Here is a 57,671-nt window from a genome sequence, read left to right as displayed (position 1 = left end):
ACATCAATCTTAAAGGCCGTTTCTTCGTTTTTAACCCGCTCGTCTATATAGCGAAATTCACGGAAGGCATAATTTTCTGTCTGAGCAAAAATATCGCCATTATCATAAACAACACTGGCTGGCTGATTTGCGTTATTGATGATTGTCGCATCCGAGTACAGCTCGTTAACCGCTGATGGGTCTAGCCCCTCAGCAACTCTATCCACCGCGCGCCAATTGAACTCAGCAGCGGGCTCAAAGGTATCCGATTCTGCCCAGGATATTTCACCAGACACTTTTAATTTATCGGTGAAATTCCACTCACCACCAAAGGCATTTGAAAACGCTTCTGTAGAACGGAATGAACTCCACGTTTTTGGAATAGCAACAACACCTTCCATACGATAATTATTCAGCGCACCATTAGCATCTTCATACGTATCTGCTGTTGCCACAGGCGTGCCCGACGCGTGAAGGATTGAATAAGCCTCTTGCCCACCGTCCCGCTCCGTGGCATTCATATCTAGATAGAAGCTACCCTTTTCTGACGCTGGCGCCCACTGTAAAGTCACGTTGTAAGCAGTCCGCTCACGATCTTCAATATAGGGCTCATACTTGTGCTCAGTGGGAATAATATAATCGCCACTTGGCGTGTTTTGCGCTGGTTGATCAAGATTACCAATTTGCGAGTGATCATAAACAAATAAACTGGTTTCAAAGGAATCTTGACGCAGACGGCGATCCTGATAAGAAAACATCACCATGGCACCAAAGGTACCGGCATCACCAAAGTCCCAAGAATCACCGGCGGCAACATTTAATTTTGGCGCCCAGTTATCGGCCTTGTCGGCATACTCCATGTCATATGTTGCCGCCAATACGGTATCTTTTAAGTCGAGTGGACGCGCCGTTTTCAAACTAATGGTGCCACCCAAGGCACCCTCAATCATCTCTGGCGTGGGTGATTTGACTACTTCAACAGCAGACAAAAAACCAGCGGGGAAATCTTCAAAATTTATACCATTACGACCATCACCCATTGTTGAGCGGCCGTTAACTTCAACGCGGTTATTTTTAAGCCCGCGAATGGAAACCTCTGAACCAACACCGAAATCACGGTTAATGGTCACACCGGTGATTCGCTGCAGTGCTTCGGCTATATTATTGTCTGGTAACTTACCAATATCTTCGGCAACAATCACATCAACCACGCGACCATCTGCGCGTTTTCGATCTGCGGCTTCTTCTAGACTGTAACGAATACCTTGAACAATAACTTCTTCTATCACTTGTTGATCTTGCGCCAAAACATTAGGCACAAATGCCAAAGTAGCAGCCGATACGGCCACTGCATTGATTGCACGTATAGCACTCGCCAAATGATGTCTTTTTTTATCTATCATTTACATGTCCCTCTATTTTTTTTATATAGGCTCAAGTTCAACTTATCGACTTGATTGCGGCGAGATTAAACCCATTTAAACCTGAAGTAAAACCAATTTAGCTGACCCAAATAACAATATTGATCAGATCAATTTAAATTTTTCTAATATTTACATAACCTTAGCCTAATAATAATCAAGAAAAATATTTTCATTAACATCAGCACAGCAAGTATTTAGCACCTCTAACCACATGCTTGAAACCCACACCCAGCTAAGCCACACACTAGCCACCAACCTTACAAACCCATTTACATTCAATAATTCATTTTCTCAGCAATTCTGTCGAATTGTAGATGCCATAGGACCCAAACCACCGTCAACTGCAATAAAAACCCTCCTCTTAACCAGTGACGCACAAAATATAAAACACAAAAAAATAGATATAAGTATTTGAATTTACGATATTTATACGGGAAACAAAACTAAACAAATTCGTTTATATAGCCCAAACTAACCATCAGATTATTTGGTTGACCATAGAATCTGACTTAAGTATAGTCGTTCAGCTTATAAATATTCATATAAATGGATGTCGCTATATATTCACAACGACATAGGATAAAAACTAAAGCAAAAGATATTTGACGGCAGCGTAAAACAGACCTCATCGTCTAAACTTGGTAATTACGCAATTAAAAGCGGAGCAATTCAGATCGCACCAACAAGCAAAGCCAGAAAATATTTTTAGGGATGCTCATCACCAAAACGCGCCCGACATAGTGACCAATAAGAATTCAAGTAACAAAAGAAAGCCTAATAGAAAACTTTAGCTAAAAATAAAGGATGGATGCGTTAGCTTGACCATAATTTAACTTTCAACAACGCATCACTCTAGATTAGAAATTTTTTAATTATTAGCTTTCGATATAACAATGTAGACGTGTTGAGTTTTTTTCAAATTAAGCTCGTTTTCATTTATTTTTACGAAACGTTAAAAAACTAATTTCAAATAACACTTAATAGTACCTAGCAGATCAGGAGTACTTAGCATGCCAAAGGTCGCGAGAATAACACTACACCAGCTTGTCATTTTACTGGCACTAATTTCTTTTTCACACTTAAGTAATGCCAAGCTTGTAAAAGACCTTCAGCAATACAATAAAGCTGTCGCTGTGGCAAAACCCGGAGACCAAATCGTTCTAGCAAACGGTATGTGGCACGACGTTGAACTTGTTTTTAAAGCCACGGGGAAAGCAAACAAGCCCATTGAGTTAACGGCACAAACACCCGGCAAAGTGATTATCACTGGCAAATCTAATCTCAGTATTTCAGGTGAGCACTTAATTGTCTCAGGCTTGGTATTTAAAGATGGCTACACACCTACAGGTGAAGTTATCTCATTTCGCACCGCTATTGATGAACTAGCGAACAACACCCGAGTAACTAATACTGTTATCGACAACTTTAGTCATCCAGAGCGCCACTTAGCCGATCTTTGGGTAGCGATTTACGGTAAAAACAATCGTTTTGATCACAACTCTCTTGTCAATAAGCGCAACCGCGGCGTAACACTTGCAGTGCGCCTAAACACAGAGGGCAGCGAAAAGAATAGTCACATCATTGAATACAACTACTTTGGACCAAGACAAATCCTTGGCGCAAATGGTGGAGAAACACTTCGCATTGGCACCAGTCATTTCTCAACCAAATACTCAAACACACTTGTTAGGCATAATTTCTTTGATCGCGTTAATGGCGAGCATGAAATCATTTCAAACAAATCCAGCGGCAATGTGTTTCGTGGTAACGTTATTTTTGAAAGCCAAGGCACATTAACCATGCGACATGGCCACCACACATTGGTTGAAGGTAACTATATTATTGGTAATCGCAAACCGAATACCGGCGGTATTCGTATTATTAATGAATACCAAACAGTAAAAAACAATTACCTATCTGGGCTAACCGGTCATCGTTTTCGCGGCGCTTTAGTTATCATGAATGGCGTTCCAAACTCCTCCCCTAACCGTTACAACCAAGCTATCGAAGCGGTTATGGAGAACAATATAGTTGTAAATAGTGACTATATTAACTTTGGCGCCGGCAGTGATGAAGAGCGCACCGCCACCCCCATTGACTCTTCATTTCGTAACAACCTGATTATGGGTAAAACCAATCTTGATGCCATTACCTTATATGATGATGTTTCTGGCATCGCCTTTAAAGGTAATATCATTAATAAAGAGTCAACCGTACCTACAGAAATTAAAACCGGCTTTGATAAAGTAAGCTATGAATTAACCAAGAATAATCATGGCTTATTGTCACCGACACAGTCTCTAGTAGACAAAACGGGTTTTGGTGAGATCAAGCTGCCTATCCGCAAAGAAGACACTGGCGCTAGCTTTTACCAAAAGAAGGAAATCGGCATCGCTTTCCAAAGCGGCAAAACCATTTCGGTTGAGCCTGGCACAGACACCCTTCTTAACGCCCTAGCAGCCAGCTCAGCGGGCGATACATTGCTACTTAAAAATGGCGGCGAATACTTGCTGACTAAGCTTGCCAATATAAACCACCCCATCACTATCATGGCAAAAAGTGGTCGCAAACCCATTATTCGCTCACAAAAACCCAGCTTTTTAGTGATTGAAAATGGCGGTGCATTAGAAGTCGAAAATTTGTGGTTTGATGGTGCTGAATCACCCGACTACAAGGGGAATAACATTATCAGAACCAGCGGCTACTCGATGAATATTAATTATTCATTATCTGTACGCCAGGTCAAAGTAACTAACCTTGATATCAATGGCTATTTTGATTTCTTTAAGGGAAATGCAGGTACCTTTGCCGACAGTATCGAAATCATTGATTCTGACATGAGCAATATTACCGGCTCCATCCTAATGCTCAATAAAGAGACCGATGACATTGGTGTATATAGCGTTGAGAACCTTACCCTATCAGGAAACACTTTCACCGACATCAAAGCTGAGATTGCCACTGTTTACCGAGGTGGCTTTGATGAAAGCACCTTTGGGCCAATGGTTGTCGTAACAGACAACACCCTAAACAACGTCGGCAAAGGCAGCACCCATAGATCAGGATCATCAATGTATTTCCACGGTGTTCAAGATTTACACATCGCCAACTCAACATGGATTAATAGCGCACCACTCGTATTACATCTGTCTAATGGTGAGCCCATCACAGTGATTAAGGACGTGGTTATGAAGGGCACAGAGAAAATACGTGCAAATAACAACGATTACCAAGCCTTAAATGTAAAGTACCAGTAGCGTGTAACTAATATTGATTTATCACAATTCGAGCTTGCAAGCAGATGCCTGCAAGCTTGTTGAATAACCGAATTATGTATCAAAAAAATCGACCGTTAAGGTTTTAACTTTATCGACTGGGGAAACAGGATGAATAGCAAATTAGCAGGGAAAAACGTACTCATTACTGCTGGCGCACAAGGTATTGGCGAAGCCATCACCAGACAGCTAATAGATAGCGGTGCAAACATTGCCATTCACTATTTCTCAAGTGCCGATACCGCCAATGAATTAGTCGCCTACGCTTCAAGCAAAGGGCAGCACGCTGTTGCTATCAGTGCTGATTTAACCAACGAGTCAGACGCAGGCGCCTTGGTAACGAAAACCGTTGATGCACTTGGCAGTTTGGACATACTCATTAACAACGCAGGATCTCTGGTAGCACGCCGATCGCTAAGCGATATGGATGCCGCCTTTTGGCATAAAGTCATGGATATCAACCTGACCTCCATGATGTTTGTCACCCAAGCGGCATCGCCCTACCTTGCTAAAAACGAAAACAGCAGCATTGTAAATTTAGCCTCTCTTGCTGGCCGCAAAGGAGGCCACGCTGGCTCTCTCGCGTATTCGGTTAGCAAGGGCGCCATACTCACATTTACACGCGCGCTTTCAGCAGAGCTCGGCGCTCAAGGTACACGCGTCAACGCCGTTGCTCCCGGCCTCATCCTTGGCACTTCATTTCACAATACCCACACCACTGATGAATCAGCTAACCAAACCATTGCCAATATCCCCATTCAGCGGGCAGGCAATGCCGACGATGTCGCCCGAGCGGTGGTTTATTTGGCATCTGAATACGATGGTTTTATCTCTGGTGCCACCTTAGATATCAATGGTGGTATCTACAATATGTAAATACATGGACACCTGAACAGTAGTGCGGGTGTTTCAATCTAGTCCTTTATAAAAGATAAAAACATGCTCACAACAGCAGTAATACACCCCACAATATTAGAAGTACTTGCTCGCTCCGGTCACTTTGCACAGCTAGTTATTGCCGATGGCAATTTGGCAGTGGGCGCATTAATGGGGCCAAATGCCACCGTAGTCCACCTCAACTTTAAACCCGGTTTATTAGATACATTAACTGTGCTCAAAGGTATTTTGGAAATATGCCCGATTCAGGGTGCAACGGTAATGGAAAAACCACAAGAAAACAGTGCAGAGATTCACCATAACTATAAAACACTGTTAGGTGATGTCAGCTGGACCGAAATGGCGCGCTGGGAATTCTACGACAAAATTCGCGAACCGGCCACCACATTAATTATTCAAACCGGTGAACAACGCCGTTTTGCCAACATCATTCTCACCGTTGGCGTTGTAAAAATGCTAGAAGAAAGTAATTACTAAATTTATGACAACTATTTTTATTGCGCTAATGCACGCCACATCAAGGTGTGAACGGTGCGTGTAATTTACTAAATATTAAAACTGGGGATTTCTGTGACAACAATAATTAAGGCACTACTGGGCTTTGGTCCCGCATTTTTGGCTATTGGCTACACCATTGGAACGGGAAGTGTTACCTCCATGATTGTAGCGGGCAGCACGTTTGGTATGCAGCTGCTATGGGTCTTACTCTTGAGCTGTTTATTTTCAGGCGTTCTTATTTATGCCTACGGTAATTTCGCCCTTGTAACCGGTGAAACAGCACTCTACAGCTTTAAGAAACACCTGCGTTTCGGTAAGCCCATGGCCATATTAATAATTATTGGCGTTACCTTCGGGCAGTGGAATTCACTCATCGGCATTTTAGGTATTTCAGCTAACATTTTATTTGAAATGATAGCCATGTATTTCCCTTCAGTGGTTCCCCATAAATACGAAGTTGTTCTGGCCATTGCCACGGTGGTCATAGCAACCATGTATGCGATATTGCTCATAGGAAAATATTCCTTATTTGAAAAAATTCTTGTTATTTTTGTGTCCTGCATGGGACTGTCTTTTATATTATCGCTGTTTGTTGTTCACCCTCTTCCCGTCGAGGTCGCCAAGGGCTTAATCCCCGTAATACCCGATGTAGCAGGTGGAAAAATGATGGTGGCCGCATTTGTTGGCACCACCATGGCAGCCGCTACTTTTCTCTCTAGACCTTTATTTATTCAGGGTAAGGGTTGGACGATAAAAGATAGCGGACAGCAAAAAAAAGATGCCATTGTTGCCGCCATCTTAGTTTTCATCATTAGTGGCTCAGTCATGGCCGTTGCCGCAGGCGCGCTATACCACGACGGAAAAAAAGTGACCGATGTTTTAGACATGGTAACCGCCTTAGAACCCATCGCCGGCAAAGGCGCGCTCACGGTATTTTTCTTCGGCACGCTCGCCGCAGGCCTGTCTTCTGTCTTTCCCTGTATGTTAATTGCCCCTTTGTTAATTGAAGACTATCGATCAGGCAAACTCGACACTCAATCTAAGCAATTTCGAATTATCACGGGTATAGCAGCGCTCTTTGCGCTCACCATACCGGTGCTCGGTTTTAACCCCGTTCAAGGACAAATACTCACCCAGGTCTTTAACGTCTTTGTCCTTCCTCTGGTCATTCTTGGCATTATCTTAACCATCAATAATAAGAAGTTAATGGGATTACACGCAGCAGGCTACCTCCTTAATTTAATACTGGGGCTTGCCTTATTATTTTCTATTATCATTTCGTTCAATGGCGTCCTTGCCCTTAGTGGCCAGTGAGCGGTTAACCACTATGATTATCATTGTTTGTGGAGTATCTGGCACCGGGAAATCAACGATAGCTAGCCTATTAGCTAAGACGTTACTACTTCCGTTTTACGATGCTGACGATTTTCACCCCAGCGCCAATATCCAAAAAATGCGCTGCGGTATAGCCCTTGACGACAATGATCGTCGGCCTTGGTTAGACTCACTTGCAAGTAAACTCGCACAATGGGAGGTTGATGGCGGCGCCGTTCTTGCCTGCTCCGCCTTGAAAGAAAGCTACCGCCAGAGATTGGCATCTCAATGCAGCAGCCAAGTAGAATGGATAATGCTAAGCGGTTCAATTGAGCTTTTAGAAAAGCGGCTGTCGTCACGCACAGATCATTTTTTTGATCTGCGTTTATTAGACTCTCAATTAAAGACCTTAGAGCTACCCAGCTACGGCTGGACTATAGATATAAGCCCACCACCAAACGAGATTGTTGCAGCCATCATAGAGGAGCTAAACGGAACATAGCCCTATTCCGTTTAGCCTAGCAAGAGCGATTTACCCGAAAATATGTTCTTAATTATTATCCACATTTTCTATCGCGATTAACGCTATGCGCCTATAAATGTAGGCTTAGTCTTTGCGAAAAAAGCACCAATGGCGGTAGCAGAATCTTGACTCGTTGAGCAAAGAACCTGCTTTTTAGATTCCATGTCCAGCGTTTCTTCAAAACTACTCGTGTGCACGCCACGCATAATTTGCTTGCCATATTTTTGTGCCAATGGCGAACCTTCAGCTAAGCGCTCTGCCCAAGCCTGGGTTTCTTCAGCAAGTTTATCGTCGGCGACAACTTTGTTCACCAAGCCATACTGCAAACATTCCTCAGCGGGAATTCTGGCCGCCTCTACAAACGCCTGATACGCTTTGCGATAGCCCATGGCATTGACTAAGTGATGAGCAATACCGCCATCGGGGACCAAAGCGATGCCTGCAAAGGCTAAATAAACAAACGCACCTTCACCCATAATGGCCAAATCACAACTCAGCGCGAATGCCGCGCCGATTCCTGCTGCGGCACCATGCACGGAAGCAATGTATGGTTTGCTGGAGTTAGCGATTGCCATCAGAACGGGTTTGTATTCTTCTTGGATTTGGTCATCAATGGTATCAAAGCCAGCCAAGCCCTCGGTAAGGTCGGTGCCGGATGAAAAGCCACGACCTTCGGCGCGAAGAACGACCACTCGAACGTCGTCAGCGCTTTCGGCGGTGTCGACGGCCTGCTTCAATTCAAGGCGCATCTGTTGGCTAATCGCATTCATCGCCTTTGGTCGATTTAGAGAAATCGTAGCGACGCGATTACTAACGGAATAAGTAATTGTTTCGTATGCGGTCATTTTATTACTACCTTGTTTAGTCTTACTGTCTGGATTTATGCGATACACAGTTTGGCTTAGGTAAACACACCAGCCTGTTCCAGTGACGCAATGGCATCGCTGTCAAAGCCCCAGTCGCTGAGCACGGCCTTAGTGTCTGCTCCCTCGGCGGAGGGTAGCGCAGGGATATCACTCTGACTGCGGCTGAAGCGCGGCGCAGGAGCCGGTTGCATCTGGCCATTAAGCTCAATATAGGTACCACGGGCTTTGTTGTGCGGGTGACTGGCTGCTTCCTTCAACGTGAGCAAACCGGCGACACAGGCGTCGCTGCCTTCGAATATCTCAGCCCACTCGTCGCGAGTTTTGGTTTTAAACGTGGCGGTCAGTGTCGATTTCAGCTCAGGCCACAACTCAACATTGTACTGCTCGGCAACAAAGCGCTCAGGCAGGCCCAGAGTGCTTATCATCTCGGCAAAGAACTGGGGCTCAAGTGGCGCAACAGACAAGTGTTTACCATCGGACGTTTCGTAAGACCCGTAGAAAGGCGTACCGCCGTCCAGCATATTGGTTTCGCGGGCGGGGTTGAACTGCCCCAATTTGTCCATGGTGTGGAACATGCTCATTAGATGAGCCGTACCATCAGTGATGGCCGCGTCCACGACCTGCCCCTGGCCCGAGGTTTTGGACTCCAGAAGTGCAGACAACATCCCAATAACTAAAAATAGACTTCCGGCAGCATAGTCGCCCACCAAGTTAAGTGGTGGCACTGGCTTGTCGGCTGTACCAATTGCCGCGGCAGCACCGCTTAAAGAAATATAGTTGTAGTCGTGGCCTGCAGCGTGCGCCAATGGGCCATGCTGTCCCCAGCCGGTCATCCGGCCATAGATGATTTTGGGGTTTCTCTCAAGACACACGTCGGGGCCAAAGCCAAGCTTTTCGGCAACGCCGGGGCGGTTACCCTCGTAGATACCATCGGCTTGCTCGACGAGTTTAAGCAACGTCTCCAAGCCCTCAGGCTTTCTCAGGTCAATAGCGATGCTTTTCTTGCCGCGAGAATTGACATCCATGACTGAAGGCGCCGCAATGGAGTTGGTTTTAGATGCTCGCTCCACCACGATAATTTCAGCACCCAAGTCGGCAAGTACCTGGCCCGCATAGGGGCCGGGGCCAATGCCTTTTATTTCAATTAGTTTTAAACCCGTTAATGGTCCCATTTTAATTCCCACTGTTTTTATTCAAGGTTTATTAGTCGAGGATGCTGGTGTATTTGTCAGAAAAAATATCCCGACCAATAATGAACTTCATGATTTCCGAACTACCCGCAAGTATTCGGTTTATACGCGCATCGGTAAACATGGAGCAGATAGGATATTCGGCCATGTAACCAGAACCACCGTGAAGCTGTACACCGAGGTCGAGCATACGCCATTCAATTTCAGTTGACTGAAGCTTGCCTTTAGCAGCCATATTGATCGTCAAACGACCTTCATTGTGCTCTGACACGCAATGGTCAACATAGGCTTGCATGATGTCAATTTCGGCATCCATCTCGGCCATTTTAAACTGGGTATTCTGCATATAGGCCAGTGGCTTGCCAAAGACTTTACGCTCCATAACAAACTCACGTGTCAAGTTGAAGGCACGACGAGCATTGGCTGTGGCGCCCACCATGGCAATGAGTCGCTCTTCTGCTAAACCTTGCATAAGGTAGAAGAAACCGTGACCAGTTTTACCTAAAATATTTTCTTTAGGGATTTTAACGTTGTTAAAAAACAGCTCGGCGGTGTCTTGGGCTTTCAGCCCCATTTTGTCGAGGTTGCGTCCGCGCTCAAAGCCTTCCATACCGCGCTCAACTACGCACAAGGTCATCGCATGAGGATTGTTTTCTGGGTCAGATTTGCCCGCCACAATCACTAAGTCAGCATTGATACCGTTCGAGATGTAGGTTTTTGAACCATTCAGAACAAAATAATCATCTTTTTCTAACAGTGTGGTACGCATACCGGCAAGGTCGCTGCCTGCATCAGGCTCGGTCATCGCAATGGCCAGCACTTTTTTACCTTCAACGCAGCCGGGCAGCCAACGCTGTTTTTGCTCATCATTGCCAAAGTGATCAATATAAGGACCGACCAAGCGGCTGTGTAGCGTGTTGAACCATTCACCGGTGCCTGCACGAGCACTTTCTTCTATAATAATTTGTTCATAGCGAAAATCGCGATCACCAAGGCCACCGTATTGCTCATCAGGCCAGATCATCAAAAAGCCTTGTGCACCCGCTTTCTCAAAAGCTTCACGATCTACAATGCCTTGTCCGCGCCATTTTTCAAGATTGGGGGCAATCTCTGCATCAATAAACTTGCGATAGGCATCGCGGAACATCAATTGTTCTTCTGTAAAATTACGCATTATTATCTCCAGAATATGAACCCGGCAGTGCCGGGTTCAATTAACAGTAGGTGTTATTGGATAGTGTTACTGGAAGGTGTCGCCGGCGGCAATTTTCTCACCAACAATCGCTGGGCAGGTGAAGCGCTCACCGTAGGCAGCAGCCAGCTCAGTACAACGTGCTTGGAATTTCTCAAGACCGTAGGTGTTTACAAACTGAAGGAAACCACCCGTCCAGATCGGTGCACCAATACCCATGATTGAGCCGATGTTGCCGTCCGCCACAGTACGCAGAACACCAGTCTCTAAGCATTTAAGCGCCTCGATGACTTGGCGGAATAAGAGACGATCTTTGATATCTTGATCGCTCATTTCTACTTCGGGCTTGTAGAACTTATCGACCAGGCCAGGCCAAATGGTTTTGCTGCCATCAGCGCCATATTCAAAGTAACCGCCACCGTGATGACGTCCGCCACGACCGTGCTCACCAATCATAAAGGCAATCATTTCTTCAAGGGCGTTTTGCTCACCGTACTTATTTTTCACACCCATATCAGCCCAAGTTTCCATCGCCTTGCGGCTTAACTCTAGGCTAGTTTCGTCGTGAACCGTTAGCGGACCAACCGGCATGCCAATCGCTTTACCGATGTTGTCTACCTTAACGGGATGAACGCCTTCGGTAACAACGCGAACACCTTCGTCAAAATAAGTGCCAAATGTGCGTGACGTGAAGAAACCTAACGAGTCGTTAACGACTATCGGGGTTTTTCTAATTTGCTTGGTGTAGTCATAGGCTTTTGCCAGTGCGATGTCACTGGTTTTCTCACCGCAGATAATTTCCACCAAGGGCATTTTGTCTACCGGCGAGAAAAAGTGAATGCCAATGAAGTTGTCTGGCTTGCTGGAACCTTCAGCCAACTGGGTGATCGGCAGGGTTGAGGTGTTAGAACCCCAGATACCGTCTTCTGATAAATACTTCTCGGTTGACGCCGTGATCTTGTTCTTGAGCTCAATGTTTTCGAACACGGCTTCAATGATCAGGTCACAACCCTGCAAGTCTTCGTCATTGGCTGTGGGTTTAATCAATGCCAAGACTTGGGCTTTCTTCTCTTCGGTCATGCGGCCGCGGCTAATGGCTTTATCCAGCAGCTTCTCTGAATAGGCCTTGCCCTTCTCCGCCGCTTCCACAGAGATATCTTTCAGGATAACTTCAATACCCGCCATGGCTGAGGAATAGGCAATACCTTGTCCCATCATGCCGGCGCCCAGTACACCCAGTTTCTTGGTTTCTTGGGGCGGAACGTCTTTAGGGCGTGACGCACCACCGTTGATTTTGTTCATTTGGAAGAAGAACGTGGTAATCATGTTCTTTGCTTCAGGCGTTGTTACCAAGTAAGCCAAGCCACGGCTTTCCACCCGCAACGCAGTATCAAAATCTAGACGTGCCGCTTCTACAGCGCAGTCCATGATTTTTTCTGGCGCAGGTAAGAGACCGCGAGTGGTTTTAGACAACATCGCCGGTGCAGCCATCAGTACCTGAGCCAGTTTCGGTGAGCTGGCACCGCCGCCGGGAATCTTGTGACCTTTTTGGTCCCAGGGCTGAACCGCTGCCGCTTCGTTATCTTTGTTTTCTAGGATCCACGCTTTGGCGCGTGGGACTAGCTCTTCCAACGATTCAACGGTTTCGTGGATCATGCCGGCTTTCAGGGCTTTCTCAGGGGTGACCTTTTTACCTTCTAACAAGTAAGGCAGGGCGTTTTGCAAGCCAAGCAGGTTAACCATACGCACAATACCGCCACCGCCAGGCAGTAGGCCGAGTCCAACTTCTGGCAAGCCGAGCTGTACTGATTTGTGGTTGTAAGCAATGCGGTAGTTGGTCGAGAGACAAATCTCAAAACCACCGCCCAGTGCTGCGCCATTAATGGCAGAGACAACAGGAACAGGCAGTTTTTCCAGTGCACGAAGGCCGGCTTTGGTCGCGCCTAGCTCTTCCATAAATTTAGCTTCGTCACCCGCTTGGGCAGACAACAGTTCTTTTAAGTCGCCACCGGCGAAGAAGACTTTTTTGGCCGAGGCCAATACCACACCTGTTAAACCGCTTTCTGCTTGCAGCTTGGCAACGGTTTCATCCATGGCTTGGCGGTATTCGGTGTTCATCGCATTGACCGGGCCGGTCATGTCCATGGTGACGGTAACAATGCCGTCGGCGTCTTTGTCGTAATGAAATACACTCATGGTTTTATTCCTACATTCTGTTATTCGTCGTTAAAAGCCGCGTTACACACGCTCGATGATAGTGGCAATACCCATGCCGCCGCCGACACAAAGGGACAACATGGCGCGCTTGAGATTACGGCGCTCGAGTTCGTCTAACATGGTGCTGACTAACATACCGCCGGTAGCACCCAGTGGGTGACCCATGGCGATAGCACCACCATTAACGTTGGTGATGTCGTGGCTGATGTCGAGGTCTTTCATATAACGCATGGCAACCGAGGCAAAGGCTTCGTTGATTTCCCACAAGTCGATGTCGGCGGTGGTCATGCCGGCTTTTTCTAAGGCTTTTTTAGCGGCTGGGCCAGGGCCTGCCAGCATGATGATGGGGCAAGTCGATAACACGGCAGTGGACACAATGCGGCCGCGGGGTGTTAAGCCAAGATCTTTACCGGCTTTTTCGCTACCGATCAGCACCGCAGAGGCGCCATCAACAATCCCTGAAGAGTTGCCTGGCGTGTGTACGTGCTCCACTTTCAGCAGGGTGTTGTACTTGCGCAGAATCACATCATCAAAGCCGATGCTGCCGTGCATTTCAAAAGAAGCTTTGAGCTTAGCAAGGCCTTCCATGGTACTGTCTGGCTTGATGAAGTCATCTCTTTCAAGAATGGTCAGACCGTTCAAATCCTTTACGGGCAATACTGATTTGTCGAAGTAGCCGTTGTCGCGGGCGTGCGCGGCGCGGCGCTGTGACTCTAGTGCAAAGGCATCAACATCTTCGCGGCTGTAACCGTCTAGGTTAGCGATAACATCAGCGCCAATACCCTGTGGTACAAAAGAGGTGTCAAACTGAAAAGAGGGATCGCTGGCCATGGCGCCGCCGTTCGAACCCATCGGCACCCGAGACATGGATTCCACACCGCCTGCAACAACGAGATCTTCCCAGCCAGAGGCAATTTTTTGGGCGGCAAAGTTAACCGCTTCCAAACCTGATGCACAAAAACGGTCGAGCTGTACGCCGGCAACAGACTCGTCCCAGTTAGCACGCTGGACAATCATTTTGCCGATGTCGGAGCCTTGTTCGCCAACAGGACCCACACAGCCTATAACCACATCGTCAACATAGGAGGTGTCTAGGTCATGGCGGCCTTGCAGGCCTTTGAGTAGGCCAGCGCCAAGATCAACTGGCTTCACTTCGTGCAAAGAGCCGTCTTTTTTGCCCTTGCTGCGTGGGGTGCGAACCGCATCGTAAATATAAGCGTGGTTTGTCATTGTCTTCCTCGTTTCACATTATTCAGCCTGACAAGGCGTTTTATCGTGTGGCAGCAGTGTGGACAAAAAAACGCCCTACTACCATGTTCTTGTCTATCTAAAAAATCGATATTTGCTTACAATTTGACTAAAATCAGACCAGATAAGTTATTCGGAAATTTCTGTTATGCAAGCTACTACCGTCTCCCCTGAATATGTTAAATCTGCGCTACGTGGCGCTATTATTGCTGGGTATGACCCAGAGGAGATACTTAAAGCTCAGGGCTTGCCGCCACAAATGCTGAGTAACCCTCGCCTAAGAATATCGACATCAGCGTTTGCGGGCCTATCACAAGCACTCATCGAACTTTTAAAGGATGAGACATGGGGCTTACTGGCAAAACCGACACCTAGAGGAACATTTTCCTTAATGGCAAAGGCGTCTCTGAGTTGCGAGAATGTACTGGAATCCTTAAAGACATGGCGAGATTTAACCAATTGGCTGAATACTAGCTCATCGTCGCATATGCTATTTAACAAAAACGGTGGCTATATTGCCTTTAAGTGCAAAAAAGCAAATGGTGTACACGACAACTATGTCATTGAATGCTTAATCTCAAGCTGCCATCGCTTTCATTGCTGGCTCGCTAATGAGTTTTTGCCCATAGAGCGCGTTGACTTAGCTTTCGAGGCGCCATCTTACAGTGATGAACACCGCTTTGTTTTTTATGGCGCGCCCATACATTACGGCCAGAAAAAAAATGCCATTTATTTCAGCCGCAAGACCTTAGAGCAGACTAATTTACGTGCCCGCGATGAACTCAGTGAATTAGTGGATCAACACCTTAGTTATATATTAAATCAGACTCGGCACAGCAATACGGCATCGATTAGTGTGCGTTTATGGATGGAGAAGCTGTTTAGAGAGGGTACCGGTTTACCTCTACTTGAAGACGCAGCCAAGCATTTAGGTTTGACCGAACAAACGCTGCGGCGGCGAATTAAAAAAGAGGGAAATACCTTTATGCAGATAAAGGATGATACCCGCAGAGATGTAGCGATGTACTACATTAAGCAATCTCAGTTAAGTATTGAGGAAATCGCGCTAAGACTAGGTTTCTCAGAGGCCAGCTCCTTTATCAAATCCTTTAAACGCTGGGCGAATGTAACGCCGCTTGTTTACCGAAACTTGTAAAATGGCGAGCCCACCCCTGTCTATACCGACTTACGAGCTAGTTTTCCAACGGTCGATGCTGTAGCCGTAAGATCACCTTCGGCGTTATAGAGCCGTCCTTCCATAAAGGCTAATTTATACCCCGTTTTAATAATTTTCCCTTCGGCTATTATTTTCCCAGCTCGACTTGGCTCTAAGTAAGTGGTTTTTATTTCCAGCGACGAAACATTAACAATATCCTCACTTAAGCCAATTAACCCATGGCTCATAACCGCATCTAGCATGGCGGTTACAAAACCTCCCTGTATCACATCAACAGAGTGGCAAAGATCTGTACTCACATTAAATTCCATTTTGCAGCTTTGTCGCTCTGGATCCAAACTAATAACCTTGGCGCCCAACATAATCAAAAATGGTAACTGGTCACGGTTAAGCTCATCAATAATTTCTTTTATATCTCTCATCTTTTTTTAATTCGCCTTCAACTTAGATAATTAACACCCGTCATTTCCACGGAGATAGCCCAAAGCCTGTCCGCCTCTACTTGATCATAGCTGGCCAAGCTCAACAATTTGGCAGGGCCCGCCATTTGCTGACGCTTTGAGGGTCCGCAATATTCCCCTCCTCTCAAAGTCACATCGGTTGCCGCCATCAAGGTCGGCCACGCACCCTGGGCCGGAGAGTTACATAATAGCGAAATAAATGGCGCACCCAGCATTACCCACCACGGAAAATGCCGTGACAGGTCGGTAGTGGCTATACCCGGATGACAGGCGATGGATACACACCTAGAGCCAGCGGCTTTCAGGCGTTTATCCAGCTCTTTCGAAAATACCCCGTTGGTCAGTTTACTCATGCTATAGCGCTTCATCGCGTCATAGCCTAGCTCAGCATTTACATCATCAAATAAGAATTTGCCATTGTTCGCAGCAAGACTACTTGTATTTACAATACGCCCCCCAGGACTTGTATTTAATTTATCGAGTAATAACCCTGTTAGCGCAAATGGCCCTAAGTGGTTAACCCCAAACTGCGACTCAAAGCCATCAACGGTTAGCTCATAGGGCGGAATCATAATACCGGCGTTATTAATCAGTATGTCCAAGCTCGGCAAGGCATTAATGTTTTTGGCTGCGGCCTTAATAGAAGCTAAAGAGCCAAGATCGAGCGCTACCGAACTGAGCTTAGCATCGCGGTGCGTTTCACGAATTAAAGCCATTGCCTTGTCGGCTTTCAGCTGTGAACGACAGGCAATAACGACATTGGCGCCACGTCCTGCAAGTACCTTTGCTGTCTCAAACCCTAAGCCGGTATTGGCGCCGGTTATGACTACGGTTTTCGCGCTCATATCTGGCACATTGTCAGCTGTGAATCTAGTGCTCATATAGTCTCCATTTATTATTGATCGTTATGCCACAGCATCTACTTCACGCCAAAGTCGCTTGTAATGAAAATCCGTATTGCCAAACACAGCATTATTCACCACCAAACGTTTAAAGTAATGACCCACTCTGAGCTCGTCAGTCATGCCCATACCGCCGTGTAAATGAATGGCTGCCTCACCGACAAAGCGGCCAGATACACCCAGTTGGGCTTTGAGTAGAGAAATTTGCTCACTACTCACACTGCCAGTTTGCGTATACATATTGACTGTTTGTTCATATAAGCTATCGAGCTGTTGGTAGCTGATAAACATATCGGCCATCTTATGATTTAAGGTTTGAAAGCTCGCTAACGGCATACCGAACTGCTTACGTTCAGTGGTGTAGCTAACCGTATCAGTAAGCAGGGTTTTAATTGCCGAAAGCGACTCAGCCGCTGAATATAAAATACCGTCATTTAAGGCTTTATTTAGAAGGCTAAAACCTTCTCTACCACCAGCGATTACATTCTCTTTAGCTACCACTACATCAAACACGATATTAGCCGCGCGATGACCATCAACCATAGAATAAGCGACGATTGGCAGAGGAGTCTCGTGCAAATCAACTAAAAACAGGCTTACTCCATTACGGTCATCAATAGCACCTGCCGTTCGAGCGGACACCACCAAGTAGCGAGCTTGCTGCGCATTGAGTACAGTCACTTTCTCACCACGTAAATGGAAACCATCAGCGACTTCAGAAGCTGTGGTGCCGAGGTAACAGGGATTACCTCGAGAAAGTTTTTCTTCATAAGCTAATGCGGCAATCGCCTCCCCCGAAATAATCTCTGGAATAACACGCGATTTAATTAACTCATTAGACCCCGACGCAATCACCCCACCCGCCAATACCACGGCGCTCAAGTAGGGCTCCAGAGCGAGTACATCACCAAAGGTATTTGCCAAGTAAAGTGTGTCTAATAGACTGCCGCCAAAGCCATCTAAGGACTCATCGAAGGGAATTCCCAACCAGCCAAATTCCGCGTATTGACGCCAGTGGTCTTGAGAATAGCCCAACTCTGATTTGACAGTTTTCTGACGAAAATCAAAATCGTAGTTGTCCGCAAAAAAGCGATCCATACTGTCATTTAGCAATTGCATTTGGTCTTCAGAAAATGGCGACGCAGCATGACCTATTGGGTTTTTGCTTCGGCTCAGGGTCAAACCTGACAACACCGCTTTGGCTATAATCTGACGTTGAATTTCATTACTGCCGCCATAAATACTGCAGGCTTGATTATTGAGGTATCTTGGCATGACGATCAGCATTGCCGGATCACCTATCGCCTCGACGTCGCTACCAACCTCCAATGCCTCTAACTGTAATGGTAGTACTAAGCTGCCGCATACATCGACCGAAAAAGTGCACACGCGCTGCAAACATTCTGTCCATACCACCTTAACCAGCGAGCTAAAGGGACCAGACTCAGCGCCGCCCATATCCAGTGAAAACATTTTTTCTTCTACGGCGGATACGCTTTTGGCCTCAAGATAAAGTGCGGCAAGGCGAGCTTGAAAGGCGCCGTCGTCATACAAGCTTCCACCAAAGCCATCGCCAAGAGTCGCAGCCATAGACTTAATATGCTCTAGAGCTTTCAGAATTAATGTACCAGTTCCTGCAGAACCGCCGCGCTCATGTTCTAGTAAGTACTTGGCAACTGACCAGCCCTCATTCTCTTCGCCCAAACGGCTAGAGACCGGTACCCTGACATTATCAAAGAACACTTCACACTGCTCTGGGCAGCCATCCAAGCCAATAATTGGGCGAACCTCCATGCCGGGAAAGTCAGTTCGATCGAGCAACAAAAAGGTGATTCCACGCTGAGGCTTACACTCTACATCGGTCTTAACAAGCATGAACATTCGATTGGAGCGATGCGCCAAGGTAGTCCAAATTTTACTGCCGTTAATAATGTAATCATCACCGTCACGCACTGCTCGGCATTGCAAAGAGACTAAATCAGAGCCCGCACCAGGCTCTGAATAACCTTGCGTCCAGTAGGCATCACCCCGTAGAATTTCCGGCAAAAATCGCTGTTTCTGTTGGTCGCTGCCAAAACGCATAATTGCTGGCCCAACCATCTGAAGTGCATTTGGCAATAAAAAGGGCAACTCGCGCTCTCGACAGGCCTCATGGAAAATAACTTGCTGTTCAACACCCCAGCCTGTGCCACCGTATTCCAGCGGCCAAGATACGCCGGCCCAGCCCTTTTTTTTATGTAATAGCTTTTGAAAAGCTAAGGCTTCATCAAAAGGTGAAAACATACTGGTTATTTTTCTGCCCGCCTCTTTGATTATCGGTGTAATTTCTTCGTCTAAAAATAACGAAACCTCACGTCTAAATTCTTCTAATGCCACGCTATCAAAAGACATATCTAATAACACCAATTCAAAATTAAGAGAGGAGCCCGTAAGCCTCCTTAGTTAGTAACAGGGCAATTTCACTATAAAAACCATGCTGAGTTTAGATAGCAGATTTCTGGCGAGCTATCTCGCTTCCTGCGACCCAGTAAAAAACAAAAGATATAACCATACTGAACAAGCAAATACCGAGTGAAAACGCCAACGAGTCCTCACCAAAAATACCGCTAGCAGCATCACTAATCACCCCAATTAAAAGTGGACCCAAACCAAGACCCAACAGGTTCGCTAAAAGAAACCCAAATGACATCGCCAAGGCCCTTTGACTCGGAGCCACCGCTGATAGAGATATTGAGACTGATGTACCATAACCAATTTGATAGAACATCAGGCCAACACCTAATAACAGGGTAGTCGCAATCCAGCTGTCTAACACTAAAGATGTAGCATAAAACGGAATGACTAGAAGTACCGAGTAACCAATGCAACGTACAGCCAATTTTCGAGACCGTGCAATAATTCGGTCACCAATGAATCCCCCCGCGAGTAAACTTGGCACCCCTACAAGCAAGCCCATAATACCCAGCAGGCTGCCGACTTCGGCCTGCGTGAGATCGAACTTGCGCAGATAAAACGAGGGCTTCCACGACGAAAAACCGTAACCAACAAATACCGCAAATGCTTGCCCCAGCGTGACCCACAACCACAATCGATTGCGAATCAGCGCCTTCACCGTATTAAAAAAACTTTCTTGTTCTTGTTTTGGGTCGGTAACAACGGGGTCAAGCCCCCCTCGCACTGGCTCGCGCACAGTGGTGTATAGAATTAAACCCAGTGCGATGCCTGGCAGCCCCATACCCAAGAAAGCCCAACGCCAACCGTACTCCTGAGCTACCCAGCCTCCCGCAGCCAAGCCGATAAAGCTGCCGATGGTAGGCCCCATTGCATAGATGGACGTGGCAAAAGCTCGCTCTTTGGGAGCAAAGTAATCAGAAACAATAGCCAGTGATGGCGGGCCTCCACCCGCCTCGCCAACACCGACACCTACTCTGGCCAAAAAAAGATGCCAAAACGATCCCGCTAAACCGCATACCGCCGTCATAGCACTCCAAACACTAACCGCAATCGCGACTATCCTGACTCGATTACTGCGATCCGCCAGTCTTGCAATGGGTACTCCGAGCGTTGCATAAAACAGTACAAATGCCAGACCAGAAAGCAAACCTAACTGGGTATCTGTCATAGCAAACTCGTCACGCAGATCTTCTAACAAGATAGACACAATCTGCCTATCCATATAGCTAAATGCATAAACAAGCACTAGCACACCTAGAACATACCAGCGGTAAAGACCATGATCGACCTTATCCTGTTGTGGAATCGGCGGTGGCTCTTGTTCCTCTATCTTTGTACTTTTGGCTTCTGACATTTTTTATTCTCATTTCATTAAGGCTAAATACAAGAGGTCTATAAGACCCCTTCATCATCGATAAAACCCAGCTCCTTTAGATCTTCTAAACATTTGTGAATGTATTTTTCATCAAGATGAGGAAGCTCAGGCCCAGTACTTAAAGTAGGTACTATCTTCTTGTAGTTAGTCGCAGCATGGCTCAGGTCTTCCGTAGGGCGCGGAGCCGCATAGGCTCCCATAACCTCTTTGGCAGAGCGCTGCTTTTGCTCTTCGGTGAGATTATTTAGTTTTTCTTCGAAACGACTACGCCAATCAGCATGATCTGCAACTCGACTGATGTCATAGCCAGCTGTTTCGATCGCATCGACAAAACTATCGAGTGAACAGCCATCATCAACGTGATAATTCGTCATATTGACAGCGACACAGTCACGGTGATTGAAGTTAGCGTTAGCAACAACCGAGGCTGCCACAATATCGACTGGGCTACCGTCATAATGTGCAGACAGTTTACTTCCGTCCTCTGCTTTGACGTAGAACGACTCCGGAGCTAGGCCTGTTGCTATCACACTGTACAACAAGCGCCCGAACATATCGGTGTGATTGATCTGACCGATATAGCTCTGGTGTGGCAGCATCATATTACCGCGCAGGATATTCACCGGCACGCCGTAATCACGATGCACCTGGCGTAGCATATGTTCACCAGCCCATTTAGTGGCGGCGTAGCCCTGTGCGTAAACATCACCATCGATCGGAACCGTCGGCAAGGGCAGCGCTGACTCAGGATCGCCGGTACTAAGATCCATCAGCCGCAGCGTACCTTCCGACGAGATAAAGTCGATGGGTTTAATTTTTGACGTCACCGCCAAGCGCACAATCTCTGCTGTGCCGGCAACGTTGGGCCCAAACAAATGCTCATAGCTTAAGCGGTGGTTAACCAGTGCTGCGATATGACACACTCGATCGGCCTCTTCGCTGATGCGATTAAAATCCTCATCAGACAAGCCCAGTTTAAATTCACCCACGTCACCAGCCAGTACTTCCAAGTGCTTAGCGGCTAAGGCCTGGTAATGTTTTTCAAGTTCAGCATCAATACCCATAAAGCCGGCATCAACACGCTCTCGGGCTTCTTCATTACTGCGGGCGCGGACAATAGAAATTACTTTGCCGCCAACAGGCGCCAAGCGTTCCATCCACTGTAGGCAGGCATGGCGGCCCATAAAACCATTGGCGCCGGTGATAAATACTACGCGCTCATCATCGACAACGGCTTGTACTGATTTGACCTGCTGCAAAGTGTCTGCATCAATAAACTTTGAAATAACCAGGTCGGAGCCATGAATCTCCGTTGCGCCTTCGCCATGGACGCTTGCAAAGCTTGTCTGGTGTGTATGGAGGGAGCCCACACCCGACAATGTAGCCTCAATTTCTTTGGCCCATTTGCGAATACAGCCCGTTGGGCTTAGCACGCTATCAGCCGCTAACTTAACGCCTAAAATATTTTCTATATCGAGAGAAAAAGTTACCGCGCCGAGTGAATCGCCACCCAGCTCGCTAAAGGTCTTATCCAATAGATCATCAGCAGGATCTGCACTTAAGGTAAGCTCAGCTAAGCGCAGCAATTTCTCTTCAACAGACAGTGTTGAGCTGGGGTCTTTCAAAGACTCGTAGGCTTGATTTTGCTGCTCTTCATGAGCCAGATATATTTCTTCCATGCACTTACCGTACTTCGCTTTTAGCGCCGGACGCAGGCGTTTTCGCACACTGGATAACAGGCCATTTTCCTGACTGAACTCATTCAGTTCGATAATAAAATCGCGGGGGATTTCAAAGCTCTTAAGTTCTCGCTCTTCCCCAACTCGGAGCATTTCGGAGCGGATTAAATACCGCAACTCATCTTCCGTATAATTTTTACCCAAGGCACTCGCTACATTCTCTAAGTCGGGGACGACAACTGCCAATAAGTAGGAGCGCAATGAACTGCCGTCAATAAATATCTGCTTAATAACTGGGCTTCCGGATTCAAACACAGTGCCCAACGGCCCAACTGCGACATATTCAGCCTGAGATAATTTGATAACGTCTTTGCGACGATCAATAATTTTTATGCGATCTGGGCCAATCAATTCAACGATATCACCGGTTTGAATATAACCGTCCTCATCCAACAAGCCCGCAGTGGCCTCTGAGTCTTTGTAATAGCCTTTAATCTGCCAGCGACCTTTAAAAACTAACTCGCCACGTGGGTTAGGTTTATCGGCACTGTAATAACCTAGCTCTGGCACATCGACGAGCTTGTAATCCAATACGGTGTCTTTATTGATATAGCCATCTGCGGCGATAGAGCCCGCCCCAGTTTCGGTGTTGGCGTAACCTTCGACCATATAAGTCAAAAAGCAATCGCTCATAAACTTAACGACTTTAGGTGATGTTGGCGCGGAGCCATAAACACTGGACATCAAACGGTCACCTAAAAAGGTGTATCGCATATTCTCGATCACTTGAGATTCTGCCGCCTGCTGCTCTACGCCCTTAGCTTTGAGGCTGGTAACTTCATTCTGGAAGTACTGATAAACCAATTCAAGCACGCGGGGAAAGATAGATAAGTGAGTCGGCCGCGCTATGCGAATATCATCGAACAGTGTCGACATATCCGACTTCAGCGTTGAATAAACCACACCGCCTTTACGCAACAGCGTATAAGAGTAATTCCTACCCATGCCGTGGTTTAAAGGACCAAAAGTGACACCCACACCCGGCGTCTTGTCTTGTGCAGTGGGAGTCCAGTGCTGTGCTTGCATTTTATCCGTAAGCATTGCACCTTTGGGCTTACCTGTGGATCCAGACGAGTGCAGAATCAATGACAACCGATCATCGCCATCTGCGTGCGCAGGCATGTATTCCCATTCATACTTACTGCCGAGCTCTTTGAGCTCATCTACTGTAATTAGACGAGTATCTACCCCTCCCTGCTCCAAAATAGCATTGGCTTCTTGCATTTGTTCTTTATCGTAATCCGCTCTCAGATCGCAATCGAAAGCAATTAGCGTACGTATACTGCCGTGGATCACTGCATGCTTAGCAGCAACGACCAAGTCATCGATAGTTGCTGCCAGCGCCGCGGGGTTCACGTTGACAAATATCTCATCTAGGTCAGCGCCTGATGTCGCACTTTGCAAAGGCACACTGACCGCCTGGGCATAAATACAAGCTAAATCCAGCATGAAAAAATCAGTACTGGTAAAACCAATAATGGCCACGAACTCATCACTCGCCACCACAATGCCGGGCTCATGCCTCCATGCATTGGCGATAGCTTTAACACCATCTCTAAATTCGGCGTAAGTGATTGTTGAAAACGCTGGTAGATACTCTTTTACCTGCCGCCCTGAAACATCTTGAACCAATGTATAATCACGCATCCCCAAGGCTTCTCGGTTCGCATAACCATTTAAAATTTCGTCAATACGCTCAACGGCAGTCAAACCCTCTGCGTTTGCCGCCTCAGTCACCTCGGGCAAAGGCATGATATTGCGTAATTGTTCATCAGTACTCAGCAAGTGACGCAATCTGGCTTCGTAGCGTTCTATACTGTTTTTTATTGTTTCAAATTCGTGAGCCATGGGTATTCTCTTTCTATATTTATGGGGCTTAGTCGTAAAAATGACGCCATATTTTTTAGAACGCGCAACTAGATAGGACGCTTACCAAGAAAATTTATTTCCTACTAACGCTTCCGAAATTTCCCAAAGTTTATCTGCATTTTCCACTGAAGTTGCGTAGGTCTTTACACCGAAAGGTTTAGGGCCATCATTGATTTCCGCCACTTGGCAATTTGCCAAAAAGCTCCCACCCTTGTCAGCCAGATCTGGTGCTGTAGCCGCCCATACACTGGTTGCAGCGCCTTGGGGTACTGCTTTATAGGGCTCTGGGGGGCTTGATAAATCGGCAATATCTTCCGGCTCTAAGTGACGGCCGAGATCTGTTTTAATCATACCGGGGTGAACACCATAGGAGCTGACACCCATTGATGCCAAACGCGCATTGAGCCCGACCGCGAATAAAGCATTGGACGTTTTAGACGCACCATAGGCAACCCACTTATTGTATGGGCTAGATTCGTAATTAGGGTCTTCGAAATTGACCATACCTAAATGGTGGCCAGAAGAACTCAGATTAACTACCCGAGCAGAATCAGCAGCTATCAACGAAGGCGCCAGCAGACATGTAAACAAAAAGTGGGCGAGATGGTTGGTACCAAATTGACTTTCAAAACCTTGCTTAGTGCGGCTTAGAGGACAAGCCATAATACCTGCGTTGTTAACTAAAATATCAATTTTGGGATAGCGTTGCTGGAGGGTTTTTGCCGCCACTCTAATGCTGTCTAGATCATTTAAATCCATGAGCTCGCTATCAACCTTAGTCTGCCCCATAAGCATTAAGCTCATCTTTGCCATTTCTAACTTTTCAGCATTTCGACCCACTAGCACCACATGCGCACCCTTGCTTCCCAGGGCACGAGCGGTCTCAAAACCCAAACCAGCGCCTCCGCCGGTTACGACCACGTACTTACCCTCAAGGTTTACGCCTGCCAATACTTCATAGGTGCTAGATTCAAATCCAAATTTACTCATATTCTTTTCCTATCAGATCTCAATTTCAGGGTAGGGCTTTTAAAGTTTTCTATTCACTCATTCGATAGCAAAGCATACATCCTATTAAACGAGCATACAATAAGATATTAAATGATCATATAGTATATATTTCAAATATAAACTCCCCCTCCACGCCATAAGCCCTCATATACACAGCGCACCACCTTGAGAAAATAACTACGGATAGGCGCCGCCTCGCCTGAGATAACAAAAATGACTACAAACAACCTGAACAACAATGCTAATAAAACCTGGCTAGCCATTGCTTGTATTTCACTGATTGCGCTCACACGGGTCACGGTGGGATCACACCCGAAGACTTTTCGCGAACAGTAGGACTCAGCTTCCTGTCGTCGCCAGTCAGCTAATAGAAAAAGTTGCTGAGCTTAATAGCGCTGGGATATCGGACAATATGGAGGCGGTATTAATAGCCGTACGCGCCAACATTTATATGGTGGCTGTCGACTATCACATACCCCCTCAAACACCGCACTCCAGATGGGCTTAAGAACGTGATAACTTCATGGGACATTTACTAGGGTCTCGCTCGGCTGACTCAATAACCTTAGGGGGAATGCCTGCAGGTGGCGGATTGACACCGGCTTCAACACAAAAGCTTAAAGGCATTAGTTTAGAGCTGCCCGACGCTCTCTATGGCTGCCCCCCAACGGAGACAGCCATAGAGCGACGACAGCCAGTACAACAATGAAGGTAACGACCGATCGTTAATTTCCTGATATGGCGTCCTGAAGATAGTCCACGAAGATCTCTACCCGAGAGAGCAGAGAGCCTATGTTTCTCCGCTGCTCGGTCAATTTGAAAACTTGCCGCTCAGTTGCTTAATTTCAGCAACGCGAGACCTACTACTAAGCGATACCTCACTCACAGAAAGCTTCGCAGAGCGATCGTTGAAGCCGGCCTGCACGCTTTTGAGGAGCAGTCGCACGCTGACTATAATATTAAAGTTTGGGCTTCCCCGGAGCCTAAGGAGCGCTACGCTGAGCTAAACGCATTTTTACTCAAACACCTAAAATAAAGCGCTTTTTAAGGCAAAAACACCGCCTAGGACAATGATTCTCGTATAGGGATAAGCATCTTAAGACCTGTACACACTCCTACAACATCTGCAATCGGTTATACTACAGACCTATTTAACATAGATTGAAGATGGAGATTTTTATGGCCGCAGCTGGTAAGCGCCGCACACAAGCAGAACGCATTGAAGCAAGTGATAAAGCAATGCATAAGGCTGCCATCACATTGATCGCAAGAGACGGCCCTAGCAAAATGACGCTTGCCCACCTCGGTAAAGAAGCCGGTGTTAGCCCAGGCCTTGTTAATCATCGCTTCGGATCAAAAGATAAACTACTCCAGCTAACCACACAGAAAATAGCCGAGCGCTGGGAACAGCTTATTACCTCTCCTATTGATGAGAGTCCGTCTAATTTTTTAGCGTCTCTCAACATAATTGCCAAAACCTATTTTAATTCGATAAAGACGGGGTCTTCGCTTATTCTTGCCCAAAGCAATTTAAGAGCAAGCTGTATTACTTCCCATCCGGGACTAAAACCCACAGTTCGTGAAAACGACAAAAAGATGCGTCAATTTCTTATCGATTTACTGCATCCATCTCAAGAGCAAGGATATATAAAAGCAAATGTTGACTTAGAATCATTTTCCCTTTTATTTACAGCCATGATTAGAGGCATAGGCACCCAGTATTTGATTGAGGGAGAGATTATCGATATGGATGCCGCACTAAAAATGATTAATACGACCTGCGCCATAACTCTCGCTGCAGAATAAAACTTCTTCATTTTTATAAGAATTCTGGTCAATCACGATTTTATTGAGTCTTAGCATTATTTCGAAAACAGCTCATATCCGCATGCTTTTTGAGACGGTATTCAGGTTTCAAACAAGTCTCTCACACATCTTCAGTCTCTATAAACACCCCATCTCTCCACAACAACTTAGGGCTTAGGGGCTGTAGCTCTATCACGAGCGCATCCCAGTCGGGCCGGAGGCTTCCCGCTACTGGCCGCAAAGTGGTATCACCTTTATAACCCAACTGCGTTTATTGCTAATGCAAGCTTCTTCCTTTTCGCTTAACAACAGGGGTTGCATTGACATAGCCGCAACATAAAAAGCAACATCAGATAGACGCCTTATCATTATCCCTGGCTCTTTTTACATTTATCGGCTGAGCTTGAATTGACTAAATTGAGACGGTGGAACTCTATCCCCGCAGTAAAACTTGCTAGTAAAAATCATCGTCTCGGCACCTAGAATTAATACTCCGAACAAGCACCTCATAACATAATCATTAAGACATTACTCATTTGAATAACGCTGTATTCAGGGCACTAAACGTAAACTCAATAGATCAATATAGAGAACTTAATGCATCCCTCCCTGTACAGTAATAAAAATCCAAAGTCATACGATGCTGCACTTTTTCCTGTATTTGCAGATGAGATATGTACATAGCCAATGGCGACCATAGCGCATAACGATCAACCAATATCGACTCAAAATCTTATAATTTAGACATAGCTATTTGGCCCATATTCGATACAGCTTGACCCGCAATCGTACGCTAACAACCGAGCCCTCGCGTTATCATGAACTGGCGTAAGAGGACATTCCACCCTGGAAATAAGCCCCTGAAAGCGCCAAAAAAATAACTAATCCCAACTGGATACCAAAACAATGAACAACACCTTCCGTGTAACGGTTTTATCTGCAGCGGTAACCGCAGTACTCTGCAGTTCACAACTCGCCGTGGCTCAATCGCTTGAAGAAGTTGTAGTTACAGCCCAGAGACGCGCAGAAAACCAACAGGACGTTGCTCTAGCGGTGACCTCTGTAAACAGTAACCAACTCCAAGACTCTCAAGTATTTAATGTTGAAAATATTAATGCTATCTCACCAAGTATTTCGTTTCGCAATGCCAGTAACGCAGGGACTTCCGCAAATTTGCAAATACGAGGTGTAGGCACAACCGGTACCGCACGGGTATTTGAAGGCGCTGTGGGCGTATTCATTGATGGCGTCTATCGCTCGCGCGCAGGGGCAGCGCTGGCTCAATTTTTAGACATTGAGCAACTTCAAGTACTACGCGGACCACAGGGCACACTGTTTGGCAAAAATACTTCGGCAGGTGCTCTTTTACTCGACAGCACAAGGCCAGATGTAGAAGAAATGTCCGGCTTTGTTGGCATTGAACTTGGCAATTACGATAAGCAACTCATACGCGGTGCAATTAATACGCCTATTGGCGATCAGGCTGCATTGCGAGTGGCTGCAGTGAAGACAAGCCGCGATGGATACTATGATGATCCCAACGGTGGTACAGTAAATTATGAAGACAGTGTCGGCGTCAAAGCGCAACTGTTAGTTAACATTTCGGATACTACCGAAGTACGTGTTATCGCAGACTATTCCAACCAAGATAACGACTGCTGCTACGGAACTTCTGAATTTATTGACGGCCCTTTAAGGCCTTTAATTAATTCATTAACGCTTGCAAATGGTCTTAGCTTGCCCTCTAGTAAGTTATCCGATCGCGAAGTGTCCATGAATTTTGAAACGGAAACTAGCACTAAAGATTATGGCCTTGGGTTTTATCTAGAAACAGAATTGGACGCAGGTACACTGAAGTTCATAAGTGCTGGACGTGTATTCGATACCGAACAATCTCTGTCTGATTCTGACTTCAGCGGCGCAGATATACTTCCTAAAGGCGAATCGTTAAAGTCGGAGTTCTTCTCCGCTGAACTATCATTCACTGGGAGCCTCGAAGGCGATATCCAAGCCGAGTATGTTGTTGGCGCGTATTATTCAGATGAAGATCTGACCTATGGCAGGGAGCTCTATTGGGGGCAACAGGCCCAAACATACTGGGACGCGGTCTTTGGAGTCAGCGGCCTCGCTAATGCTGCCCCAGGCCTGTTCTCACTTGAAGACATGGCCTCTACTGCCAATAGCGCTGCAATTTTTACCCAGTGGGACTTTACTCTCAGTGATAGGTTGAATTTGATCCTGGGCGCACGCTACTCTGAAGACGAGAAAGACGGCTCATTTCAGAACCCTTACTTCCGAGATTCTTTATTTGACCCTCTTGCGTTAGCGGGAAGTATGCCGGGCATTGAATACGACCAGAGTTTTGATGACAGCTCAGTGAGCGGCACCATTACTTTGAAATATCAACTTTCTGACGATGCGATGATGTATGCATCCTACAACCGAGGTTATAAAGCAGGTGGTATTGGCGTTGACTCCAGCGCTGGAGGGACCCCAGGCAGCGTCATACTCGGTTCACCAGGCTCTCTAAGCGATCCAGAATTTGGATCAGAAACCACCGATGCTTATGAAATTGGCCTCAAATCCGACTGGCTAGACGGTGCCGCAAGAACCAATATGGCAGCATTCTACACTGACATTACAGACCTACAAATTGGACAGTTCTCCGGGCTTGCCTTTACGATTGACAATGCGCCTTCAGCTGAAAGTTATGGGCTTGAAATAGAGCAATTGTTTCAGCTCGGACGTTTCTGGACGGTTTCAGCCGCCGCTACTTGGCTGCCAGAGGCCCACTACAGCGACGATGAGGTTATGGGAAGTATAGCCGGACGCCGATTTGCCCTCGCACCAGAAGTTGCAGCAAACCTTGCACTTGCGGCAGATTTTCCAGTCACATCTGAGCTCGATCTGAAAGGTAGAATTGAGGCCGTTTATACAGGAGACATGTTTACTGGCAGTAGCCTCAATCTGAAACAAGACGCCGTTACCATAGTAAACGGAACCATGTCGCTAGCATCGACCAACTCTGGTTGGAAAGTTGGTGCCTTTGTTCAAAACCTGACCGACGAAACCTATGTGACAATACATTTTGCAGCGCCTTTGCAATCAGGCTCTATCAATAGCTACTTAGGGAGTCCACGCACCTTTGGTCTTAATGCTCAGTACTCTTTCTAATTATTTAATCTTTAGAAAGCGTTAGTTCATTTACTGCTTGAAAAAAACCCGGGAAATCCCCGGGTTTTTTATGGCCGGTCATTTATTATCAGACCGAGAACACATCAAGCTAATATTTTCGCATAGCCCTACAGCTAGTTTTCAGACCAAACTTTCCACATTCAATCTCCGAAACTCACTTGGGCTAAATCCGACCCAGCGTTTGAATGCATACCCAAAGCTTGCAGCGCTGCTATAGCCAAGTCGCTGAGCAATAAATTCAACCTTACAGTCAGAGCTCAATAAATATTTTTTTGCAGAGGTCTCTCTCGCCTTATTAATAATTTCACTAAAACGCGTATTTTCGGACTCAAGCTTTCTTTTTAGAGTTCGAGGAGAAACATTCAATTGACGAGAAACATATTCCACATTCCACGAGTCGCACTCGACCGAAGAGAGCACGGCCTCAACTTGATATCGGAATTCACGAGGCTTGGATAAGCGCCGATCACTGCTGGCGCACTGTAACTCCATCAATTTGAAGACATTAATGTCGGCTCTAGGAAGAGGCATGTGTAAATATTTTTTAGGGAAAACTATTTTATTAGAAGGTGCATTAAACGATACGTCGCAGTTAAAATGCTCCCTATAAATATTTTCTTTATCTTCATCTCCATGCATGAAATACACATGTTTGACCAGTACATCACAATCACAGAGCTCTCGAAAAATCTTATGGCTTGCCGCAAGACAAACGTTACTCATAAAATCAAACAAATCATTTTCACCGCTTCTTGTGCCGCAAATTTTAACCGCAAACTCTGTTTTTGTTATCTGCAAACTACAATTTAAGTCCCCCCCCAAAATCTGAGGGAGATCAACTACGATATTTCGTGCATGGTAATAAGTAGGTGCAGACATAAGAGCCAAGCCAAGATAGCCTGTGTAGGTAATTGAAAAATTATCACCCAGTAAAACCCCCAAGAATATATCGCCATACTCCCTAACAAGGTTGCGATAAAAATGCCTCAGGCTATCAGCTTCAATATTGTCACTATGACCCATAACATCGTCTATCGATATACCGGTACCACGACAGCATTGCTCAATATCTAAATTTAGACTTTCAAGAAGTGATATTTGTTGACTAGCAAGGCGTATTGAATGACGCATAATTGATACCCTCAATAACTCACTAAAGTGCTTAGATCAGCAATGAATTCAGTAGTAATGTGGGGCATTTGTCTCAGTACACCCTATGTACCTCGAACACCCAAAGAAACCACCTGTAATCGCGCTATACTGACAATTTATTTTAGCATTCGTGCTAGTGACAAAACTTCAAGCTTGCTCCATCGCTGAGAATACTTGGCGATAGCCCATTCACGGGTAAAACTTACCGGCCCCTTTGAATCCACACTGTATTTGTTATTTGAATTGATTATTTATTAATCTACGCCCAGAGCATACACAATATTAAACACCCAAACAATATCTTACTAAACAAACATTTATTATGTTGCGGCATTAGATCCCAACAGATAACATAGGAAAAGCGCCCGTATTAACTAAATACTCAATACATCTAGACACTTAGGAAAGCCCATGAGCCAGCCTCTTGTTATCCGTACCGACGTTGACGGAATCACCTCTCTTATTTTTAATCGCCCCGAGAAATTGAACACGCTGGGGCATGCTGTTTTCAATGAGTTGCGCCAGCATATTATTGATATCCAAGACGATGCCGGCGTTCGCTGCGTAATTTTGCGTGGGGCGGGGAAGTGCTTCTCTGCCGGACATGATCTCAGCGAAGTCGCTGAACTGGCTGATCAGCAAGCGTCGGAGCCAGGCTGGGAATCTCAAACCCTACGCATGCTTGAGCGCATGAGTAAGCCTGTTATAGCCGCAGTACACGGCCACTGTTACACCGGCGCACTTGAAGTGGCACTGGCTGCTGACTTTATCGTGGTAGCCGATAATGCACGACTCGCAGATACCCATGCAAAATGGGCGTTAACCCCTATTTGGGGCATGAGTCAGCGCCTACCTCGGCGCGTAGGTTTAGCCACCGCCAAACGATTGATGTTCACATCTACCATTATCGATGCCAACGAAGCGCTTCGTATTGGCCTATGTGAAGCAGTATACCCACTAGACCGCTTTGACGAAGAAATCGAGAAATTAGCCCACACGATTTTAGAAAATTCCGCATTCTCTCAGGCAGCCTATAAGCGCCTATTAGAAGCGACCGATGGCGACTCATTGGACAAAGGCCTGCAGTGGGAGGTTTACGAAACCGAAGGCACTGGCCCTGATGTACAAGCGCGAATTGATGCGTTTGCGCGAAAATCAAAATAAAACGACACAGCACAGCTAAAATAAAAACAGGAAAAAACCATGCCACACCCCAGTATTAGCGCACAAACCCATCCTGATAAGCCCGCCATCATCATGGCCAACTCCGGAGATATCGTTACTTATCGCCAGCTCGATGAGCGCTCCAATCAAGGTGCACATCTATTTCGCTCACTAGGGCTACAGGCCGGCGCACACATTGGAATGATGTTAGAAAACAACCGCCAATTTCTTGAAATCTGCTGGGCTGCTCAACGCTCAGGCCTGACCTTTACGCCTATAAGCACACACCTAAAAAAAGACGAAGCGGCTTACATTCTAGAAAACTGTAAGGCCAGCCTTTTTATTGGTTCGCTGGCACTATCAGAAGTCGCAGAACAGTTAGCGCAAGATCGCAGCAAGATAAAACATTTTCTTATGGTTAACGGCACTAGGCCCGGCTTTGATTCTTGGGATAAGCTAATCAACACCATGCCGACCACAGCCATCGCCGACCAAAGACACGGCACACCTATGCTGTACTCTTCGGGTACCACCGGAAAGCCCAAGGGCATATTTTTGCCACCACCATCAGAAGACATCAACGCACCCTCAAAACTTGTTGAAAAAGCGGCAGATGCTTTTGGATTTACTGAAAATACCCGATACCTATCTCCCGCGCCGCTCTATCACGCCGCCCCGCTACACTACAACTTGATGACGCTGTATCAAGGTGGCACCAGCGTCATCATGGAGAAATTTGACCCCGAAAAAGCACTTCAACTCATTGAACAACATAAAATCACTCACAGCCAGTGGGTACCCATTATGTTTATCCGTATGCTCAAGCTACCTGCTGAAGTGCGCAATCGCTACGATATCAGCTCTATGCTATTTGCAGTGCATGCCGCAGCCCCTTGCCCTGTAGAAGTCAAACAACAAATGATCGACTGGTGGGGAGAAGTCATCATGGAATACTACTCCTCAAGTGAGTCCGTAGGCCTCACCTTTATTGACTCGGCCAGCTGGTTAACACACCAGGGTTCAGTGGGTCAGGCGATGGACTGTACTCTTCATATTCTCGATGACGACGGTAATGAGCTTCCCTCCGGTGAAACTGGGCTGGTGTATTTCGAAGACCCCAAGGCCATTAAATTTGAATATTTCAACGCGCCAGGAAAAAATGCCGAGGTTTACAACGACAAAGGCTGGGTCGGCGTCGGCGATATTGGCTTTGTCGATGAAGAAGGCTTTCTCTACTTATCAGATCGAAAGAACTTCATGATTATTTCAGGTGGCGTAAATATTTACCCGCAAGAAATAGAGAATGCCCTAGCCCTGCACCCAAGAGTTGCCGATGTGGCAGTTTTTGGTATTCCCAACGAAGAGTTCGGCGAAGAAGTCAAAGCCGTGATACAGCCAGAGCATTGGCGTGATGCCAACAATGAGGTCGCCCAAGAAATTCTGACGTGGCTGCGCCAACGGATCTCCAATGTAAAGATGCCCCGCTCTTTAGACTTCCAAGAAAAACTGCCGCGCATGGAAAATGGCAAACTCTATAAACGCTTGTTGGCAGAGGAATACAAAGCGGGGTAAAAGCCACAGTTCGGTATTCTATTAGAGGTTAGACGCGTAAATGCTTCTATGTCGTTGTTATCAGTTATCGGTTATGAGTTAAATGTAAACCTGCAATTTGCGGTTTCAAAAATCACTAGCGCGCCCAAATCGAGACGGTGGCAGATCAGCCTGCCACCGGTCAAGCCAAGGGGTTCAGCCTAGAGCAGAAAATCGGCGCTCATTGTAATCTGCGTCACCAAAAGTCGTATTGATCATCATCAACCGCTTAACGTAGTGACCCACATCCAACTCATCTGCCATACCCATGCCACCGTGCAGCTGTATGGCTTCACCGCCAACGAGTTTGCCTGACCGGCCAGTCATGACCTTCAAGGCGATAACATCTTTCTCGGCTTCTGAGCTTTCTGCATCGCTAGAGCACACCGCGCGGTAAAGCAGCGACTTGGTTTGCTCGGCGGCAATAAACATATCGACCATCCGATGCTGCAAGACCTGGAAGCTACCAATAGCAACGCCAAACTGCTTTCTGGTTTTGCTGTATTCAACCGTCGTTGCCGTGAGTTTCTCCATAATACCCAGCGCCTCGGCGCTCAGGGCAATCATGGCACGCTGAATGACCGGTTGCATTACATCGTAGCCCTTGTGCTGCTCACCCAGCAGCGCGGCTTTTCCGACTTGAACATTGTCCAAGCGGATATTGCACACTAGCTGGCCATCCATCAGCCGATAGGCGGTTTTACTGATGCCGGCAGCATCTGCATCGACCAAGAACAGGCTAATGCCCTCCTCGTCGCACTGATCGCCGGCTGTTCTCGCCGTGACAATGAACTTGTCCGCTACCGCGCCATTAAACACCACGGTCTTCTCACCATTCAGGGTGAAGCCGTCACTGCTCTCTTGGGCAGTGGTACAGATATCAGTGATTTCAAATCGACTTTGGCGCTCAAGATAGGCAAAAGCGCCCTGCAATTGGCCTTCGATAAGACGCCCAATGAGCTCTTGTTGTAAGTCACCTTTTCCGCTCTCCGCCAGCAGGCCACCAAACAACAACACAGTGGCAAGATAGGGTTCGGCCACCAAGCCTTTGCCCAGCTCTTCCATTACCACCATGACGTCAGTGGCTGTACCACCGAAACCGCCCATGTCTTCGTCAAAGGCCATAGACAACCAACCGAGCTCGGCAAAGGTTTGCCAATTATCGGGACTAAACCCCTGCTCGTTCGCTACCGCGCTATTCCGAGCTACCTGGTCGTAATTATCAGCCACAAAGCGTGCAAGGCTATCCTTGACCATATTTTGTTCGTCAGACAGGTTAAAATTCATAGTATGTCTCCGGAGGATAGTTGCCGTTACAGGCCAAGAACGGCTTTGGCAGTAATGTTCTTTTGAATTTCGTTTGAGCCGCCATATATCGTACTGGCACGACCGTACATATACTCCTGCCGCGCTTTATCGCCAAAGGAATGCCCGATATCCGAAGCGCTTAGCTCCCCCGTCAATACGCCACTGTAATACCCGGCAAGATCCATGCGCAGTTGCTGAATAGCTTGCTGAATTTGCGTACCTTTTATTTTTAGTAGCGAGGACTCCGGCCCGGGGGAACCGCCGCCAGAAAGCGTCGCCAACACCCGCAACTCGGTAAATTCTAGCGCCATTAGCTCAATTTCAATGTCGGCAAAACGGTGCTGGATCATCGCGTCTTCTAGCAATGGCTTGCCGCCGCTGATTTCATTGCGCGCAATTTCTTTCAGCTCGGAGAGTTGGAATTTAGACACCCCGACGCCCGCAATCGCTGTGCGCTCATGGGCCAGCAGGGCTTTAGCATAGGTCCAGCCTTTATCCTGCTCCCCGATCCGGTTAGCGACCGGCACCCGCACATTATCGAAAATCACTTCGTTCAATGAGTGATTACCGTCAATGGATTCGATTTTTTTAACGGTAATGCCAGGCGATTTTATATCGATCAGTAAAAAGCTAATACCACGCTGTTTCACCTCATCGCTGCTGGTACGCACCAGACAAAAGATCCAATCAGCGTACTGGGCGTATGTCGTCCAGGTTTTAGCGCCATTAACAACGTATTCATCGCCCTCTAATACCGCGCGTGTCTTTAAGGAGGCGAGATCAGAGCCAGAACCAGGCTCAGAATAGCCCTGACACCACCAGTCGTCACTGTTGTAGATACGGGGCAAAAACCGCTGCTTTTGCTCATCGTTACCGTAGGCAATAATGACCTGTGCGACCATCTTTAAACCAAACGGCACCGGGTCAGGCGCCCCAGCGTTGGCGCGCTCCACTTCGTAAAGGTATTCCTCAGCGACACTCCAGTTAGTGCCACCGTGCTCAACCGGCCAATTTGGCGCTACCCAGCCCTTTTTGGCCAGAATTTTCTGCCACTCTACCGTGGCCTCGCGGAGGGTAGCCGGCTCACGAATACGGGCTGCAAGCTCCGAGGTAAAGTTGGTTTTGAAAAAATCACGCACTTCATCGCGGAATCGAAGATCTTCATCTGAAAAAGATAAATTCATAGTGGTCGGCCCATGCCTGTTAACGTGATGGAAGTTTAGGCCTTTGTGGACTATTTTTCCTCGCGCTAAAACGTCATTTTCTGTTGTTAAAGCTTCACCTTATCCTGAGTAGCTCGTATGCTGTGCAGTAATAGCGGCGAGTCAAAATTAATAAATAGGCATATAAACATGGCAAACCACATCAGCTGCGCGGCCACTGCCCATCCCGAGGGTCACCGTATTCTCGGTCTCATTGAGTAATATATGGAAAAATTAGAATGGCGGGTGGCCCTAGTCGCCTACGAAGGCGCCTGGAGCTCAGCAATCTATAACACGCTAGATATGCTACAGAGTGCTAACTTACGCAATATAAAGAAAGTGTTCAGCTGGAATATAGTGACACCCGAAGCGCAAGCCATCACAAGCTACAGCGGCCAGCCCATCTATGGCGACATGAGCATGGCAGATAGCGACTGCTTTGACTGCATTATTTTACCTCACTACTGGGACAGGCTCGAACACACGGTTAACCAGAACCCAGATATTATCGTGTCGTGGTTACTACGCCAGCGCCAGAGCGGAGCAAGCATTGCCAGTATCAACAGCGGTGTACTGTGGGCCGCAGAAGCGGGCTTGCTGAACAGCTTGCGGGCAACGGCATTTTGGCGTCAATTACCGGAATTAAGAAAACGTTATCCAGAGGTGGTCTGGATAGAGAAACAAGGTCTGGTGGAAGACGGCGATATCTTCAGCTCTAACGGGCCTAACGCTGCAATTGATTTAGTGGTCCATCTGATCAGCAAATTTTGCGGGCCAAAACTCGCAAGCGGCGTTGCTGCCGATATGACATGCGACACTCGCCGAAGCTATGACCTAACATTATTCAATATGGCGGGCTTTCGACAGCACCATGACAGCGGCATATACCGAGTGCAAGACTGGCTCGATGAGCACTTCAATGACCCCGTTGAATTTCATCAACTCGCCACACAATCCGGCATGAGTAAAAGCACCTTCTTACGCCGATTTCAGAAAGCGACCGGTGAAAAGCCGGCCCAGTATCTGCAGCGTTTGCGGGTGGAATCTGCCAAGCACAAACTGGTAAACACCAATGACAACATCAAAACGGTGAGCATGGGTGTCGGCTACCAAAATTTTAGTCACTTCTCCAAAGTGTTCAAACAACTGACTGGTGCCAGCCCGCGGCAGTACCGTGAACGGTTTCGACGGCATAATTGAACACATCATTGTTAGAACAAAGAGAATAGGCTCAAAGAACTCAGCCTAAGAAACCTACCCTAACAACTTGAATATATAGGAGGGATTAGCGCACGCAAAAAAAATGCTCCGCTACAAATATGCTCAGAACATAAGTTATCGTGACTATGCTTTTTTCTCGATAATCGGCGCAGCTGTTCTAGACAAATACAATAAACACAAACTCATACATGCACCCAGTAAATACGACGAGTGTACATAAACATACGCAAACAAACTCCCAGTAACTAACGTGCCCAAGGTACGCCCCAAAGTGCCTGCCGAAGAGTAAATTCCCATGACCATACCGCGATCTGTGTGCTCTGCCGCCATCGACGCTAGGCTTTGCGAGCTAGTCAGCACACATGCGGCACCAGCCGATTGAACCATCATCGCAATGGTGACCAAAAGTACACTTGCCTGCTCGCCTGACCAAGCCATAAATACGAGGCCTGCAGCATAAACACACGCGCCACCGCGCAGCAACGCCATTTCACCAAAACGACGGGTTAAAGGGCCAATCAAACCACCCTGAATCGCGACCAACACAATGCCACTGCCAAGCAAGATTGGCATCAGCCCACGCGGACCATCAATAACACCCAGTTCTGCGGTCCAAATTGGAAATAAAGATTCCGTTAAGCCTGCACCAATATTATAAATCAAGGCACAGGAAATCATCGCCATCAAGGCCGGCTTACTGGCCAAGCTACGTATACTTTCAAAACGACTCTGGCGAACTTGTTGTCGCAGCACTTGACGACTTTCTTTAGGCAAACTTTCTGGTAAAAAAAATAAAATAGCAAAAAACGCCAATCCAGACATAAAGGCAGAAAATAAGGCCGGCAAGACAAAATTGGCGGTTTCAAAATCGTCACCGGCTAAAGCGCTACCCAATGCGGGACCAATAATAAAACCAATACCAAAGGCGGCACCCACCATTCCCATTCCCTTAGCGCGATTCTCAGCACTGGTTATGTCGGTAATATACGCTTGTGCGGCAGCAATATTTCCCGCCATGCCACCACCAATAATCCGTGCCAAGGCAATCATCCACAGACTTGTGGCCGACGCGAGCATTAAATACGCTAATACCGCTCCCGCCATACTTAGCAATAGCACTGGTTTACGACCATAGTAATCACTCAAGCGGCCCAGCAAGGGTGTGCTCACAAACAAAGCCGCCGAGTACGTTGCCATTAACACCGTGGCAAGCCCCGCCCCCGCACCAAGACTTTGTGCAAAATAGGGAAAAATGGGAATCATAATGCCAAAGCCAATCAGGTCTAAGACAATGACAAAGAAAATAATAAACATAGCGATAATTTCTCAACAATAACTTGCGTGTTGATGAAAAAGGAAAAGTCACCAAATACAAATAAGGGAAATAAAAGATCAGTGTTGCGCGTGAATAACGGCCGCCACCGTTATTCACCTACTAGAAATGGGTATCGTTTTACGCCATAGCAAATTTAGGCGACACCCAAGCTTTCACGCACGCAGTTAATCATGGCGCGTTCCATTAAAAATGCTTTAGCTTTGCTGGGATCAGAAGCCGATGCCATTAGCATAGCCTGCCGTTTTCTCTGGATATCTGGGTCTGTAGATTCCATTAATTTTTTATTTTCGATTGTATGCTTCTGCACAAAATCTACCGCCAGCTGGCGACGCTGACGATCGTATTGCTCAAACTCTGTGGCGACATCGGCACCCGTTTTAACAATCTTCACCAAGCGCTCAGCAAGATTAAAAGCATCGTGAAGACCACCGTTCATTCCCATTCCGCCAAGCGGGTTATTGATATGACAGGCATCCCCCACCAAAGCAATGCGGCCTTTATAATAGGTTTCTGATACCCGTTGATGAACATTGTATAAGGTGCGGTGGTGAATCTGATATTCACTACCCTTATCGTATAAGTGTTTTAAGCGCGCTTGAATAAACGCATCAGACAATAGACTTTCATCGCTATCACCTGGCTGGGTAGGAATTAAAACACGCCATAATTTTTCGGTTCGCAATATGACACACCACTCGTCAGGGTCTGACACATAATTAACCCAGGCGAGATTATCAAACACATCTTCAAATGCAAACTCGGTGCTAACCACCAAAAACTTTTCATCGTAGGTGAAACCACCAAAGCCGATACCGGCTCCCTTGCGAACATTGCTTGATGCGCCGTCGCTGCCAACTAATAGTGGTGTTTCAATTTCAGTGTGGCCTGATGCGGTTTCAATCTCTACAACCACGCCAGTATCGGTTTGCCGACACGCCGTTACTTTGTGGCCAAAACGTACGTCAACATGGGGGTATTCTTTCAACATATCGCCAACAATACGTGTCATTTCATATTGTTCTAACTGCAAGCGGAATGGAAATTTTGTTTCATCCGCAATCAAGTTCATATTGAACTCGGCAATATCATTGCTTTTGCGGTCACGGTATTGATATTTATCAGCAATCAAACCCTTGGCAATCATCTTCTCGGCAACACCGAGGCTATCTAACATTTCTAAAGACGGGGGATGAAACGTAGACGCGCGTAAATCAACCGGCAGTTGATCGGCCTGCTCTAGAAGAATAACGGGAACATTGTGTTGAGCAAGGTAAAGTGTCAATGCCGAGCCGGCAGGTCCTGCACCAACGACAACAATGGGCTGATTCATAAAATTTTCCGTTAACAATAAACATCAGATATTTATCACGTCTGCTCACCTATGTACTCATCTATGCCCAGACTCATACGATAAATAAAGCGGCGCGGGTTATATTGACAGCTGAGAATATCGACCAAGCTACCGTCTTCACTATAAGACTGACGCAACAAGGTAAGGGCCGGTTCACCGACTTCCATTTCCAGCTCTCTGGCAACATCAGTACTCACTGCTATTGCACTAAGGTCTTGCTCTACTTTTGTCAGCTTGATGCCATTGTCTCGAATAACATCCAAACGTACTGCTGACTCAAGATTCTCACGGGTAAAGCCATGCTTTATCCCTGCCGTCCAACTTTCGTAATAAGCAAACGGTTCGCCCTCATCACTGCTCCGAACGCGCAACAAGCGGAATGCTTTTTGTCCTGCACCCAGCCCCAACTGCTTGGCAATTAGCGCGGGGGGAGTTACCTCGGACAAGTCCAATACTTTGACCCGCGTGTGCCGCCCTAAGTTGGCAAGCTTTTCCAACATTCCCATCAGCGGAGCATTCAGCGCCTCGGGTTTATAATGGTAAGTAACATGGGTGCCTTTGCCCCGCCGACGATCAACCAAACCTTCGCCAGCTAACTCGTCCATCGCTCTTTTTGCGGTGATTCGAGAAATGCCGAACACTTCTGCCAAGTGCTGCTCTGTTGGCATTTTTGCGCCAAACGCAATCGAGCCATCTAAAATTTTGTTTTTAAGCAGCATATACGTTTGATGGTATAGCGGTGTCGGGGTATCCCCCCGTAACGACTTCAGGTCATGTTCACTGAATAACTTTTCAATTACTGCGTCCATAACGCCTCCTAATGACTTTGGGCCATTCTACGGCAGTTGCCTTAACACATCATCGATTTTCATTACGTCGGCATATTTTGCGTGCATATCAAACAAATTTGCTGCGTGAGCGTCGTTATTACGGTCGCCTACCGCCTCTTCCGCAACCACTACTGCGTAATCATGCTGCAGACCGTCAATCACCGTTGCCCTAACGCAGCCGCTGGTGGTTAAACCAGTAACGACCAAAGAACTAACCCCTAACTGGCTGAGATGTTCATGTAACTCAGTCCCAAAAAAAGAGCTGGCCCACTGTTTTTCAAAAATTCTTTCATTTTCAATGGGCGCCAATGCTGGATCGATTTGCACCCAATTAGAGTCTGGCGTTAAGCAATTTAAGGCAGGAATTCTGCTTCTAAATACCTTGGCTTGCTGATCGTTGTGATACACCACCGTCGTGAAAACCACCGGCAAGCCACGCTCTCTAAAAGCCTTTAATAACACCGCATTAGCTGCCACTACGTCGGGGCAATCTGTACCCAGAGGACACGCAGAACTCGTAAAGCCGTTAATCATGTCAACAAGCACAAGCGCTGGCCGTCCAACAATACCAATACTGCTTCGCTCAAGATTCACTGCACCACTCCACTTTACTTCCCTCTGCCACCTCAGCCACCATAAAACGACGTATTAGTTGGCAGACTGCATTTGGATTTAGATCGCAAACCCAACTTGTACCCGCGGCAATCTCAGTTTTTACACCTTGTTGCACACACTCAAATGCCTCATCTAATACGCTGTACAGCGGGTCTGCGGTGCCTGCAAACATCAGCACAGGCTGCCTAATCGCGCTAATTGCCTTTCTGTAATCATGTTCGATAACGGCTTGATAGGCATCGGGATAGCGGCTACCCATCGCCAGTCCTAGCGATGTTTCTCGCAGCACAATATCCAGCGGCGCCGCAAAGTCCTTCTGGGCCATTCGCTGCCACATGCCCAATAGATGCAAACCATCTTTTGTTTCCGGAAAAGCTCTCGCTTTTTCCGGCAAAATTTCTTTCAACATTTTATTTAATAACGTCGGGCCAGAAAGCATCAGCCGCGCATTGAATTGCGGGTGACGATACAGTAACTCAGTGGCTACGGTTGCCCCGGTATGATGACCAAAAACACCAATTATCGAGCTCGTAAATTCTGCGCAAAAACCTGCAATAACATCAGCCCAGCTCGTAATGGTATCGCCATCAATGGGTGCATTGCCTAAGCCATCACTTTGACCAAACCCCGGTAAATCGGGAGCCAGCAAGTGGAATTCGGAAGCAAGCTCCACCATCATTTTTTCGTACATCTCACCACTACTCGGCGCTTGATGTAGCAATAACAGGGTCGGTTTCTCTGGATTACCTGCTTCCCTAAAGTGCAGCTGACCACTGTCCAAATTGGCATAGCCACGACGAATGACAGATGGGTTCAAAGTGAATCACCCAATTCAAGGCTCACCCACTTCAGTTCGGTAAATTCTTCTGTACTAAATTTACCTCCGCTGCGGCCCACACCGGAATAACCACTGCCACCCACTGGCGCCAAAGCATTGCTCTGAAAAGAATGCATGCCAATGTGCACCGCTCCCGCTTTAATCTTGCGAGCGGCCTTAAAGCCCCACTTAATATTGTGGGTGAGCACAGCAGCAGACAAACCATAATCACTGTCATTGGCCAGTGTGATTGCTTCGTCTAAGTCGCTGGCAACCACAATACTTGCCAGCGGACCAAAACTTTCTTCACGCCAAATACTTGCATCCAAGGGTGGGTTTAATAACAAGGTCGGTTCATAAACTAAGCCACTGATATTGCGGCCACCGCAGAGCAAACTTGCTCCTCTTTCTAAAGCATCGGTTTGGTGAGCTTGAATTTTTTCAACCGCACGGCGGTTAATCAGTGGGCCGTAAGCACATTCAGCGCTATACACATCGCCAATTTTTAAGGCCTCTGCTTCGCGTTTTATTGCTGTACAAAACGCCTCGTAAACTGGTTGTTCAACAACAATTCGCGAGTTGGCCATGCAAATTTGGCCGCCGTGATTAAACATTCCGGCAACAGCTATTGCCGCCGCTTTTTCTGGATCAACATCTCGCAGCACCAGCAAGGCACTTTTGCCACCTAACTCTAATTGGGCCGGCACCATTCTCTGCATCGCCGCTGCGCCAATTAATTTTCCGGTCTGCGTAGAACCGGTAAGCGCAATACCATCCACCTTGCGATGATTCACCAACGGCGAACCACACTGCACACCAAAGCCCGGCAATACATTTATCGCCTCTGCGGGTAGCCCCGCCTCAATCAATAAACGCGCAAAGGCCAAGGCAATAATGGGGGTTTCTTCAGATGGCTTTATCACAACGCTATTACCCGCCGCCAACGGAAAAGCCACCATCTTACATAGCAAAGCTAATGGCGCGTTGTAGGGCGACACCACCGCGACCACACCCAAGGGCTCGCGGAAAACCATCGACATTCTATCCGGCCGATCATTTGGAAAAGTGTCGCCATATAAACGCCGCACTTCACCGGCAGCGGTTCGCAATAAATCCACGGTATATTGGATTTCAAAACGCGCTTTGGTAATTGAAGATCCGCTTTCGCGAATTAATAAATCTAAATACCGGCTTTCGCCTTCACTCTGCATAATATGCGCAGCTTGCAGCAGAATCGCCTCACGCTCTTTGGGCGCCAATGCTGCCCATTGCTCGGCACCTTTTACCGCTGTCTCTACGGCAAGATCGACATCTTGCTCACCGGCACTGGCCACTGTCGCAAAGGGCTTTTCATCTAAGGGCGACAGTACTTCAAACCAATCTTCACCCACAGCAGGTAATTCTTGTCCGCCAATCAATAAGCCGTGGCGTTTATTTGCGTACTGATTCATGGCCGCGCCCCTACACCAATTACTCGGCTACCACGGAAAAATTCAAAACTTTCACTAACCCCTTCGTCACCTAAACCACTTAATCCCCAAGCAGGACGAGGCGCTAGCGGATTCAAATTCATCATGGTGACCGCATTAATTTTTACAATTCCCGTGCGCATACGGTTAGCCACCGCCCAGCAGTGTTGTTCTTCACCAAACACATATCCCGCCAAACCAAACGGCGTACCGTTTGCTAAGGCAACCGCCTCTTCGTCGTCACTAAATGTGTGTACTGTTGCAACCGGGCCAAAGGTTTCATTGCGGGTTTGCTCTGGCGACAAACCGGTAATTAATGCCGGCGCAAAGTAATATCCGCTTAAGCTGGGTAGAGGTGTGCTTTGCAATACCTCAGCACCCAAGGCTTTATATGCGGCCACTGTCGATTCGATATGTTCAAGATGCTTGGCGTGTACCAAAGGCCCCATATCGCTATTTGAATCTACAGCACTGCCAATACGCAGGGCTTCCAATCTGCTCATCACGCCACTGATAACTTGCTCTGCCAATGAGCTATGAATAAGTAAGCGGCCCAAGGCTCTGCACCACTGACCATTAAGCGTCACCATGCCCTGCACTACTGCATCGCAGCTCGCGTCAATATCGGCATCTGCCAACACCACAAGGGCATTATTACCACCGAGTTCTAGCTGAGCAGGTTTAATATCTTGGCCGCAGGCAGCGGCAACGGCGCGACCGCCGGCCAAGCCACCCGTAAATGACACCGCCGCTATACGCGAATCAGATACCAATGCCGCTCCTACTTCTGCATCACCGTGAAGTAACTGAATCAAGCCCGCAGGAAAGCCAACCTCCAACAAAGCCTCAACAATGTATTGTGCCGATAGCGGTGCCCACTCAGAGGGTTTAACAATCACGGGGCAACCTGCTGCTAGCGCAGAGGCAATTTTATGGCAGGCAATCCCAGAAGGTGCATTCCAGGGTGCAATAATCGCAGCAGGGCCAAGTGCTAAACGCTCTATTTGCAACTCGCCATGGGGGCCAGCTAATGCCGGATTTTGTTGATCTGCCAAATTACGTAATAAGTTCGCCGCAGAACGAAATGCCATGGGGCAAATACTTGCCACCACGCTGGTAAATTTTAGAATCGCGCCGGTGCTGAGTGCGTCCGCCTCGGCAATTTTTGCGCTCTGGGCTTCAAGTGCATTGGCGGCGTCATCCAATATTGCCGCTCGCGCAGCGGGAGCCAAGTTTGCCCATACGCCACTTTGATGAACCTTTTCGGCAACGACAATCGCCTTGTCAATTTGCGCGACATCAGCACTGCGTTGCTGAAAAAGAGGCTCAGCAGTACTCGCATTACACACCCAGCTTGGCAATAGTTTATTTGGCTCTGACTTGGCGCCGTCAATAATATTTTGCAACATCAAATCAGCCTTTTCCAAAGGAGTTCTGTTCACGTCCTTCAATGATTAATTTCGCCGCTTCTAAGCGGCCACGCTCGGCGGGAAAGGCCTGCACCAAGCCCATTGCCAAATCGCGTAATGCGCGTGAGTACGGTGTACTAAACATAGTACCCGATGTACCCGCTGCTTTTAGCGCCGTAACCCCAACATTAAAACTGTACTCGGCTATTTGGCCTTTACAGGTTCGCCAGAAAGTAACCACCTCGTCTTTAGAAACAATAGGTGGATCACAGCTTTCAATATGCACTTGGCGACGCGCCCACAACAGAGCTGTTTGTAAATCGGCGTACATATCACCCACAAACTGCGACTGAAACGGTCCGCTACCTAGTGGCTTGCCGGTGTCGACAAAAGTTTTTTCCTTTAACATTTTGATCGCGGTTTGGTAAACAGAAACCGCAGCGCCAAGATAAATAACCGACGCGGCCACTTGATTACCCACAAAGCTAGAGCGACTCATTTGGCAGCTTTTGGCAAAGGCACCGGGAATTGCTAAAGCGGAATCATCCGGTACAAAAACTTTTTCTAGCACCAAGCCTTCTGTCGCGGTGCCGCGCATGCCCATGGCATCCCATTCAATGCGGCCTCGTGTTCCCGGCGCATCACGGTCAACAAAGAAAGTACATAGCGCGCTGGCATCCGTCATGCCCTTTAAGCCCGCCGTCACCAAATACTGATCCGCTATCCCTGTAGCACAGCCAAAGGATTTAACCCCGTTTAGCTCCCAGCCACCATCAACTTTATGAGCTTCAGTGGTGATGGTAATAGCTGAGTGTTCTGACTTAACAGATTCACTTGCATAGTTAGCCAACCATTTGCGATCACGCCCCATGGTATAGAGTACTTTTTCTGCAAACGCCCGCACTGCAGGTGCTTCTTCCTCTGAAAACAAACCTTCTTCCAAAGCAGCCAGCGCCAAGGTGCCCCGCGATGCCGAGGTATTGTGAAAGAAGTACGCCAAGCCAGTAGAGGGACAAACACTGCCAATGGCAAAACAAGCTGCGGCCCAATCACGCAGACCGCCACCAAGACCGCCATATTGGGTTGGCACCATTAGACCCAGTAATCCAGCTTCGCCTAATAACCTGACGTTATCGGGATCAAAACGACCTTCTTTATCGGTTTTGACAGCGCGCTCGGCCAGCACGGGTAAAATAGACTCAACCCGCTCAGCGCGTTCGCGCTCTGCTGGGGTCATGTCTTCAATTAATAATTCACTAATCAGTTTGCTCACAGCACTCTCCATAACACCTAAATTTAGCCGCTAATAGCGCGCAAGGTTTCAATTTGTTTGCTCGCGGCTTCTTCACCCACCAAAGGTGCAATGCGCTGCCATACGGGATCGACATCAGCGTTAAAAATCGCAAACTTATTGCGAGCATCACGCGCAATTAACTCCTCGCTTGTTACACCATTAAGGGCTTCAGCCGACACCCCTTTTTCAAGCAGCGAAAACCAGTGCTCAAGATAGTCATCAACCACTGCGGTAATTTCTTCAAACGCTGACTCAGTAGCGCGATTAGCCAACATCCACGGCGACATAATGCCGAGCTGACGCGGTGATAAATGCGCCCTGCTAAGCCCTTCTATCGACGAGCCACGCTCCCAACTTTCAGTTAAGGGCAGAAACACTTCGTTCATATAAGTCAGCTGCGAACCAAGGTCCATACGGGGAATTAAATCCAAATGAAAGGCGTGATGCTCACCAGCGCAAACCGAATCCACCGTAAAGTGTGGAACCGCAGAGTCAGACGGCGTAAAGGCAAACACCATGTGAGAATCTAACTGTAAAGCCGGCACTACAATGCTGGATGTGACCACCTGAAATAAGGGATTGCCGGTAAATTTTCGCATATACCCCACAGAACCTTGGTGCATAGGGAGCTGACTAAACAGCGGTAAAAAAGCCTCACCGTCTGCTGACAGCTCCTCTGTTAGCGAGAATTTATCAACAATCGTATTAAGTACTTTTTCATGTAGAGCTTTTGGTAAAGACAGCGCTTCACTCATTATTTTATTCCTCAAACAGCCGTCGTCATTGCATCTAAAAGATGCCAAGGCCGGTTATCAAGTAAATGGGTATTGCGAGACACAACTTTGTTTTCTGCGTTCGCAGCATTAATTGTCACATGGGTAATGGCATCATCTGTATGCATTAACTGCAAGGCAGGGCGAGTCAAAACACCGTCAAACTCTCGGGTCTTCCACTCGCCAAATACCGTAAAATCTTCATGTAAAGAGGCCGCGAATCCGCAGCCAAATTCTGTAGCTAAACTTGGCGCTAACAAGTTGACGCGATTTTCTGCAGCGCGCTCTACCAAGCCCGTTTTTAACTCCCATGCCTCGCTGGGCATAACGGCAACAACCACCACTTCTGCGCCACTTAATGCGCAGAGCCGGAAGGCTTCGGGAAAAATACTATCGTCGCTAGTCAACATACTAATTGTCGCGAAAGGCAGCTCATACGCGCTAAACCCATCGGCTAAACTCGACCAAGCGAAACGCTCGCTGTAGTGAACTTGACCCTGGCTTGCGAGTATTCCCGTAGCAGACAACAGCACCAGCTGATGTTGATAGCGTTCACCGTCCTTTGCTACAACAGGGCAGACCACATAAACGTCATCGCTTAACTGCGCGGTAATAGACGCTATTAAGCGCTGAGATTTCTCATACCACGCTGCAAGCTCCTCGGTTTTAATTGCATCAAAACCCGACTGCGGTGACAGCGTAATTAAACGTGCACCACCTTTTTGAGCACTGGATACCAACTCGCAAATGTCTGATTCAGTCGCGGTATCGCAGCGCAATAATGCCGCTGAAATATCGTTTTCACCCGAACAAGAAACAGCATCAGCAAGTGCGGGATCGACACCCAATTGCGTATATAAAGCTGGCCGCCTAACCGCAAAAATATCGCTGCCGTCTGGCCGCCGTTTATCGTCGGCAAGTGCTGGGGTGATCAACGCCGAAACAACTTCTTCGCCATCGGTTTCGGCCATGGCCAACACCGTGCCATCCGGTGCCACTATCTGGCTCTCACCTGCGCCACATAAAAAGACTTCGGGTATATTGGTGGCGGCACTGATCCCCGCCATCATTTCTTCTGGCACCAAGGGGCCAACCTTATTGGCGGCAACCACAAAGACTTTATTCTCTGCAGCCCTAACCGGTATATGTAAATTCCCCTCGTCTGGCGCAAAGGAATTCAAACTATTGCAAAGAATTTGCGCACCGCGCAGGGCAAGGCAACGAGGCGTTTCGTTAATTACCCCGTCCATGCACATATACATGGCGATACGACCAAGCTCGGTTTCTATTATCGGCGCGGCTTCTTGGGCCAAGGTTAAAAAGTCATTTTCATGACCAATTAACACCTGCTTATCAGCAATGCCAAGTAATTCTCCGCTGGGCGAATACAGCAAGGCGGAGCCGCTAACACTCCCCCCTGCTCTGCGCAGCGTGGCGCCAATACTGACAAAGGCACCAATCTCTTTTGCTTTATTTGCAATCGCAGACAAAAATGGCGAATCAATATCGAGTGAGACTTCAAAACAATGCTCAGCCCCGTCATACCACGACAAGTGATTACTAAATTCAGGCAGTACAACTAAGTCAGGCTTTAGTTGTGCCGCCTTATCTAACACTCGCAAACAGGTCTCAAGGTTTTGCTCCACATTACTGCCAATTGCACATTGTGCAGCAGCAACACGAACTTGTTTTAACGAACTAGCACTCACACCAACACTCCTTTCATCCACGTTTTAAAGCGCGAATTACATATTGTATTTAACCTGGAAACCATAAGACGGACCGGCAATTTTAGAAACCAAATACTGGTTAAATACGCCGATATAGAAGGCATTTGCCGCCTTGTCTTCATCAAAAATATTCTTGCCCCAGAGGTTAAACTCCCACATATCATTTGGATCAAGAATATTAATAGAAGCGTTGGATATAATACGATCTGGCACCCAAGCAAGGTTAAGCGGTGTTACATATTGTTTAGTTTGATAGGTGAAGTCATAACGTGTGCTCACCATCCAACCGCTGTCAAACATCATGTTGTAAGTGAAGCCACTATTAACCTGAATCTTTGAGGTTCTGGCTAACTGGTTACCACCCACTTCACCGTCGTCGGCACAGATATCGGTTTTATCACACTGAAACTTGGTAACAGCAGGAGAATATTTGACCCCGTCTTCATACTTGGGATCGTTGTACGACAAGCCGATATCAATGGTGAAGTTATCGGTTAAGCGGGCAACAATTTCAGACTCAGCGCCCACACTGGTTGCTTCACCCACATTGATAATTACGTCTGATGTTGACAGACCAACAATCGACGGTGAAACACCACCCTGCAAGCCTTCCCAGTTAATTTGATACAGCGACAGGTTCAGGGTTAAACGATCATCAAAGAACTTATTTTTACTTCCTAACTCATAAGTCCAGTTCTCTTCAATATCATAAACCTGTTGTTCAGGGTCTACCGCATTGTTAAAGCCGCCGGCCTTTACCCCGTTCGCCGCAGAAAGATACAACATATGTGAATCAGAGGGTTTCCACTCAACAATGGCACGTGGCGTTACGATATAAAAATCCGCATCGTCCCGCTCTTCAACAATAGAGCTACACATTGTGGTGCCGTCATTGATACCGGTAGTTGGGTCAGTACAGTCACTGCCATCGGGAATACCAAATACGCGGTCAAGCAATATTGAATAATCGACTTTTTCACCATACGCAATACCAAAGGAGTCAGTGTGGCGAGTCACTTCGGTACGCTCGTGAGTATAGCGAGCTTCAATAGACGTGCTCAGCGTGTCGGTAATATCAATATCAACCGAGACAAAGGCCGCTTCAACAGAATCGCTGAACGAGGTATCTTCCGCGCGATTTGTCGCGTGCTGGCGATAACCCATATCGTAAGGCGTCACAAAGGATAAGGAGGTAATACTACGGTCGGTAACAATCGGCGACTGCGCCCCGCCCAGTGGTACTTCACAATTCTCTGCACTGCCAATCACATCGCCCTCCGCATCGGTAAATTGTCCTGAGGAACAAACTGGGCTCAAGAACAATAAAGTCCACTGATGATCATCCACGGTAGAGAAGTAACCACCCACACGCACACCGATACGATCGGTTATTTGCCAATCTAAGCGCAATTCATGGGAGAACGATTCGATTTCTGAGTTAGGACGACTACTAAACGCATTTACTTGAACGTGATCAGAAATAAGCGTGCCCATTTCGAGACTAGAGCCCAATTCTGGATCTTCACCGCCTGGGCCACCAGTAGAGGTAGAGTTGTGATCAGTCCAACCAAACAAATAACTCAAGGTCATATTGTCGTTAAGCGTCCAGTCAAACGCCAAAGTCACCAAATCTGTCTCAGCCACAGCACCCCAGCTACGCGGGTCCATCACCAAAGCTGTTGGGCCATAACTTCTGTCAGCTGACTCGGCTGCATAAGCAGTAAGCTCACCACAGTAAGCGGTGTTAGCAGTAAAGTCCTGAGGCCCTGTTGCTGTGAACTGCGTGCCCTCACCTTGAATACAGTTAAGGTCATCCTGCTCCCACAGCCCAAACTCCCGCGCACCTATACCACTAAGCTGATACGAGGGCTGTGTTTCACGCTCAATTTCAACATGGTAAACACCGAGGTGGGCAGCAATATCGGGAGTGACATCATAAGTAAACGCAGCCGCCCAAGACTGATCTTCCCAGCCCCCTAAACGATCCGTGGTACTTGGGCCGCTGGTATCGGTGTCGGCTTGAGTGTGATCATTTCGGTGATGACCGTCATAGGTCGTATAACCGTAAGACACTTTACCCAGTAAACGATCACTAAAAATGGGGCCGGTGTAACTAGCGCGTAAATCATAGCGGTCATGGCTACCCGCCGTTTGACTTACATAACCACTTGGTTCAGCGGTAGGACGGCTAGTTACATAGTTCAATGCACCCGCAAAGGCGTTACGACCATACAATGCATTCTGCGGCCCTTTAACAACCTCAACCCGCTGCATATCAATCAGTCCCATATTCAACATGGACTGTCGCTGCATATAAATGCCATCAATAAAAAAAGCAACATTTTGAATTCTGGCGGTGGTGAACTGCTGAGCCAAACCTCGAATTACCGCGTTACCATTGGTGCCTGAAGTACTAAAGCCTTCATAGGAAAAACCCGGAGTGCTCGCGGCAATATCTTCTACACCACTAAATGCCCTGCGCTCCATCTGCTCCATGGTGAACGGCGTTACCGCCAGAGGAATTTCCTGCAGACTTTCACTACGCTTACGTGCCGTAACCACAACTTCTTCCATTTGTGAGCTTAACGGCCTTTTTGGCTTAATCACTTCAATATCATCATCCTGTGCGAATGATAAAGATCCCATATATGTCACAACAAATAGCAATGCTGCATTGCGACCTACTCTGTTAATCTGCATTCAACCTACCCCTCTAAAAACTAGAACATCCCAAATCTTTCGGCTATTACGTGCCACGGTGTGCTACTTATTACCAAGCGCTAAACCGCAAACGCCACAAAACTATTGGCATCTATTTTTAGTGTTGGTATGCCCTATTGATATAATGTAATATCTTTAAGCGTTTTGAGTCAAGTCATCAAAGATCGAAAAGGAATATTTATGTACGACTACAGTATTGGCCTTGCCGCCTTCGACTTTGTCCCCATAGCCCTATCTGGCATCGGCCTGTATTTTTTGAGCAAAACCGCAACATTATGGAACCCCCAATGGCGGGGTTTGGCACAGTTTGGTGCGCTACTGATTTTGGCTGGCGCCATCTCTAAAGCCTCCTGGAAATTGATTGTAGCCACACAAAAAATTGATATTAGTTGGATGAATGACGCGCTATTTTTCTGCTTGGCGCCCGGTATGATCATTCTTGCCAGCGCCATCTGGGGAGCCAGTAACAATAAAGGAGCTAATGCCAAACGCATAACACTTGTGACTAGCGGCCTGCTCGTCATTGCGGCACTCGCCATCGCCCTAATATGGCCAGAACAGCGTTACAGCACCTTTTACCTTCTAGCACTTACCACCCTTGGCAACCTCGCGCTAGCAAGCCAGCTAATTGTTAAATCTTGGAAATTAAAGCGGCTTAATGCGAGTGTTATGTTTCTTTGCAATATTCTTGCCGTATTTGTTATGGCAGGTTTGGCGAGAGTGCCAAATCAAACAGAAGGCTTACAGTGGATTGCAGAACTAACTAACACTTTTAGTCAGGCTGCTATTTCTTGGGCATCTTATCTACTTTATTCAACCATTAAAGCAAGCTCATCGGAGAACACCAGCCATGACATCGCCTCAAAATAGCGCACCAAGAACGTTTCTTGGGGTGCAGCTTAGCAACGCCATACTGCCTTCAAATCTTATTGGATTTTATGGCGCCTGTTTCGCAGGAATATTGCTTTCAACCTTTATGCCCCAGATGCAACCCTACGTTTTAAGCGAATTTTTACAGATTCCTGAGAAAGAACAGGGCGTGGTGAGTGGAAATATTGCTTTCTGGGGTGAAATAGCCATTATTATTGCCGCCGGATTCTGGGGAACCATGTCAGATAAGGTGGGCAGACGGCATGTAATGGCGGTCAGTTTTGTCATTATGGCGGTGGGAGTAGCAGGTTTTCCCTTTGCTCAAAGCTACCCGCAACTGATCTTTTTTCGCATTATATTTGGCGTGGGCGTAGCGGCATTTAGTTGCATGACCATCACCATTATGGCCGATTACGTTAATGATCGCAGTCGCGGCAAAGCCACCGGCTTTCTTGGCCTTGCGAATGGTTTTGGCGCCATGACCACCGTGTTCTTAATTCTTCGCCTGCCCGCTATTTTTCAAGGCCAAGGGCTCGATCCCCACGCCGCTGGCATGCTGACTTACTTTATTATTGCCGGCGTCAGCCTCTTATTTGCAGTATGGATGTGGCTGAGCCTAAAAAAACATGATGTAGCAAACCAAAAAACTGAAAGCGATTCATTTTTAGAAATCACCAAAAAAGGCTTTCGCGCCGCTAAAGATCAAGGCGTGGCACTTTCTTACGCGGCGGCATTTGTCTCTAGAGGCAACCTCGCCATTGTGGGTACATTTTTTACTTTGTGGCTCGCCAACTACGGCACCTCAGAACTCGGGCTCAGCCGTGCAGATGCCCTGGCACGCGGCGGCCTCATTGTGGGTATTGCCCAAGGCGTAACGCTAATCGGCGCGCCACTATTTGGTATTTTGTCAGACCGCCTTGCGCGCGTAGATGCCTTAATTGTAAGCCTACTGGTTTCATTTATAGGCTACGGTGGCACCTTCTTTATTGACGACCCCTTCAGTACCAAAATGATTATTTGCGCTATTTTTATTGGTCTGGGCGAAGTCGGCGTCATCATCACCAGCGCGGTATTAATTGCACAACAAACACCCGCCAAAATTCGCGGCGCGGTTATTGGTTTCTTTAATTTATCCGGCGCGGTGGGTATCTTGGTTGCCGCTAAATTTGGTGGCTACTTATTTGACAACTGGCGTGAATCTGGGCCTTTTGTATTATTTGGGCTGCTCGCCTTGGCAGTAACAATATGGGCGGTCATTATTCGTAAAAAAGTCATACCGGTTGCCTAAACTCCCAATCGCCCGCCTTTATTGCTTCATTGCGAAGGTGGGTGCAAAGACCGAGACAAATACGCACATTTTTACCCCTACAGAATTTCCCTTGCGTAGCGACGAACCACGCAGTGATGACAGCATCGCCTGCCTCACGATGGCAGTCGCAGCGTATTTTATTCAGGATTTCACTGGGTAGGTGTTCTTCTAGCGTGAGCAAAGCGTTTCAATGACACGGCACCATTGATGCAGGCATTATTTATATTCGGCGGACCATAGCAATACGCTGCTGCGGATCGGGTAGAGCTGCACGCTGCGTTTGTAAAACTGCGCAAAGCTCCGGGCCACAATCCTGTTCATTAATAGCAACAAAACCCTGTTTTTCATAATAAGACCGATTCCACGGCAAATGTGAATATGTCGTGAGCCAAAGAGGCCGGTCGCCACTCCAAGCTATTGCGCAATTTAATAGTAAAGTGCCAATACCGCGTTGCATGTAATCTTGGAGCACAGAAATCTGATCCAAATAAGGATCTCCATCAAGAAAACCGAGCGCAGCAAACCCGATGGGATTATCCAATTTATCAACCGCAACATGAGAAAGTCGTTGCTCGATAGCGCGAGACCACCTATTTATCTCATCAACAACGAAAGGATGATCCCTCCCTAAATCGAGCTTAAGCCCAACACTGGCATAAAGCTCACTCGCATCATCATCAATCGCAATTAACTTCTGCAATTCATTATTATTAGCCAAACGCAATGTGAACTCGTTCAATCTTGATATTCCATTTTAACAATCAGAAAGGATGACACTTTCTTACTAAGCCATTCGAAAAACGGGTAATATAAGAAAATCAACTAAAACGCCTGACCTACATCCTCGCACTAACCATTGGTTTATACACACGTATAATACTTCGATGTATAAATGAAAATAAATAATATCGTTATTAAAAAAAACCGAATACAGTGGGCACTGCATTCGGTGAGGGCATCGCACTGACAGGCGCAAAAAAATCTAAAATTCTTCTAGCAATCTACCTTTGCCGGTAATTTTGTCGTTAATACCGCTGGCGCGTAGGGCATGCCAAATGGTGGCAACATTAATGGGGATCATCGGTTTTTCTAACCAATGCTCTAATGTTGGAAACAGGTCGAGCGTAGACAGGTTGGTGCCGCATTGAATAATGGCATCAACATCATCACCGTCTGCCTTTTTAACTGCGGCAATCACTTCGGGAATAGTGACTTCGGCAATGGCGGTTGCCGAGGTGCAGTTCAGTCCAACAACGTGCTTTACTTCAAAGCCGATCTCGTCAAAGTAGCGACGCACATTGTCATCGCCAATGGGAGGATACGGGGTAATGACCGATATCTTTTTAGCGCCAAAGCCTTCTAAGGCTTTTCGGGTTGCGGCAGCGCCGGTGGTCATGCCCAAATCACCTATTTGAGATTGAATGGCTTGTTCAAATTCGATATTGCCTTCTATGCCACCCCAAAAGGTTTCAGCCGACATACCCAGCATTAAATGGGTTATTTGCGCGGTCATTATATTTTCTATGGCCGGCCCCATGTCTTCGCGCATTAAATCAAGAAAGCGCTCAAAAACGGTATTGGCATCGTCGCCGCTTCGCTCACCTTCTGCCGCCCAGTCTTTTAAGCGAATTAAAAATCGCGAGGCGTGCCACGTTATGCCATCTAAGCCAAATTGTTGAAGATCGTATTCCACCCCGGTATTGGTTGATGGAATCAACACTCCTATCCTAGCTCGTGAAGCGAGCTGATAGTTTTTCATATTAAACTCCGATATCTGTAAACAAATCGCGCTTATTAAAACTCGCTGTTAAAAACCGATAAAACGCTTTTCCGGTGGTTAACCACGCCACGGTGCTGCCGTCTTTGTGACTGGCTAAGACTTGTTTTGCCAGCCACGGGGTTACGGTATTAACCTTGTCGCCAAGAATATTAAAAATGCGTTTGGATTTTTGCCATTCTGGCGAGCTGGTGTCGTAGTCACCAACCAGTAAGTCGGTCACAACAATGCCGGGGCTAAGGGTACAAATTTGCACTCCGCTGCCGGCAACATCTTTTCTAAGCGCCTTATTTAAGTAATTGACCGCCCGCTTGGTGGCGCCATAACTTGCCATGCCCGGTTGTGCAGCACCGTTGCTGCCAAAGCCTTCCATATTCCAAATTTGACCCTGACCTTGTTTTTTCATGCCGATCATTGCCACTCGACAAGCTAACAGCAGGCCGGTTAAGTTTGTGCTGACAATATTCTGAATATCGCTTACTGCTTGTAGATCTAGGGGCTGCTTTTTAATACTCATGCCGGCATTGTTAATCCAGATATCAACAACACCGCTGTGGGCTTGGGCGTGTTCCCATAAGGCTTGCAGATCATCACTATTGCTAATATCGCAGGCTAAACCACTGACAGAACCTAGCGTTTTTAACTGCGCAACGGTTTGATCTACCACCGCTTGTTGACGACCGCTGATCACCACCAAGCAACCCAGCTTTAAAAAATTTTCTGCCAAGCCCCGGCCAATACCACGCGTGCTGCCGGTAATCACAACGGTTTTCATGGCTAGCTAAGCTCCGTTTGATCGACCAGTTTTACCACCGACTCTAGTGGTGGAATCAGCGGCACGGCATCCATTACCCAGCGTAAATCTGTGCGCTCACGACGATTGGGTGATGGAATCGCAAAGGCTTTTCTGCCGTCAAATTCGCGCACTTTTGCGCTATCAATCTGCCAGCCTTTTTCTTCTACCAAGTTACGACGCGCGCGACGAAATGAGCTCATAAAGCGATCATCTTTTACCGACAATTCATTGGCCAAGGTTTCTGGTAAATAATTTGGCGACGCCTGTTCGAGTATGGCCTGGTCTTCTCTGAAAATTTTATGCAGGCGCTTTTTAGAACCGGCAT

General features: G+C 47.2%; 43 protein-coding genes (2 of these 43 only partly in view). 13 read left to right on the top strand and 30 right to left on the bottom strand.

All coding sequences use genetic code 11. From position 1 onward, the window contains the following. Positions 1–1,382, bottom strand: partial view of a TonB-dependent receptor gene (locus tag AELLOGFF_RS03720; RefSeq protein ID WP_159267411.1) — the beginning only. 1,561 nt of this gene lie to the left of the window's left edge; only the first 1,382 of its 2,943 coding nucleotides appear in the window; it begins with the start codon at positions 1,380–1,382; its stop codon lies beyond the left edge, outside the window. Between the two features lie 1,031 nt (positions 1,383–2,413). Between AELLOGFF_RS03720 and AELLOGFF_RS03715 the strand changes: the two genes are divergently transcribed. The 5 genes from AELLOGFF_RS03715 (at position 2,414) to AELLOGFF_RS03695 (ending at position 7,889) form a co-directional block, all read left to right on the top strand. Next, positions 2,414–4,660, top strand: coding sequence for a chondroitinase-B domain-containing protein (locus AELLOGFF_RS03715; RefSeq protein WP_159267410.1), 2,247 nt, complete (start codon positions 2,414–2,416; stop codon positions 4,658–4,660). 129 nt (positions 4,661–4,789) lie between these two features. Next, positions 4,790–5,554, top strand: coding sequence for an SDR family NAD(P)-dependent oxidoreductase (locus tag AELLOGFF_RS03710; RefSeq protein WP_159267409.1), 765 nt, complete (start codon positions 4,790–4,792; stop codon positions 5,552–5,554). A 63-nt stretch (positions 5,555–5,617) separates the two neighbouring features. Continuing rightward, positions 5,618–6,052 carry an RbsD/FucU domain-containing protein gene (locus AELLOGFF_RS03705; protein WP_159267408.1) on the top strand — a complete coding sequence of 145 codons (435 nt, stop codon included), beginning with the start codon at positions 5,618–5,620 and terminating at the stop codon, positions 6,050–6,052. A 93-nt stretch (positions 6,053–6,145) separates the two neighbouring features. Beyond that, positions 6,146–7,387 (top strand): Nramp family divalent metal transporter, encoded by a 1,242-nt coding sequence (locus AELLOGFF_RS03700; RefSeq protein WP_159267407.1) that lies wholly within the window; start codon positions 6,146–6,148, stop codon positions 7,385–7,387. A 13-nt stretch (positions 7,388–7,400) separates the two neighbouring features. Further along, a complete protein-coding gene (locus tag AELLOGFF_RS03695; RefSeq protein ID WP_159267406.1) occupies positions 7,401–7,889 on the top strand; it encodes a gluconokinase in 489 nt (162 codons plus the stop codon). 83 nt (positions 7,890–7,972) lie between these two features. Here AELLOGFF_RS03695 and AELLOGFF_RS03690 read toward each other — a convergent pair whose 3' ends face one another. From AELLOGFF_RS03690 to AELLOGFF_RS03670, 5 genes are read right to left on the bottom strand one after another with little or no spacing between them, the layout of a single operon-like run. Then, a complete protein-coding gene (locus tag AELLOGFF_RS03690) occupies positions 7,973–8,755 on the bottom strand; it encodes an enoyl-CoA hydratase/isomerase family protein (RefSeq protein ID WP_159267405.1) in 783 nt (260 codons plus the stop codon). Between the two features lie 56 nt (positions 8,756–8,811). Beyond that, entirely contained in the window at positions 8,812–9,948 is a 1,137-nt protein-coding gene (locus AELLOGFF_RS03685) for a CaiB/BaiF CoA transferase family protein (protein ID WP_159267404.1), read from the bottom strand. Between the two features lie 31 nt (positions 9,949–9,979). Next, positions 9,980–11,146: an acyl-CoA dehydrogenase family protein gene (locus AELLOGFF_RS03680; RefSeq protein WP_200842694.1), complete on the bottom strand. Its 1,167-nt coding sequence runs from the start codon at positions 11,144–11,146 to the stop codon at positions 9,980–9,982. 60 nt (positions 11,147–11,206) lie between these two features. After that, positions 11,207–13,354, bottom strand: a complete 2,148-nt coding sequence (locus AELLOGFF_RS03675) for a 3-hydroxyacyl-CoA dehydrogenase NAD-binding domain-containing protein (protein ID WP_159267402.1) — start codon at positions 13,352–13,354, stop codon at positions 11,207–11,209. Positions 13,355–13,396: 42 nt separating this feature from the next. Continuing rightward, positions 13,397–14,605: an acetyl-CoA C-acetyltransferase gene (locus AELLOGFF_RS03670; protein ID WP_159267401.1), complete on the bottom strand. Its 1,209-nt coding sequence runs from the start codon at positions 14,603–14,605 to the stop codon at positions 13,397–13,399. Positions 14,606–14,771: 166 nt separating this feature from the next. On the opposite strand from AELLOGFF_RS03670, the gene AELLOGFF_RS03665 reads away from it, so the two are divergent. Beyond that, positions 14,772–15,779 carry an AraC family transcriptional regulator gene (locus AELLOGFF_RS03665; protein WP_159267400.1) on the top strand — a complete coding sequence of 336 codons (1,008 nt, stop codon included), beginning with the start codon at positions 14,772–14,774 and terminating at the stop codon, positions 15,777–15,779. Positions 15,780–15,799: 20 nt separating this feature from the next. On the opposite strand, the gene AELLOGFF_RS03660 is transcribed toward AELLOGFF_RS03665, so the two are convergent. From AELLOGFF_RS03660 to AELLOGFF_RS03635, 6 genes are all read right to left on the bottom strand, one after another. Further along, positions 15,800–16,222, bottom strand: coding sequence for a PaaI family thioesterase (locus AELLOGFF_RS03660; RefSeq protein ID WP_159267399.1), 423 nt, complete (start codon positions 16,220–16,222; stop codon positions 15,800–15,802). 17 nt (positions 16,223–16,239) lie between these two features. Beyond that, a complete protein-coding gene (locus AELLOGFF_RS03655) occupies positions 16,240–17,142 on the bottom strand; it encodes an oxidoreductase (protein WP_159267398.1) in 903 nt (300 codons plus the stop codon). Between the two features lie 24 nt (positions 17,143–17,166). Further along, positions 17,167–19,554 carry an acyl-CoA dehydrogenase family protein gene (locus AELLOGFF_RS03650; RefSeq protein WP_159267397.1) on the bottom strand — a complete coding sequence of 796 codons (2,388 nt, stop codon included), beginning with the start codon at positions 19,552–19,554 and terminating at the stop codon, positions 17,167–17,169. Positions 19,555–19,645: 91 nt separating this feature from the next. Continuing rightward, positions 19,646–20,971, bottom strand: a complete 1,326-nt coding sequence (locus tag AELLOGFF_RS03645; protein WP_159267396.1) for a spinster family MFS transporter — start codon at positions 20,969–20,971, stop codon at positions 19,646–19,648. A gap of 38 nt (positions 20,972–21,009) precedes the next feature. Further along, positions 21,010–24,579, bottom strand: coding sequence for a thioester reductase domain-containing protein (locus AELLOGFF_RS03640; RefSeq protein WP_159267395.1), 3,570 nt, complete (start codon positions 24,577–24,579; stop codon positions 21,010–21,012). A gap of 81 nt (positions 24,580–24,660) precedes the next feature. Beyond that, the gene (locus tag AELLOGFF_RS03635) at positions 24,661–25,590 is read right to left on the bottom strand and encodes an SDR family NAD(P)-dependent oxidoreductase (RefSeq protein WP_159267394.1); all 930 of its coding nucleotides are present in this window, start codon (positions 25,588–25,590) and stop codon (positions 24,661–24,663) included. A 1,200-nt stretch (positions 25,591–26,790) separates the two neighbouring features. On the opposite strand from AELLOGFF_RS03635, the gene AELLOGFF_RS03630 reads away from it, so the two are divergent. Together AELLOGFF_RS03630 and AELLOGFF_RS03625 are read left to right on the top strand one after the other, a co-directional pair. Continuing rightward, positions 26,791–27,417 carry a TetR/AcrR family transcriptional regulator gene (locus tag AELLOGFF_RS03630; protein WP_159267393.1) on the top strand — a complete coding sequence of 209 codons (627 nt, stop codon included), beginning with the start codon at positions 26,791–26,793 and terminating at the stop codon, positions 27,415–27,417. Positions 27,418–28,323: 906 nt separating this feature from the next. Then, the gene (locus AELLOGFF_RS03625; RefSeq protein WP_159267392.1) at positions 28,324–30,591 is read left to right on the top strand and encodes a TonB-dependent receptor; all 2,268 of its coding nucleotides are present in this window, start codon (positions 28,324–28,326) and stop codon (positions 30,589–30,591) included. Between the two features lie 141 nt (positions 30,592–30,732). On the opposite strand, the gene AELLOGFF_RS03620 is transcribed toward AELLOGFF_RS03625, so the two are convergent. Continuing rightward, positions 30,733–31,743, bottom strand: a complete 1,011-nt coding sequence (locus AELLOGFF_RS03620) for an AraC family transcriptional regulator (RefSeq protein WP_159267391.1) — start codon at positions 31,741–31,743, stop codon at positions 30,733–30,735. A 432-nt stretch (positions 31,744–32,175) separates the two neighbouring features. Here AELLOGFF_RS03620 and AELLOGFF_RS03615 point away from each other — a divergent pair, with 432 nt between their 5' ends. Then, on the top strand, positions 32,176–32,928 hold the full coding sequence (locus tag AELLOGFF_RS03615; RefSeq protein ID WP_159267390.1) for an enoyl-CoA hydratase/isomerase family protein: 753 nt from the start codon (positions 32,176–32,178) through the stop codon (positions 32,926–32,928). A gap of 39 nt (positions 32,929–32,967) precedes the next feature. Beyond that, positions 32,968–34,500 carry an acyl-CoA synthetase gene (locus tag AELLOGFF_RS03610; RefSeq protein ID WP_159267389.1) on the top strand — a complete coding sequence of 511 codons (1,533 nt, stop codon included), beginning with the start codon at positions 32,968–32,970 and terminating at the stop codon, positions 34,498–34,500. Between the two features lie 174 nt (positions 34,501–34,674). On the opposite strand, the gene AELLOGFF_RS03605 is transcribed toward AELLOGFF_RS03610, so the two are convergent. Together AELLOGFF_RS03605 and AELLOGFF_RS03600 are read right to left on the bottom strand one after the other, a co-directional pair. Continuing rightward, a complete protein-coding gene (locus tag AELLOGFF_RS03605; RefSeq protein WP_159267388.1) occupies positions 34,675–35,805 on the bottom strand; it encodes an acyl-CoA dehydrogenase family protein in 1,131 nt (376 codons plus the stop codon). A gap of 26 nt (positions 35,806–35,831) precedes the next feature. Beyond that, positions 35,832–37,010, bottom strand: a complete 1,179-nt coding sequence (locus tag AELLOGFF_RS03600) for an acyl-CoA dehydrogenase family protein (protein WP_159267387.1) — start codon at positions 37,008–37,010, stop codon at positions 35,832–35,834. A 243-nt stretch (positions 37,011–37,253) separates the two neighbouring features. Between AELLOGFF_RS03600 and AELLOGFF_RS03595 the strand changes: the two genes are divergently transcribed. Beyond that, positions 37,254–38,228, top strand: a complete 975-nt coding sequence (locus tag AELLOGFF_RS03595; protein WP_159267386.1) for a GlxA family transcriptional regulator — start codon at positions 37,254–37,256, stop codon at positions 38,226–38,228. Positions 38,229–38,372: 144 nt separating this feature from the next. Here AELLOGFF_RS03595 and AELLOGFF_RS03590 read toward each other — a convergent pair whose 3' ends face one another. From AELLOGFF_RS03590 to AELLOGFF_RS03540, 11 genes are all read right to left on the bottom strand, one after another. Beyond that, positions 38,373–39,563: an MFS transporter gene (locus tag AELLOGFF_RS03590; RefSeq protein ID WP_159267385.1), complete on the bottom strand. Its 1,191-nt coding sequence runs from the start codon at positions 39,561–39,563 to the stop codon at positions 38,373–38,375. Positions 39,564–39,718: 155 nt separating this feature from the next. After that, entirely contained in the window at positions 39,719–40,915 is a 1,197-nt protein-coding gene (locus AELLOGFF_RS03585) for an FAD-dependent oxidoreductase (protein ID WP_159267384.1), read from the bottom strand. 35 nt (positions 40,916–40,950) lie between these two features. Continuing rightward, the gene (locus AELLOGFF_RS03580; protein ID WP_159267383.1) at positions 40,951–41,745 is read right to left on the bottom strand and encodes a GntR family transcriptional regulator; all 795 of its coding nucleotides are present in this window, start codon (positions 41,743–41,745) and stop codon (positions 40,951–40,953) included. 27 nt (positions 41,746–41,772) lie between these two features. Then, positions 41,773–42,360 (bottom strand): isochorismatase family protein, encoded by a 588-nt coding sequence (locus AELLOGFF_RS03575; protein WP_159267382.1) that lies wholly within the window; start codon positions 42,358–42,360, stop codon positions 41,773–41,775. Next, a complete protein-coding gene (locus AELLOGFF_RS03570) occupies positions 42,350–43,198 on the bottom strand; it encodes an alpha/beta fold hydrolase (protein ID WP_159267381.1) in 849 nt (282 codons plus the stop codon). The genes AELLOGFF_RS03575 and AELLOGFF_RS03570 overlap by 11 nt, the downstream gene beginning before the upstream one ends. Next, positions 43,195–44,649 (bottom strand): aldehyde dehydrogenase family protein, encoded by a 1,455-nt coding sequence (locus tag AELLOGFF_RS03565; RefSeq protein WP_159267380.1) that lies wholly within the window; start codon positions 44,647–44,649, stop codon positions 43,195–43,197. Before AELLOGFF_RS03565 ends, AELLOGFF_RS03570 begins: the two co-directional genes overlap by 4 nt. Further along, entirely contained in the window at positions 44,646–46,076 is a 1,431-nt protein-coding gene (locus AELLOGFF_RS03560; RefSeq protein WP_159267379.1) for an aldehyde dehydrogenase family protein, read from the bottom strand. The genes AELLOGFF_RS03565 and AELLOGFF_RS03560 overlap by 4 nt, the downstream gene beginning before the upstream one ends. Positions 46,077–46,080: 4 nt before the next feature. Then, positions 46,081–47,349 (bottom strand): acyl-CoA dehydrogenase family protein, encoded by a 1,269-nt coding sequence (locus AELLOGFF_RS03555; protein ID WP_235035502.1) that lies wholly within the window; start codon positions 47,347–47,349, stop codon positions 46,081–46,083. A 23-nt stretch (positions 47,350–47,372) separates the two neighbouring features. Then, positions 47,373–48,125, bottom strand: coding sequence for a hypothetical protein (locus AELLOGFF_RS03550; RefSeq protein ID WP_159267378.1), 753 nt, complete (start codon positions 48,123–48,125; stop codon positions 47,373–47,375). 11 nt (positions 48,126–48,136) lie between these two features. Next, positions 48,137–49,852: a nitrilase-related carbon-nitrogen hydrolase gene (locus AELLOGFF_RS03545; RefSeq protein WP_159267377.1), complete on the bottom strand. Its 1,716-nt coding sequence runs from the start codon at positions 49,850–49,852 to the stop codon at positions 48,137–48,139. A gap of 36 nt (positions 49,853–49,888) precedes the next feature. Next, on the bottom strand, positions 49,889–52,573 hold the full coding sequence (locus tag AELLOGFF_RS03540; RefSeq protein WP_159267376.1) for a TonB-dependent receptor: 2,685 nt from the start codon (positions 52,571–52,573) through the stop codon (positions 49,889–49,891). A 201-nt stretch (positions 52,574–52,774) separates the two neighbouring features. Between AELLOGFF_RS03540 and AELLOGFF_RS03535 the strand changes: the two genes are divergently transcribed. Both AELLOGFF_RS03535 and AELLOGFF_RS03530 read left to right on the top strand, forming a co-directional pair. Then, complete coding sequence (locus AELLOGFF_RS03535; protein ID WP_159267375.1) at positions 52,775–53,464, top strand: hypothetical protein; 690 nt, start codon at positions 52,775–52,777, stop codon at positions 53,462–53,464. Next, positions 53,445–54,752, top strand: coding sequence for an MFS transporter (locus AELLOGFF_RS03530; RefSeq protein WP_159267374.1), 1,308 nt, complete (start codon positions 53,445–53,447; stop codon positions 54,750–54,752). Before AELLOGFF_RS03535 ends, AELLOGFF_RS03530 begins: the two co-directional genes overlap by 20 nt. 241 nt (positions 54,753–54,993) lie before the next feature. Here the strand turns inward: AELLOGFF_RS03530 and AELLOGFF_RS03525 are convergent, their stop codons facing one another. From AELLOGFF_RS03525 to AELLOGFF_RS03510, 4 genes are all read right to left on the bottom strand, one after another. Then, positions 54,994–55,512, bottom strand: coding sequence for a GNAT family N-acetyltransferase (locus tag AELLOGFF_RS03525; RefSeq protein WP_159267373.1), 519 nt, complete (start codon positions 55,510–55,512; stop codon positions 54,994–54,996). Between the two features lie 243 nt (positions 55,513–55,755). Next, positions 55,756–56,532 carry an Asp/Glu racemase gene (locus AELLOGFF_RS03520; protein WP_159267372.1) on the bottom strand — a complete coding sequence of 259 codons (777 nt, stop codon included), beginning with the start codon at positions 56,530–56,532 and terminating at the stop codon, positions 55,756–55,758. A gap of 1 nt (position 56,533) precedes the next feature. Beyond that, positions 56,534–57,325, bottom strand: coding sequence for an SDR family NAD(P)-dependent oxidoreductase (locus tag AELLOGFF_RS03515; protein WP_159267371.1), 792 nt, complete (start codon positions 57,323–57,325; stop codon positions 56,534–56,536). 2 nt (positions 57,326–57,327) lie between these two features. Beyond that, on the bottom strand, positions 57,328–57,671 hold the end of the coding sequence (locus AELLOGFF_RS03510; protein WP_159267370.1) for an aromatic ring-hydroxylating oxygenase subunit alpha. 820 nt of this gene lie beyond the right edge of the window; the window shows 344 of its 1,164 coding nt (coding positions 821–1,164); its start codon lies off the right edge, out of view — the gene reads right to left on this strand; it ends in the stop codon at positions 57,328–57,330.

Source organism: Zhongshania aliphaticivorans, from assembly GCF_902705875.1.
In the GTDB taxonomy this organism is placed as follows: Bacteria; Pseudomonadota; Gammaproteobacteria; order Pseudomonadales; family Spongiibacteraceae; genus Spongiibacter; species Spongiibacter aliphaticivorans_A.
Note: the sequence above shows the minus strand (reverse complement) of the source record. Positions and strands in the feature narration are given on the sequence as shown.

Excerpts from the sequence above, each read along its gene's own strand:
- AELLOGFF_RS03535 (WP_159267375.1), top strand. The coding sequence starts at position 52,775 with ATGTACGACTACAGTATTGGCCTTGCCGCCTTCGACTTTGTCCCCATA.
- AELLOGFF_RS03665 (WP_159267400.1), top strand. The coding sequence starts at position 14,772 with ATGCAAGCTACTACCGTCTCCCCTGAATATGTTAAATCTGCGCTACGT.
- AELLOGFF_RS03515 (WP_159267371.1), bottom strand. The coding sequence starts at position 57,325 with ATGAAAACCGTTGTGATTACCGGCAGCACGCGTGGTATTGGCCGGGGC.
- AELLOGFF_RS03605 (WP_159267388.1), bottom strand. The coding sequence starts at position 35,805 with ATGAATTTTAACCTGTCTGACGAACAAAATATGGTCAAGGATAGCCTT.
- AELLOGFF_RS03660 (WP_159267399.1), bottom strand. The coding sequence starts at position 16,222 with ATGAGAGATATAAAAGAAATTATTGATGAGCTTAACCGTGACCAGTTA.
- AELLOGFF_RS03530 (WP_159267374.1), top strand. The coding sequence starts at position 53,445 with ATGACATCGCCTCAAAATAGCGCACCAAGAACGTTTCTTGGGGTGCAG.
- AELLOGFF_RS03715 (WP_159267410.1), top strand. The coding sequence starts at position 2,414 with ATGCCAAAGGTCGCGAGAATAACACTACACCAGCTTGTCATTTTACTG.
- AELLOGFF_RS03690 (WP_159267405.1), bottom strand. The coding sequence starts at position 8,755 with ATGACCGCATACGAAACAATTACTTATTCCGTTAGTAATCGCGTCGCT.
- AELLOGFF_RS03550 (WP_159267378.1), bottom strand. The coding sequence starts at position 48,125 with ATGAGTGAAGCGCTGTCTTTACCAAAAGCTCTACATGAAAAAGTACTT.
- AELLOGFF_RS03695 (WP_159267406.1), top strand. The coding sequence starts at position 7,401 with ATGATTATCATTGTTTGTGGAGTATCTGGCACCGGGAAATCAACGATA.
- AELLOGFF_RS03610 (WP_159267389.1), top strand. The coding sequence starts at position 32,968 with ATGCCACACCCCAGTATTAGCGCACAAACCCATCCTGATAAGCCCGCC.
- AELLOGFF_RS03520 (WP_159267372.1), bottom strand. The coding sequence starts at position 56,532 with ATGAAAAACTATCAGCTCGCTTCACGAGCTAGGATAGGAGTGTTGATT.
- AELLOGFF_RS03625 (WP_159267392.1), top strand. The coding sequence starts at position 28,324 with ATGAACAACACCTTCCGTGTAACGGTTTTATCTGCAGCGGTAACCGCA.
- AELLOGFF_RS03705 (WP_159267408.1), top strand. The coding sequence starts at position 5,618 with ATGCTCACAACAGCAGTAATACACCCCACAATATTAGAAGTACTTGCT.
- AELLOGFF_RS03590 (WP_159267385.1), bottom strand. The coding sequence starts at position 39,563 with ATGTTTATTATTTTCTTTGTCATTGTCTTAGACCTGATTGGCTTTGGC.
- AELLOGFF_RS03685 (WP_159267404.1), bottom strand. The coding sequence starts at position 9,948 with ATGGGACCATTAACGGGTTTAAAACTAATTGAAATAAAAGGCATTGGC.
- AELLOGFF_RS03635 (WP_159267394.1), bottom strand. The coding sequence starts at position 25,590 with ATGAGTAAATTTGGATTTGAATCTAGCACCTATGAAGTATTGGCAGGC.
- AELLOGFF_RS03585 (WP_159267384.1), bottom strand. The coding sequence starts at position 40,915 with ATGAATCAGCCCATTGTTGTCGTTGGTGCAGGACCTGCCGGCTCGGCA.
- AELLOGFF_RS03595 (WP_159267386.1), top strand. The coding sequence starts at position 37,254 with ATGGAAAAATTAGAATGGCGGGTGGCCCTAGTCGCCTACGAAGGCGCC.
- AELLOGFF_RS03650 (WP_159267397.1), bottom strand. The coding sequence starts at position 19,554 with ATGTCTTTTGATAGCGTGGCATTAGAAGAATTTAGACGTGAGGTTTCG.
- AELLOGFF_RS03675 (WP_159267402.1), bottom strand. The coding sequence starts at position 13,354 with ATGAGTGTATTTCATTACGACAAAGACGCCGACGGCATTGTTACCGTC.
- AELLOGFF_RS03580 (WP_159267383.1), bottom strand. The coding sequence starts at position 41,745 with ATGGACGCAGTAATTGAAAAGTTATTCAGTGAACATGACCTGAAGTCG.
- AELLOGFF_RS03615 (WP_159267390.1), top strand. The coding sequence starts at position 32,176 with ATGAGCCAGCCTCTTGTTATCCGTACCGACGTTGACGGAATCACCTCT.
- AELLOGFF_RS03630 (WP_159267393.1), top strand. The coding sequence starts at position 26,791 with ATGGCCGCAGCTGGTAAGCGCCGCACACAAGCAGAACGCATTGAAGCA.
- AELLOGFF_RS03560 (WP_159267379.1), bottom strand. The coding sequence starts at position 46,076 with ATGTTGCAAAATATTATTGACGGCGCCAAGTCAGAGCCAAATAAACTA.
- AELLOGFF_RS03645 (WP_159267396.1), bottom strand. The coding sequence starts at position 20,971 with ATGTCAGAAGCCAAAAGTACAAAGATAGAGGAACAAGAGCCACCGCCG.
- AELLOGFF_RS03655 (WP_159267398.1), bottom strand. The coding sequence starts at position 17,142 with ATGAGCACTAGATTCACAGCTGACAATGTGCCAGATATGAGCGCGAAA.
- AELLOGFF_RS03620 (WP_159267391.1), bottom strand. The coding sequence starts at position 31,743 with ATGCGTCATTCAATACGCCTTGCTAGTCAACAAATATCACTTCTTGAA.
- AELLOGFF_RS03710 (WP_159267409.1), top strand. The coding sequence starts at position 4,790 with ATGAATAGCAAATTAGCAGGGAAAAACGTACTCATTACTGCTGGCGCA.
- AELLOGFF_RS03600 (WP_159267387.1), bottom strand. The coding sequence starts at position 37,010 with ATGAATTTATCTTTTTCAGATGAAGATCTTCGATTCCGCGATGAAGTG.
- AELLOGFF_RS03640 (WP_159267395.1), bottom strand. The coding sequence starts at position 24,579 with ATGGCTCACGAATTTGAAACAATAAAAAACAGTATAGAACGCTACGAA.
- AELLOGFF_RS03540 (WP_159267376.1), bottom strand. The coding sequence starts at position 52,573 with ATGCAGATTAACAGAGTAGGTCGCAATGCAGCATTGCTATTTGTTGTG.
- AELLOGFF_RS03565 (WP_159267380.1), bottom strand. The coding sequence starts at position 44,649 with ATGAATCAGTACGCAAATAAACGCCACGGCTTATTGATTGGCGGACAA.
- AELLOGFF_RS03670 (WP_159267401.1), bottom strand. The coding sequence starts at position 14,605 with ATGACAAACCACGCTTATATTTACGATGCGGTTCGCACCCCACGCAGC.